Annotated in this window: 50 protein-coding genes and 1 pseudogene (1 of these 51 cut by a window edge); 26 read left to right on the plus strand and 25 right to left on the minus strand. The window is 44.7% G+C overall.

Going from position 1 to position 57,671, the window contains the following annotated elements; all coding sequences use genetic code 11:
* On the plus strand, window positions 1–2,628 hold a 2,628-nt coding region (locus tag CLV31_RS16325), incomplete at its 5' end, for a Calx-beta domain-containing protein (RefSeq protein ID WP_245943424.1).
* 227 nt (window positions 2,629–2,855) lie between these two features.
* A complete protein-coding gene (locus CLV31_RS16335; protein WP_111393990.1) occupies window positions 2,856–3,743 on the plus strand; it encodes a dienelactone hydrolase family protein in 888 nt (295 codons plus the stop codon).
* 76 nt (window positions 3,744–3,819) lie between these two features.
* Here CLV31_RS16335 and CLV31_RS16340 read toward each other — a convergent pair whose 3' ends face one another.
* Window positions 3,820–5,397, minus strand: coding sequence for an FG-GAP repeat domain-containing protein (locus CLV31_RS16340; protein WP_111393992.1), 1,578 nt, complete (start codon window positions 5,395–5,397; stop codon window positions 3,820–3,822).
* A gap of 290 nt (window positions 5,398–5,687) precedes the next feature.
* On the opposite strand from CLV31_RS16340, the gene CLV31_RS16345 reads away from it, so the two are divergent.
* The 7 genes and pseudogenes from CLV31_RS16345 to CLV31_RS16375 all read left to right on the plus strand — a co-directional run bounded on the left by CLV31_RS16345 (window position 5,688) and on the right by CLV31_RS16375 (window position 9,699).
* Window positions 5,688–6,320 carry a hypothetical protein gene (locus CLV31_RS16345; protein WP_146250913.1) on the plus strand — a complete coding sequence of 211 codons (633 nt, stop codon included), beginning with the start codon at window positions 5,688–5,690 and terminating at the stop codon, window positions 6,318–6,320.
* 38 nt (window positions 6,321–6,358) lie between these two features.
* Window positions 6,359–7,648: an MgtC/SapB family protein gene (locus tag CLV31_RS16350; RefSeq protein WP_220084342.1), complete on the plus strand. Its 1,290-nt coding sequence runs from the start codon at window positions 6,359–6,361 to the stop codon at window positions 7,646–7,648.
* Between the two features lie 6 nt (window positions 7,649–7,654).
* Window positions 7,655–8,017 carry a VOC family protein gene (locus CLV31_RS16355; protein ID WP_111393996.1) on the plus strand — a complete coding sequence of 121 codons (363 nt, stop codon included), beginning with the start codon at window positions 7,655–7,657 and terminating at the stop codon, window positions 8,015–8,017.
* Complete coding sequence (locus tag CLV31_RS16360) at window positions 8,010–8,450, plus strand: cupin domain-containing protein (RefSeq protein ID WP_181452657.1); 441 nt, start codon at window positions 8,010–8,012, stop codon at window positions 8,448–8,450. The genes CLV31_RS16355 and CLV31_RS16360 overlap by 8 nt, the downstream gene beginning before the upstream one ends.
* A 24-nt stretch (window positions 8,451–8,474) precedes the next feature.
* Window positions 8,475–8,948, plus strand: coding sequence for an acyl-CoA thioesterase (locus tag CLV31_RS16365; RefSeq protein WP_111393998.1), 474 nt, complete (start codon window positions 8,475–8,477; stop codon window positions 8,946–8,948).
* A 243-nt stretch (window positions 8,949–9,191) separates the two neighbouring features.
* Window positions 9,192–9,359, plus strand: a pseudogene (locus CLV31_RS22075) (type II toxin-antitoxin system RelE/ParE family toxin); the annotation flags it as partial.
* A gap of 13 nt (window positions 9,360–9,372) precedes the next feature.
* Window positions 9,373–9,699, plus strand: a complete 327-nt coding sequence (locus tag CLV31_RS16375) for a helix-turn-helix domain-containing protein (RefSeq protein ID WP_111394000.1) — start codon at window positions 9,373–9,375, stop codon at window positions 9,697–9,699.
* 38 nt (window positions 9,700–9,737) lie between these two features.
* Here the strand turns inward: CLV31_RS16375 and CLV31_RS16380 are convergent, their stop codons facing one another.
* From CLV31_RS16380 to pcaF, 4 genes are all read right to left on the minus strand, one after another.
* Complete coding sequence (locus CLV31_RS16380) at window positions 9,738–11,780, minus strand: family 20 glycosylhydrolase (protein WP_111394002.1); 2,043 nt, start codon at window positions 11,778–11,780, stop codon at window positions 9,738–9,740.
* Window positions 11,781–11,939: 159 nt separating this feature from the next.
* Window positions 11,940–12,992 (minus strand): maleylacetate reductase, encoded by a 1,053-nt coding sequence (locus CLV31_RS16385; RefSeq protein ID WP_111394004.1) that lies wholly within the window; start codon window positions 12,990–12,992, stop codon window positions 11,940–11,942.
* Between the two features lie 3 nt (window positions 12,993–12,995).
* Entirely contained in the window at window positions 12,996–13,772 is a 777-nt protein-coding gene (locus CLV31_RS16390) for an IclR family transcriptional regulator (protein ID WP_111394006.1), read from the minus strand.
* Window positions 13,773–13,783: 11 nt separating this feature from the next.
* Entirely contained in the window at window positions 13,784–14,998 is a 1,215-nt protein-coding gene (gene pcaF / locus CLV31_RS16395) for a 3-oxoadipyl-CoA thiolase (protein WP_111394008.1), read from the minus strand.
* A gap of 77 nt (window positions 14,999–15,075) precedes the next feature.
* On the opposite strand from pcaF, the gene CLV31_RS16400 reads away from it, so the two are divergent.
* Window positions 15,076–16,428, plus strand: coding sequence for a 3-oxoacid CoA-transferase (locus CLV31_RS16400; RefSeq protein WP_111394010.1), 1,353 nt, complete (start codon window positions 15,076–15,078; stop codon window positions 16,426–16,428).
* Between the two features lie 432 nt (window positions 16,429–16,860).
* Here the strand turns inward: CLV31_RS16400 and CLV31_RS16405 are convergent, their stop codons facing one another.
* Window positions 16,861–17,835, minus strand: a complete 975-nt coding sequence (locus CLV31_RS16405; protein WP_111394012.1) for a ring-cleaving dioxygenase — start codon at window positions 17,833–17,835, stop codon at window positions 16,861–16,863.
* Between the two features lie 318 nt (window positions 17,836–18,153).
* Here CLV31_RS16405 and CLV31_RS16410 point away from each other — a divergent pair, with 318 nt between their 5' ends.
* On the plus strand, window positions 18,154–19,485 hold the full coding sequence (locus tag CLV31_RS16410; protein WP_111394014.1) for a GntP family permease: 1,332 nt from the start codon (window positions 18,154–18,156) through the stop codon (window positions 19,483–19,485).
* Window positions 19,486–19,542: 57 nt separating this feature from the next.
* Window positions 19,543–20,706, plus strand: a complete 1,164-nt coding sequence (locus CLV31_RS16415) for an ATP-binding protein (RefSeq protein WP_111394016.1) — start codon at window positions 19,543–19,545, stop codon at window positions 20,704–20,706.
* A 100-nt stretch (window positions 20,707–20,806) separates the two neighbouring features.
* Here the strand turns inward: CLV31_RS16415 and CLV31_RS16420 are convergent, their stop codons facing one another.
* The 3 genes from CLV31_RS16420 to CLV31_RS16430 all read right to left on the minus strand — a co-directional run bounded on the left by CLV31_RS16420 (window position 20,807) and on the right by CLV31_RS16430 (window position 25,392).
* Entirely contained in the window at window positions 20,807–21,601 is a 795-nt protein-coding gene (locus CLV31_RS16420) for an SDR family NAD(P)-dependent oxidoreductase (RefSeq protein WP_111394018.1), read from the minus strand.
* Window positions 21,602–21,735: 134 nt separating this feature from the next.
* Window positions 21,736–22,833, minus strand: a complete 1,098-nt coding sequence (locus tag CLV31_RS16425; protein WP_111394020.1) for a sugar phosphate isomerase/epimerase family protein — start codon at window positions 22,831–22,833, stop codon at window positions 21,736–21,738.
* A 15-nt stretch (window positions 22,834–22,848) separates the two neighbouring features.
* Window positions 22,849–25,392 (minus strand): DUF7133 domain-containing protein, encoded by a 2,544-nt coding sequence (locus tag CLV31_RS16430; RefSeq protein WP_111394022.1) that lies wholly within the window; start codon window positions 25,390–25,392, stop codon window positions 22,849–22,851.
* 201 nt (window positions 25,393–25,593) lie between these two features.
* Here CLV31_RS16430 and CLV31_RS16435 point away from each other — a divergent pair, with 201 nt between their 5' ends.
* Window positions 25,594–26,736, plus strand: a complete 1,143-nt coding sequence (locus CLV31_RS16435) for a DEAD/DEAH box helicase (RefSeq protein WP_111394024.1) — start codon at window positions 25,594–25,596, stop codon at window positions 26,734–26,736.
* Between the two features lie 539 nt (window positions 26,737–27,275).
* On the opposite strand, the gene CLV31_RS16440 is transcribed toward CLV31_RS16435, so the two are convergent.
* Window positions 27,276–29,201 carry an AAA domain-containing protein gene (locus CLV31_RS16440; protein WP_111394026.1) on the minus strand — a complete coding sequence of 642 codons (1,926 nt, stop codon included), beginning with the start codon at window positions 29,199–29,201 and terminating at the stop codon, window positions 27,276–27,278.
* 62 nt (window positions 29,202–29,263) lie between these two features.
* Here CLV31_RS16440 and CLV31_RS16445 point away from each other — a divergent pair, with 62 nt between their 5' ends.
* Window positions 29,264–29,875 (plus strand): acyl carrier protein phosphodiesterase, encoded by a 612-nt coding sequence (locus CLV31_RS16445; protein ID WP_111394028.1) that lies wholly within the window; start codon window positions 29,264–29,266, stop codon window positions 29,873–29,875.
* Window positions 29,856–30,314 (plus strand): hypothetical protein, encoded by a 459-nt coding sequence (locus tag CLV31_RS16450; RefSeq protein WP_111394030.1) that lies wholly within the window; start codon window positions 29,856–29,858, stop codon window positions 30,312–30,314. Before CLV31_RS16445 ends, CLV31_RS16450 begins: the two co-directional genes overlap by 20 nt.
* Window positions 30,315–30,332: 18 nt before the next feature.
* Here the strand turns inward: CLV31_RS16450 and CLV31_RS16455 are convergent, their stop codons facing one another.
* From CLV31_RS16455 to CLV31_RS16475, 5 genes are all read right to left on the minus strand, one after another.
* Entirely contained in the window at window positions 30,333–30,872 is a 540-nt protein-coding gene (locus CLV31_RS16455; protein ID WP_111394033.1) for an inorganic diphosphatase, read from the minus strand.
* An 84-nt stretch (window positions 30,873–30,956) separates the two neighbouring features.
* On the minus strand, window positions 30,957–32,042 hold the full coding sequence (locus CLV31_RS16460; RefSeq protein ID WP_111394099.1) for a hybrid sensor histidine kinase/response regulator: 1,086 nt from the start codon (window positions 32,040–32,042) through the stop codon (window positions 30,957–30,959).
* Window positions 32,038–34,140, minus strand: coding sequence for a sensor histidine kinase (locus tag CLV31_RS16465; RefSeq protein WP_317048785.1), 2,103 nt, complete (start codon window positions 34,138–34,140; stop codon window positions 32,038–32,040). The genes CLV31_RS16460 and CLV31_RS16465 overlap by 5 nt, the downstream gene beginning before the upstream one ends.
* Entirely contained in the window at window positions 34,137–34,823 is a 687-nt protein-coding gene (locus CLV31_RS16470; RefSeq protein ID WP_111394035.1) for a hypothetical protein, read from the minus strand. Before CLV31_RS16470 ends, CLV31_RS16465 begins: the two co-directional genes overlap by 4 nt.
* On the minus strand, window positions 34,823–37,087 hold the full coding sequence (locus CLV31_RS16475; RefSeq protein WP_111394037.1) for an Rv1355c family protein: 2,265 nt from the start codon (window positions 37,085–37,087) through the stop codon (window positions 34,823–34,825). Before CLV31_RS16475 ends, CLV31_RS16470 begins: the two co-directional genes overlap by 1 nt.
* Window positions 37,088–37,269: 182 nt before the next feature.
* Here CLV31_RS16475 and CLV31_RS16480 point away from each other — a divergent pair, with 182 nt between their 5' ends.
* Complete coding sequence (locus CLV31_RS16480; RefSeq protein WP_111394039.1) at window positions 37,270–37,743, plus strand: response regulator; 474 nt, start codon at window positions 37,270–37,272, stop codon at window positions 37,741–37,743.
* Here the strand turns inward: CLV31_RS16480 and CLV31_RS16485 are convergent, their stop codons facing one another.
* From CLV31_RS16485 to porX, 3 genes are read right to left on the minus strand one after another with little or no spacing between them, the layout of a single operon-like run.
* Window positions 37,744–38,955: an alanine dehydrogenase gene (locus CLV31_RS16485; protein ID WP_111394040.1), complete on the minus strand. Its 1,212-nt coding sequence runs from the start codon at window positions 38,953–38,955 to the stop codon at window positions 37,744–37,746.
* Window positions 38,945–39,376, minus strand: a complete 432-nt coding sequence (gene tsaE, locus CLV31_RS16490) for a tRNA (adenosine(37)-N6)-threonylcarbamoyltransferase complex ATPase subunit type 1 TsaE (RefSeq protein ID WP_111394042.1) — start codon at window positions 39,374–39,376, stop codon at window positions 38,945–38,947. Before tsaE ends, CLV31_RS16485 begins: the two co-directional genes overlap by 11 nt.
* A 6-nt stretch (window positions 39,377–39,382) precedes the next feature.
* Entirely contained in the window at window positions 39,383–40,942 is a 1,560-nt protein-coding gene (gene porX, locus CLV31_RS16495) for a T9SS response regulator signal transducer PorX (protein WP_111394044.1), read from the minus strand.
* Between the two features lie 59 nt (window positions 40,943–41,001).
* Here porX and CLV31_RS16500 point away from each other — a divergent pair, with 59 nt between their 5' ends.
* The 6 genes from CLV31_RS16500 (at window position 41,002) to CLV31_RS16525 (ending at window position 46,751) form a co-directional block, all read left to right on the plus strand.
* Window positions 41,002–42,234 carry an HD domain-containing protein gene (locus tag CLV31_RS16500; protein ID WP_111394046.1) on the plus strand — a complete coding sequence of 411 codons (1,233 nt, stop codon included), beginning with the start codon at window positions 41,002–41,004 and terminating at the stop codon, window positions 42,232–42,234.
* Between the two features lie 15 nt (window positions 42,235–42,249).
* Complete coding sequence (gene lpxD, locus CLV31_RS16505; RefSeq protein WP_111394048.1) at window positions 42,250–43,272, plus strand: UDP-3-O-(3-hydroxymyristoyl)glucosamine N-acyltransferase; 1,023 nt, start codon at window positions 42,250–42,252, stop codon at window positions 43,270–43,272.
* 144 nt (window positions 43,273–43,416) lie between these two features.
* Window positions 43,417–44,811, plus strand: a complete 1,395-nt coding sequence (locus tag CLV31_RS16510) for a bifunctional UDP-3-O-[3-hydroxymyristoyl] N-acetylglucosamine deacetylase/3-hydroxyacyl-ACP dehydratase (RefSeq protein WP_111394050.1) — start codon at window positions 43,417–43,419, stop codon at window positions 44,809–44,811.
* A complete protein-coding gene (lpxA, locus tag CLV31_RS16515) occupies window positions 44,808–45,587 on the plus strand; it encodes an acyl-ACP--UDP-N-acetylglucosamine O-acyltransferase (RefSeq protein ID WP_111394052.1) in 780 nt (259 codons plus the stop codon). The genes CLV31_RS16510 and lpxA overlap by 4 nt, the downstream gene beginning before the upstream one ends.
* Window position 45,588: 1 nt before the next feature.
* Complete coding sequence (locus tag CLV31_RS16520; RefSeq protein ID WP_111394054.1) at window positions 45,589–46,209, plus strand: ABC transporter ATP-binding protein; 621 nt, start codon at window positions 45,589–45,591, stop codon at window positions 46,207–46,209.
* 59 nt (window positions 46,210–46,268) lie between these two features.
* On the plus strand, window positions 46,269–46,751 hold the full coding sequence (locus tag CLV31_RS16525; RefSeq protein WP_111394056.1) for a hypothetical protein: 483 nt from the start codon (window positions 46,269–46,271) through the stop codon (window positions 46,749–46,751).
* Window positions 46,752–46,803: 52 nt separating this feature from the next.
* On the opposite strand, the gene CLV31_RS16530 is transcribed toward CLV31_RS16525, so the two are convergent.
* Together CLV31_RS16530 and CLV31_RS16535 are read right to left on the minus strand one after the other, a co-directional pair.
* Window positions 46,804–49,191 carry an endonuclease MutS2 gene (locus CLV31_RS16530; protein ID WP_111394058.1) on the minus strand — a complete coding sequence of 796 codons (2,388 nt, stop codon included), beginning with the start codon at window positions 49,189–49,191 and terminating at the stop codon, window positions 46,804–46,806.
* The gene (locus CLV31_RS16535) at window positions 49,191–49,541 is read right to left on the minus strand and encodes a DUF4296 domain-containing protein (RefSeq protein WP_111394061.1); all 351 of its coding nucleotides are present in this window, start codon (window positions 49,539–49,541) and stop codon (window positions 49,191–49,193) included. The genes CLV31_RS16530 and CLV31_RS16535 overlap by 1 nt, the downstream gene beginning before the upstream one ends.
* A 104-nt stretch (window positions 49,542–49,645) precedes the next feature.
* Here CLV31_RS16535 and CLV31_RS16540 point away from each other — a divergent pair, with 104 nt between their 5' ends.
* Genes CLV31_RS16540 through CLV31_RS16550 form a run of 3 tightly spaced genes read left to right on the plus strand, consistent with a single transcriptional unit; the run spans window position 49,646 to window position 52,437 of the window.
* Window positions 49,646–50,524 carry a DUF58 domain-containing protein gene (locus CLV31_RS16540; protein WP_111394063.1) on the plus strand — a complete coding sequence of 293 codons (879 nt, stop codon included), beginning with the start codon at window positions 49,646–49,648 and terminating at the stop codon, window positions 50,522–50,524.
* A gap of 28 nt (window positions 50,525–50,552) precedes the next feature.
* Window positions 50,553–51,413 (plus strand): hypothetical protein, encoded by an 861-nt coding sequence (locus CLV31_RS16545; RefSeq protein WP_111394065.1) that lies wholly within the window; start codon window positions 50,553–50,555, stop codon window positions 51,411–51,413.
* The gene (locus tag CLV31_RS16550) at window positions 51,394–52,437 is read left to right on the plus strand and encodes a vWA domain-containing protein (protein ID WP_111394067.1); all 1,044 of its coding nucleotides are present in this window, start codon (window positions 51,394–51,396) and stop codon (window positions 52,435–52,437) included. The genes CLV31_RS16545 and CLV31_RS16550 overlap by 20 nt, the downstream gene beginning before the upstream one ends.
* Here the strand turns inward: CLV31_RS16550 and CLV31_RS16555 are convergent.
* Window positions 52,426–53,508 carry an alkane 1-monooxygenase gene (locus CLV31_RS16555; protein WP_111394069.1) on the minus strand — a complete coding sequence of 361 codons (1,083 nt, stop codon included), beginning with the start codon at window positions 53,506–53,508 and terminating at the stop codon, window positions 52,426–52,428. The genes CLV31_RS16550 and CLV31_RS16555 overlap by 12 nt on opposite strands.
* Window positions 53,509–53,683: 175 nt before the next feature.
* Here CLV31_RS16555 and hemN point away from each other — a divergent pair, with 175 nt between their 5' ends.
* Complete coding sequence (hemN, locus tag CLV31_RS16560) at window positions 53,684–55,042, plus strand: oxygen-independent coproporphyrinogen III oxidase (RefSeq protein ID WP_111394071.1); 1,359 nt, start codon at window positions 53,684–53,686, stop codon at window positions 55,040–55,042.
* Here the strand turns inward: hemN and CLV31_RS16565 are convergent, their stop codons facing one another.
* The 4 genes in view from CLV31_RS16565 to CLV31_RS16580 are tightly spaced (at most 49 nt apart) and all read right to left on the minus strand, a layout consistent with a single transcriptional unit that may run on beyond the window.
* Complete coding sequence (locus CLV31_RS16565; protein WP_111394073.1) at window positions 55,043–55,747, minus strand: sulfite exporter TauE/SafE family protein; 705 nt, start codon at window positions 55,745–55,747, stop codon at window positions 55,043–55,045. It lies immediately after the preceding gene.
* Complete coding sequence (locus CLV31_RS16570) at window positions 55,748–56,173, minus strand: FixH family protein (protein WP_111394075.1); 426 nt, start codon at window positions 56,171–56,173, stop codon at window positions 55,748–55,750.
* Between the two features lie 6 nt (window positions 56,174–56,179).
* A complete protein-coding gene (gene ccoG, locus CLV31_RS16575; protein ID WP_111394077.1) occupies window positions 56,180–57,607 on the minus strand; it encodes a cytochrome c oxidase accessory protein CcoG in 1,428 nt (475 codons plus the stop codon).
* A gap of 49 nt (window positions 57,608–57,656) precedes the next feature.
* A protein-coding gene (locus CLV31_RS16580; protein ID WP_111394079.1) for a cbb3-type cytochrome c oxidase N-terminal domain-containing protein crosses the window boundary here: on the minus strand, window positions 57,657–57,671 show its end. 912 nt of this gene lie beyond the right edge of the window; the window shows 15 of its 927 coding nt (coding positions 913–927); its start codon lies off the right edge, out of view — the gene reads right to left on this strand; the stop codon is at window positions 57,657–57,659.

The following is a 57,671-nucleotide window of genomic DNA, read 5'->3' on the forward strand; positions in this document are numbered from 1 at the left end:
GCCACTCCGGTCAACGGAGGAGATGCGCCAGTCTACCAGTGGAAGCTGAACGGTAACAACGTGGGAACCAACGCACCTACTTATACCAATGCGGCTTTGGCTAATGGTGATCAGGTGTCTGTGGTAATGACTTCTTCCGCAGCTTGTGCTAGTCCAAGTGCAGTCACTTCGAATACAGTAACCATGACCGTGACCAGCACTTTGGTTCCTTCGGTAAGTATTGCGGCAAATCCAGGCAATCAGATTTGTACCGGAACCAGCGTCACCTTTACCGCCACTCCGGTCAACGGAGGCGATGCGCCAGTCTACCAGTGGAAGCTGAACGGTAACAACGTGGGAACCAACGCTCCTACTTACACCAATGCATCCTTGGCCAATGGTGATCAGGTGTCTGTGGTGATGACTTCCTCCGCTGCCTGTGCTAGTCCAAGTGCAGTCACTTCGAATACCGTGACGATGACCGTGACCAGCACTTTGGTTCCATCCGTCAGTATCGCAGCTAATCCGGGCAATGAAATCTGTACCGGAACCAGCGTCACCTTTACCGCCACTCCGGTCAACGGAGGAGATGCACCAGTCTACCAGTGGAAGCTCAACGGTAACACAGTGGGAACGAACGCTCCTACCTATACCAATGCAGCCTTGGCTAATGGTGATCAGGTGTCTGTGGTGATGACTTCTTCTGCAGCTTGTGCAAGTCCGACCGCGGCCACTTCGAATACCGTGACGATGACCGTGACCAGCACTTTGGTTCCTTCGGTAAGTATCGCAGCTAATCCGGGTAATGAAATCTGTACCGGAACCAGCGTCACCTTTACCGCCACTCCGGTCAACGGAGGAGATGCGCCAGTCTATCAGTGGAAGCTGAACGGTAACAACGTGGGAACCAACGCACCTACTTACACCAATGCGGCCTTGGCCAATGGTGATCAGGTGTCTGTGGTAATGACTTCTTCCGCAGCTTGTGCTAGTCCAAGTGCAGTCACTTCGAATACAGTAACCATGACCGTGACCAGCACTTTGGTTCCTTCGGTAAGTATTGCGGCAAATCCAGGCAATCAGATTTGTACCGGAACCAGCGTCACCTTTACCGCCACTCCGGTCAACGGAGGCGATGCGCCAGTCTACCAGTGGAAGCTGAACGGTAACAACGTGGGAACCAACGCTCCTACTTACACCAATGCATCCTTGGCCAATGGTGATCAGGTGTCTGTGGTGATGACTTCCTCCGCAACTTGTGCAAGTCCAAGCTTGGCTACTTCCAATACCGTGACGATGACCGTGACCAGCACTTTGGTTCCATCCGTCAGTATCGCAGCTAATCCGGGTAATGAAATCTGTACCGGAACCAGCGTCACCTTTACCGCCACTCCGGTCAACGGAGGAGATGCACCAGTCTACCAGTGGAAGTTGAATGGCAACAATGTGGGAACCAACTCTGCGACCTACACCAATGCGGCTTTGGCCAATGGGGATCAAGTGTCTGTGGTTATGACTTCTTCCGCAACTTGTGCAAGTCCGACCGCGGCCACTTCGAATACCGTGACGATGACCGTGACCAGCACTTTGGTTCCATCCGTCAGTATCGCAGCTAATCCGGGTAATGAAATCTGTACCGGAACCAGCGTCACCTTTACCGCCACTCCGGTCAACGGAGGAGATGCGCCAGTCTATCAGTGGAAGCTGAACGGTAACAACGTGGGAACCAACGCTCCTACTTACACCAATGCGGCCTTGGCTAATGGTGATCAGGTGTCTGTGGTGATGACTTCTTCCGCTACTTGTGCTAGTCCGGCCTCGGCTACTTCGAATACTGTAACCATAGCTATTAGTCCTTTGAGCACCTACTACCAAGACTTGGATGGAGATGGATATGGTAACCCAGCAGAATCGATTCAGTCCTGTACCAAACCTACTGGTTATGTAGAAAACAACACCGATTGCAACGACTTCCTGGCAGCCATCAATCCAGGGGCAATAGAAATCTGTGGCAATGGAATAGATGAAAACTGCAATGGTATGGATGATGACGTTTGCTCTGAAGTTATACCAATTCTTAGAACACGAACCTATGCTATTAAAGAGGGAGATCGTGGCATCATCCCGGCGGTTCTTGAGGTTACTTTGGATTCAGAAGCCACTCAGGAAGTATCGTTGAATTACACCACCGTCAATGAACAGGCAAGAGCTGGGGAAGATTATGTAGCAACATCAGGAGTGCTGACCATTCCAACAGGAAGCCGGTCAGGTCGAATTTCAATCGGAATTATCGGTGATACGAGACAAGAAAGCAACGAGCGGTTTGCTATTCAGTTCTCAAGTCCAATAAATGTACGACTGCCAGAAAATCCAATCAGCAGTGTTTTGATCCTGGACGATGACAAAGCTCCAAAAGTATCAGTGCTCTTGAAACAAGGGGAGCTTTGGAAAGTCAAACATGTTCCGGGACAAATTGAGGAGTTGACCATATTTACTCAAAATGGCTTCCAGTTGTATCAGAAAAACAACTTGAGTAACGAACTTCAACTTCCTTATTTTGCGCCAGGGTCTTACTTCTTCGCAGTTAGATTCCAAGATGAATACGGAGATTACCAGCTGATGCAAGGAGTTCTTATCATCAAAAATTAATTACCTGATTTAAACAAACACTGAACAAGAAAGGCTAATCGAGATTTCGGTTAGCCTTTTTAAGATTAAAGCCATGCCTTCTAAAAAAACCTGTGTCTCCCTCCTTTTGCTCAAAGATAAAATCGTCCGAAATCTTCCATTCAAAACAAATTCCTACAATCAAACCATTCCCCTCTTTTCCCTTCCTTGATTTTGAATAACTTACCTGCATTAACCCAAACCAAACCATGGAAAAACTCAGAAAAGAGGATATCCCTCAGGAGGCCTTTGACCTCTATGATTACTACTGTCACAATAAACTGGACCGAAGGACTTTTGTAGAAAAGCTATCTGCCTACGCCGTTGGTGGCATCACCGTCACTGCATTGATGAGCAGCATGATGCCGGACTATGTAAACACCCGCACGATCGAGCCTACTGACGAGCGCATGCAGAGTTCGGACTATGTGATGTACGACTCCCCCAAAGGAGGCGGACAGATCAAAGGATTACTTTCCAAACCAGCAGGTAAAGGTAAGTTTCCCGGCATTGTGGTAGTCCACGAAAACCGCGGACTCAATCCGTATATTGAAGATGTAGGCAGAAGATGTGCAGTAGACGGGTTTATATCTATCGCCCCAGACGCACTTACCCCTCTTGGCGGATATCCCGGCAATGATGACGAAGGCCGTACCTTGCAAGCCAAGCGAAACAGGGACGAAATGCTCGAGGACTTTATAGCAGCCTACGAATTCCTAAAAAATCATCCCGACTGCGACGGAAATGTAGGGGTTGTCGGTTTCTGCTTTGGTGGTTGGATTTCCAACACGATGGCGGTGAGAATCCCAGATTTGAAGGCGGCCGTACCTTTCTATGGGGGTCAACCTGACCTCGCAGAGGTGCCAAAAATCAAAGCTCCCCTACTTGTAATCTACGCCGAACTAGATGAACGAGTAAATGCGGGTTGGCCTGCCTACGAAGAAGCTCTCAAAGCCAACGGCAAAAAATACGAAATGATCAACTATCCCGGTGTAAATCACGGATTCCACAACAATACGACTCCAAGGTACGACGAGGCAGCAGCCAAAGCTGCTTGGGATAAGACCATCGCATTTTTCAAGGCCAATTTGAAGTGATATAGCACCCTTAGCTTTTCCAAGGTCTCTGACTTTGGAAAAGCTTTACCCATTCAAACAAAAAGCTACTTTTTACTTATCGAATGGTATTTTCTAGGACCACCACCGAAGGCCCTTGTTCCATCCATCGCTTACCAAGCCCAGTTTGATCTCCCATAGGTTCAAAAAGCACAAATGAACCCAATGCCAAATCAATGTCTCCATCCCCATCCAGATCACCGGCATCCATGACAAACCAGCGCCCCCTGAAGGATTGAGGAAAGGTGTAGGCTTCAAAAGTCAGGTTTCCTTTGTTTTCCAGATACACAAAGCTCTCTTCAGGCGAATGAACATAATCCGGGAAATGGGAAATCACCGCAATATCCAAGTCCCCATCTCCATCATAGTCACTAGGAATAGCCTTATATGCTCCATGAAGCGGAAAAAACCAGGCTTGGGTAAATTGGTAATTGCCGTCGTTTAGAAAAATATAGATCCCGTGAAAGTTTTTCAAAAAGGGTGTACGATCAGCATTATCCCCCGAGACATAGATCAAATCTTCAAAGCCATCCTGATTGAAGTCCGCCAATTCCATGTGCAAAGAACCTTGCAGGGGTGAAAATGCAAGGAGTTGCTTTTCAGCAAACTTACCCTGGCCTTGGTTGGTGTACAGAAAGACTCCTTCATCGCCTTGGGCCATCAGGGAAAGGATATCCAATTGACCATCTTGATTCACATCCCTCAAGATCGTCTTGATCGCCCCCGGCTTAGGTCTTAGCACATGTTTGGTGTACCGGTCCTTACCAAGATTTTGATACCAAGCCAGATTGCCGGTTAGGTCTCCAAATTCACTGGCTACCAGATCTTCCAATCCGTCTCCATCCAGATCGCCACATGAAATCTGCACCGGCCTCTGCATATTAGAGATGATCTCTCGAGACTGGTTATAGGATTTTTCTATCCCGTTTTTGGTTACTTTTTGAATAGATCCAATAGGCAAATCACTGGGAAACACTCCGTCTCCTGCAATAGCCAGCATGAGGGCGTCTTTTTTTTCATAAAAATCTACCGGAGCCCTGGAAAAAGCGAGTTCGTAATCCAATTCCAACTTTGAGTTGAGAAAAGTCAGCATGCTACGGTTTCTCTTTCCATCTGCGAAAACCAAACCTCTGGAATCGGGCAAGATTTTGACCATGGTAGTCAAAGCTGGTCGATGGGCTTGCCCTATCTCCCTGACTTTAAAATGCTTCAATCCCAGCTTGATTTGTTGACTCCTTTTATAAGTCGGCAAGCTATCCGGAGCCTCCTGAAGATAAAAGGCCACAAGTTTGTCCCAGTCCTCCTTGGCAAGCATGGGTTGCTCGGGATAAATATTTGCCTGCCTGACTATTTCTCCTCCCAGCCCAGGGGTAAAAAGACTGTCAGGTTGCCGGTCACCCTTGAAAATCCCCATCCGATGACCCATGGAGGGCAGGACATCCTGTTCCCAACTGAACTTGGGAAGGGCCGAAGGCTCCACATAAGCATGGCAACTCCCACAATGGGATTTGGCAAGCACCTCACCAGAAAGTCCGGAAGGAGTCGGTTGAAGTGGGAAAGAAGCTTCGGTTTTACTTCCTCCACTACAGGAGAAAAGGATCATCAGAAAGATTAGTACCGAAAAATTCTGTTTCATACTTTTTCAAGTTGAGGATAAAAAATGAAATTGAAAAAACGATGGGCTAACTAAGGCAGGGATTATCGGGAGTCAGAAAATCAGATTCTTAGTCAATCACCAGACAGAAAAACTAAATCGTTTTCCAACTCAAGGACGACAAATTGACCAATAGGAGCAAACGCAAAGTTGATCCAGTCCATTTTCAGCCTTTCAGATCAAAAAACAAAAACTCAAGCCCTAAAATCACTTCAATTTTATATGTACCTTATTTGTCAAAATCAGGAAATCCAGCCCACCTTAATGTATCCATGAAAGAAATCCATCCTTTCTCCTCCTTTCAGGAGGCGATCACCAAATTTGACAACGGAGGTCACTTTTACAATTTATTCAGTCACGCCAAAGACGGAGTAGTTTCCCCGGCCGAATTGGAGATCATAGCAGGCACCGGTCAGGATAAGCAGAAACTTATCCTTTTTCTGGTCATGTCCATATGCAAAATGGATAATCGAAGTAGGGAGAAAATTCTGGCTCGGCTTGATGGAGAATTATTTGAGACTTATGAAAAATATCATCCCGTACACATCACTATTTCTCAAATGATCGAAAGAGGAAAGCCCGGGCTAAGTGTAACGCTAGTTGGAACTCCAAAAAAAATCAGTGAACAGACCGTAGGAAAAGTACTTGTACCGGTGGCTGTTGGTGGAGAAACAAGCTTTGCCTTGGTTCCCATTTCAGAGTCTTATGTGATCTATGAGCTTCATTCAGACTATACTCATGAGACCGTACTCGTAGGACATCCGAAGGAAAGTGATGATCTTCCGGAAAGAAAACTCCGCCTTGGAGGAATTTTGTCCACACTGAATGAGATAGATCAGTCCCAAAAATCCAAGGAAGGAATATTTTTAGAAATTCAATTCTTTCTGGAAGAAGAAAACCAATGATCAATCAATCCCAATTTCAGGCATAATCCCAATTCATCTTGGAACAGCAACTGATTGATTTACCTTCATTTTCCCTTTCTCAAATGGATTTCCTAATCCGGATTGCAGTGGCATTGGGAATCGGCGGAGTGATCGGCTTGGAAAGGCAATACAGTGCGATGAAAGAAAACTCAAGTGGTTTTTCCGGAGTCCGAACATTTAGCATTCTGGTATTACTTGGTTTTGCAGGCGGAATATTTTATCATGTTTTTTCGCCTTGGGTCTATGGAGTCATTCTTCTCGGGGTGGTAATTCTCCAGGCTACCTCTTATTGGTATACTGCTACGCAGGGCGATCGAGGTCTTACTACTGAATTGAGTTCAGTATTTGCCTTTATTCTGGGCACCCTGGTTCTAAACGGACTGATTGAAATCTCACTGTTTATAACCGTGATCTTGGTCGTGGTCCTTTCTTCCAAATTCCGAATCAAAACCATCGTAGGAAAGATAACAGCTGAGGAACTATATGATTTTATCCGATTCGTAGTATTGGCCTTACTGATCTTCCCTTTTTTACCTGATGAGACATTTGGACCATATCAAGTCTTGAATTTCAGAGAAATAGGATGGGTCGTCTTACTCACTTCCGGGCTTGGATTAGTAGGTTATATTTTGACCAAATTTCTTGGAGCAAATCGGGGAATATTAGTCAGTGGTCTCGTGGGGGGATTAGTATCGAGTACAGCAGTGACTTGGGTTTTTGCCCAAAAAAGCAAGGAAAATCCAAGTCTATCATCCTCTTGTGCCACAGCCATTTTGGCGGCTAGCTCCATCATGACCATTCGGGTTTTGATTTGGACATTTATTTTCAACCTTGCTCTTTTTGAAAAATTGCTGTTCCCTGTACTGATTGTTTTTCTTGCAGGACTGGGAATCACAGTTTACATTTTTGCCAAAAGGAAAAAAGAACTCATGGATGATCAGCTCATCCCGCTCAAAAAACCTTTGGACTTGAAAAGTGCCTTGGTATTCGGAGCAATCTATTCTGCCATTTTACTTTTGGTCAGTTATGCCAATGAAAATCTTGGCGAACGGGGCACTTTCATTTCCAGTGCAATTGCAGGGATTTCAGATATTGACGCCATTACCATTTCAGTTTCCAAACTCGCAGGGAATCAATTGATCATGCAGATCGCGGGGATCTCGATATTGATTGCTACCATTTCCAACACACTGGTCAAAATGGGCATCGGCATCTATGCCGGAAGTATGGAGTTAAGGAAAAAGTTAATTTTAGGATACGGGGTGGTTTTTGGAGCAGGAATTATCGCTTTATTCATAATCAGATAAACAGCCATGGTATTTAAAGGAATCGACACCTTGATCCTCAGGGTAAAAAACCATTCAAATTCGGCAGTTTGGTATCAGGAAAAATTAGGCCTTACACCTATCTTTTCAGATGATGAGATCAGGTTGACCGTGATGGACACCGGAGGCCCACCCAGCCTAACTCTTTGGCAAACCGATGAACCAATCCACAACTCCCCTTCGACTTGTGCGTATCCCATTTTCAGAACAGATAATGCCGCAAAGTCCAGAGATGAGTTAATCAGTAAAGGAGTGCAAGTCACAGATTTGATTACAGATTCCCTCGTTACCTATTTTCAATTTTTCGATTTGGACGGAAACGTCCTTGAAGCCTGTCAAACCCATGATTAAGAACTATTATCTATCATTTTTAGGATTGCTAATCGGGATGGTTTGGTCTTGCTCTACCGGTAAGACACCGTCCAAAACTCCTTTCAGCGAAACACTGATCGAATCCCATCTTTCCTGGAACGGAGATTCACTCCCCTCCTATCCTGAAGGAAAACCCAAGATATCCATCGTCAAAGTCACCATTCCTCCACATTCGGAACTTTCCAAACATTACCACCCGGTAATCAATGCGGGATTCATGCTGAAAGGTGAACTGACAGTCATTGATGAAAAAGGAAATACCCTTCATCTCAAGGCCGGTGACCCGATCATCGAAGTGGTGGATGTGGTTCATTATGGAAAAAACGAAGGGGACGAACCCGTCGAAATTGTCGTTTTTTATGCCGGGACGGAGGGAAAAGAAATTGTAGTCAAGGAATCTAAAACCAATTAATCCTCACCATTCAACTCAAAGCATATGCCTTCTCATAAGACCACCTTTCAGTTTATCAGTGAACCCGGCGATGTGAATTTCGGGGGAAAAGTCCATGGCGGCACCGTGATGAAGTGGATCGATCAGGCAGCCTACACCTGTGCGAGAAACTGGGCAGAAAGCTACTGTGTAACGGTCTATGTGGGCGGCATCCGCTTTTACAAACCTATTGGAATCGGCGAGGTGATCAAGATTGATTCTCAGGTGATCTACACCGGCAGCTCGAGTATCCACATCATGGTCGAGGTGTATTCCCGAACCTTCGAGCAGAAGAAGTTTGAGAAAAAGACCCATTGCATCATCATTTTTGTGTCTGTGGACGAAAATGGCAACCCCAAAAAAGTAAAGCCTTGGATACCGAAAACCGATCAGGAAAAGAAGCTGCAAGAATACGCGCTCAAACTCAAAACCCTCCGGGAAGAGATCCACGAGGAGATGCGGCCGTTTTTTAATGAGTGAGTTTTCTGGAGATATTTATAAAAGTTTCTATTTTTAGAAACAAATGTTATTTTTGAGGAGTTCTTCAATCAAGTTTGTATGAGATTTTTTGAAACAAAATTTTTAGAGGAAGCTGAACAGTTCATCGCTCAACTTGACCCTAAAACAATCAAGAAAATCTTCTACAACATTAACCTTGCAGAACATACCAATGACCCAAAACTGTTTAAAAAGCTTCAAAATGACATTTAGGAATTCCGGACCAAGTTCGGAGGACTTCAAATTAGGCTTTTGGCATTTTGGGATAAAACTGATAAAAAGGAAACCTTGGTAATAGCCACTCATGGCTTTATAAAGAAGGTGGATAAAGTTCCTGGGCAGGAAATTGACCGGGCAATACGATTGAAAACAAAGTACTTTGAAGGCAAATAAATAAGATAGCCCCATGGCATCCAAAAAAACAAAGACTTTCACTCTTGGCGAGATGAAAGACAAGTATATCGGCGAAGTAGGAACCGCAGCGCGGGACGAGTATGAATATGAACTCCGAATGGATGTCTTAGGGAGAATGATTAAAGCCGCAAGACTGGAAAGAAATCTGACTCAAGAAGAACTCGGTCTACTCGTGGGGGTTCAGAAAGCGCAAATTTCAAAACTGGAGAGCAGCGCAAACAGTGCAACCATTGATACTATTCTTAAAGTATTTAAAGCCTTGAAAGCTGAAATCAACTTCAACGTAAAGCTTGAAGACAACTTTGTCAAGCTTATTTGAGAGATGTGAAATTTTGAATCCTAGCAAGGTATATTGGATCATTTCACCTCCCTTTTCACCTTCTCCAAAAACAAGCCTTCCACATAAAACTGCCAGTCTGAAAACTTCAAGGCTTGATTGGCCAAATGGACGTGATGGTCTTGATCCAAAATGTAGCCATCAGGCTTGTTGAGTTGGCGGGTTTTGCTATAGACTTCTTCGACCTTGTTTTGGATAGAGGTCCATTCGGCTTCCATTTGCTGAAGCTTGGATTTGGCCACTTCCCGCTTTTCACCGCTTGGTTCGTCGAGTTCGGCCAAAGTGATAATCGCCCGATTGGAAAACTGCACCACTTCGGCCACTTGTTCATACACTTCCAGCTGATGAGTATTTCTCAAGGCTGACTTTTTGATCTCCTGAATCTGCTGTAGTATGGAATCTACTTTGGCTAGATTGGCTTGAGCCTGAGCGATTTTGCTTTGGTATTTTCCTGTCCATTTGCCCGCAGAATCCAAGTTGGGGAATGGAATCACCGCCTCATCTATCGGGTTTTCCAATTTTCGGAGACGATTTCGGTCTCTTCGATTATCCAAAAGCAGGTTTTTCCAATCCGCCACAGGACCTTCCAAGTCATTGATAAATTCATGTTCGGCCGAAGCAAACTCAGGTCCAAATGCCCGCTGACGGTATGCCTGATGCAACTGATCGACGCTTCGTTTTTCCCCAGCCCAGGTGTATTCCGCAAAAATGGAATTCCCTCGCTGATACAATTCAAAGTGAGGAGAATCATCGTCCCAAAGCGTCAGAAGCAATCCATCCGCCTTGTTTCGGATCGAGATCAGCGCAAAATCCCGGATGTTATTCGTATTGCTTTGATCCTGCGGCATGAGATTCCAGCGGGTCTGACCGGCGGTGGCCCCCATCACTTTCAGTCCATTGTCGGTAAACCATTGGATCGCCCGGTTATTCCCCGGCGACTCGGGCATATCGTAGTTCCAGCGCATGTAGACGCAGTTTTTTGGGAACAAATCGATGTACTTATTCAGGTTGGGCTCGTTGGCTGACCAAATGCTATCCACCTGTGCCTTAGTCAATTTGGAATCATAAATGGAGCGATAGACCTCTGCATTTTTCAGGGGCATATCGTCCCAAAAGATCGGCGTCAAGCCTTTTTGCGCAGCATACTCACTCACCCGATTGAGCCAGATAAGTTGGAGTTCGAGAGGCGATTTTCCGGAATTTCTTCCCGTCGTGTGAACTTCATCCCCTCCCACATGCAGGTAGTTCGCATAAGGAAAAGCCTTCAGCGCATCTTCATATAGGTCAAATTGAACTTTGTAGGTCTCTTCATTCAACGGATTAAAAGCCCAGTCACTCTCCGGATCGTCTCGAAGCGGGATGTATTCGGGATGCTTTAGGATAAAAGACGCATGACCCAATCCCTGCACCAAAGGACTGATCCGAATATGTCTGGCCATGGCGTAATCGCTGAGCTCTTTCCATTCCGAGATGCTAAACGCATCGGAGGAGCCCACCTTCGGCTGAAGTTCGTATTGGAGTTTGTCCTCGATCTCCACGATTACCGCGTTGATTTTTTGCGCAGCAAATCGGTCCATGAGTTCGAAGTAATACTCCTTTTTCTCCAAATGATGCTTCACATCGAGGTGCACGGCACGATAGTCCAAGGCAGGTTCATCTTTGATTTTCACCAAAGGCAAAACGGCATTTTGGTCCTTGGCATCTTGGATCAATTGTCCCAAAGTCATCAATCCATACCAAAGCCCCGCTTCGGCCGGCGCCTGAATACTGATCTGATCCACCGAAATCTCCATCAGGTAGCCTTCCTTTTTCAGATCCAAATCCGGTTGGAGGGTAAAACGAAAGCTTTCAATTCCTTCCAAACTCCCTTTTTCAAGCATGGCTTTTTTGGCTTTCTCAAAAGAAGCCTCAACTTGCTCCAACTCAAGTTTGGATTGGCCAGAGATTGTCATTTCGGAGGGAGAAGGCAAAAGCTCAAATCGGGCTTCTGATTTGGTGGAAGTTTCGCAGGACCCAAGTATCAACAGGAATCCAAAAAGGAGGAAAGGAATAAAGTTTTTCATAAGGCTGGCATTTCCTCATAAAATAGAAATAAAGCCTTAAAAACCCCATTAAAACCAAGATCAAAGGGAAAATGGAGGTTCAAAACGGGTCAAACCTTTAGAAAAATCTAAACTCAGAGGCTAAAAGGAAGATTTAGCTTGAAATAACACCTAAACAAATCACCCCAATTCGCCCAAAACGGCTTTTCTCAATAGCTCACTTAGATTCTCCTGAGTCAAAGGACGCACATTTGCATACGGCTTGGCCAACATCAGCTCGACTGCTTCGGGAATATTTTCTTCCCCAAAACCAAGGCTTTGCAGGTCTGTTTTTGCCCAACAATTCCCCGCCAATCGCCTTAATTCCAGGGCCGGATTTTCGCTTTGAAAGACGGTTTTAAAATCGTTTTTCATTTCTTCCGAAAGGAAATCCCACTGAAAATCCATCACATAGGATTGCATCACGGTATGCACCGAAGCATGATCCAGCCCAAAACTACCTCCCAAGGTGTGACAGGCTTTGTGGTGAAGGGACATTTCCACTTCACACAGGCATTTACCCGCTAAATACGCACCCAGCAACAAATTTTCATTGCTTTCTTCGGTGAGCGAATCGGACTGAGCGAGATTTTCCATGCCCTTTTTGATCACCTCCATTCCCTGAAGCGCTATCGAGCGGGTCACCGGATTGGCAGTGGGAGAATAGATGGCCTCCATGAGGTGAGCCATGGCATTCATGGCGGAGGTAGCTGCCAGCAACTTGTGCATACCGACCGTCAACTCCGAATCGTAAATCACCACTCCTGGCAGCACCTGATCATTCCGACCGGTAGTCTTGCCTGCCTCTGTGGAAATCCCGAAAATATTGGTCTGCTCCGAACCAGAATAAGTCGAAGGAATCGCAATCTGGGGAAGGTATTCATCTAAAGCCAAGGCTTTAGCCAAGCCTATTGCCGAACCTCCACCGATTGCCACCACAACTTGGGGCTGATGCTTGGCTCGAAATTCTCTGACCTCCGAAACCAAGGTCTTGGGAACATGCTGAATAATCTTTGAAAAATGAACTACCCGATTCGATCCCAAAGCATCCTGTAGACTTTTCACCTCTGCCTCCAAGCGTCCTGTGGCCAAGACCAAGACTTTGCTGTAGTTCTTCAATAATTCGGGAAGAAGCTTTCTTTTTCCTTTTCCAAAATAGATTCGATTGGGAAATGATCGGTAGTTAAATTCCATGGTTTAGCGTTTGTAAAGTGCTGCCTCGATTTGGGCCACCGTCTTTCGGAGTTCGGGGAGATATTTTTCGATCAACTCATCCCGACTCACCCGAGAGGCGTGTCCGCTGATATTAAGGGCAGCGATTGTTTTTCCGTTTTTGTCCTTGATCGGACAGGCGATAGAGCGAACACCGATTTCAAGTTCCTGATCGGCCAAAGCCCAGCCTCGTTGACGGACTAAGTTGATCCGCTCCAGAAAAGCCTGTGGATCAGTGATCGTATAGTTTGTAAATGGCTCAAAAGAAGTCTCAGAGGCATATTTTTCCACTTCTTCCTGAGAAAGGCCGGATAATAACACCCTCCCCATCGAGGTAGCATAGGCAGGAAGCCGAGTACCCAGACCAAGGGAAATCGTCATAATCCGGGAAGTCTGCACTCGTGCGACATAGACGATATCATGCCCGTCCAAGACAGAGAGTGAGCAGGATTCATTGACGGTTTTAGCCAGTTCATTGAGAAATGGCTCTGCCAATTCCCGGAAAGAAAGTGAGGAAAGATAGGCATATCCCAAAGTCAACACCTTTGGCGTGAGCCGGAAATATTTCCCATCAGCCGAAGTCACGTAGCCCAAATGCAGCAAAGTCAGCAAAATTCGGCGTGCATTGGCGCGGGTGAGTTCGACCTGCTTGGCCACTTCGGTAAGGGTCAATTCATCGTTTTGGGCATTGAAAATGGAAATCACCTTCAAGCCCTTTTCCAGGGATTGGACAAAGTCGGATTTTTTAATAGAGTCTGCCATCCCCAAAACTATCAAAAATTCACATTTTCGATCACGACAGCATATCCCTGCCCCACTCCCACACACATGGTGCAGAGGGCATATCTTTTCTTCTTTTCCACCAATTCCAAGGCAGCAGCTTGAATAATTCTCGCTCCCGACATGCCCAATGGATGTCCCAAAGCAATGGCTCCTCCGTTGGGGTTCACTCTCGGATCATCATCTGCCAATCCCCAAGAACGTGTACAGGCCAAGCTTTGCGCAGCAAAAGCCTCATTCAACTCAATCACATCCAATTCTTCAAAACTCAATCCTGCTTTTGCCAAAGCTCGATTAGACGCCTCCACCGGACCGATTCCCATGATTCTCGGCTCGACGCCTACTACTGAAGAGGCCAAGATTCTTGCCAAGGGTTTCAGGTTGTGATTTTTCACAGCCGTTTCCGAAGCGATTAACAAGGCAGCCGCACCGTCATTCAGCCCAGAAGCATTTCCTGCCGTAACAGTGCCTCCAGCAAGTCTGAAAGCAGGTTTCAACTTGGCCAAGGCCTCTAAAGTCGTGTCAGGACGGATAAATTCGTCTTGAGAGAAAAGTACAGGATCTCCCTTCCGCTGAGGAATGGAGACGGTCATGATTTCTTTGGCCAATCTTCCGGAAGCCTGGGCATTGGCGGCTTTCATCTGACTGCGAAAGGCAAATAAATCCTGATCCTCGCGACTGATGTGATGGATGTCCACCAAGTTTTCGGCAGTCTCTCCCATGGCTTCGGTGCCGTAAAGTGCTTTCATTTTGGGATTGACAAAGCGCCAGCCAAAGCTGCTGTCGAAAAGTTGAGCATCATTTCCATAAGGAAGGGCCGACTTGGACATCACCAATGGCGCACGGGTCATGTGTTCGACACCTCCGGCAATGAAAATATCCCCATCTCCTGATTTGATCGCCCGGTTGGCATGAATCACTGCTGACATTCCGGATGCACACAGACGATTTACGGTTTCTCCCGGAACTGTCAACGGCAAACCAGCTAAAAGCGCTGCCATTCGGGCTACATTTCGATTGTCCTCACCTGCTTGATTGTGACAGCCGAGGATAACATCTTCGATCAGTGCGGGATCCAAATCCGGATTTCGACTCACCAACTCCCTGATCACCAATGCGGCCAGATCATCGGCACGAACCTCAGATAGGCCTCCTCTAAACTTGGCAATCGGGGTACGGATTCCATCTATAATAAATGCGTCCTTCATTTTCGAATATTTGTTCAAATATAGAACATTTGTTTGCCTATAATGGTTTTAAGAATACTTGAATACCTACACCAAAAATGAAGACTGTTCCTATATTGACCGTCGAGGAAGCCGCCAAACTGATCCAAGATGGTGACACCTTGCTATGCGGAGGATTTGGCATGACCGGAAATCCCGTTCATATCCTCAATGCCCTGGCCGAAACCCAAACCAAAAACCTGACTTACATTGGTAACAATGTTGGCGAACCCGGATTGGGAGGAGGACGACTTTTGAAAAATGGGCAAATCCGAAAGATGATCGGCTCCTTTTTCACTTCAAATCCAGATGCAGTCAAAGCAGCGCAAAGCGGAGAAGTGGAATACGAACTGATCCCTCAGGGTACTTTGGGGGAAGCCATCCGTGCGGGGGGAATGGGAATTGGTGGTTTTTTCACCCCAACCTCTGTAGGCACAAAGCTGGCGGAAGGCAAGGAAATCAGAACCCTAAATGGGATTGACCAGGTTTTTGTACCATCCATTCGGGGAAATATAGCGTTGATTCGCGCATGGAAGGCCGACACCGCCGGTAACCTGACCTATCGCATGACCGAGCAAAACTTCAATCCCGCCATGGCAACGGCAGCGGATTTGGTGATTGCAGAGGTAGAAGAAATTGTACCTGTGGGAGAGCTTGATCCAAATCAGATTCATACCCAAGGCTGCTTTATAGATTACTTAGTGCAAGCGACGCTCAAAGAGGAAGACTTGGGTTCGTCCGCCTCGGTCAAAGGAAGTCTAAAAAAAGTCGATGATGACCGGATGAATATTGCCAAAAGGGCTCTGAAAGAACTAAGCAAAGGAAATATTGTCAACTTGGGAATTGGTATTCCCACGCTTGTAGCCGATCTGATCAGCCCTGAAGACGGCATCATTCTGCACACCGAAAACGGCATGCTCGGTGTAGGCCCGGCACCTGAAGATGGTGGTGGTGCACTTCACCACCCGGTAAATGCCGGAAAAATCCCGGTGACCGCACTTCCGGGAGCTAGCTACTTTGACAGCACGATTTCCTTTGGCATGATCAGAGGTAAGCATGTGGACGTGGCCATTATGGGAGGATTGGAGGTAGATACGCAAGCCAACCTGGCCAATTGGGCAGTTCCCGGTAAGCCTTTACTCGGAGTAGGAGGCGCCATGGACTTGGCTTCCGGCGCGAAGAAACTCATCATCACCATGCAGCATTGCAACTCTGACGGCAGCTCCAAAATCGTAGAAAACTGCTCCTTGCCCCTTACTGCCATCGGGGCAGTGGATATGGTCATTACCGAATTGGCGGTTTTTGAATTTGTCAATGGAAAGCTTACGCTGACTGAGTTGATGCCGGGTTCCGATTTGAAAACGGTGAAAGCAAAGACTTCCTCTACTTTCGAAATCGCTTTGAAAGCCTAACAATTGATAAATCATAAGAAATGGATTTAGAATACCTTTAATTAAATATTATTATGTGTATCCAGAACAATGCACGTAGGTCTTGAATAGCGAATTTTCCTATATGAAAAATCCCCCTAGCCCCCTTAGTAAGGGGGAATCCGCCTATTTAGAACCTCAAAACCTAATTTAAATCAGTAACGTGCAAACATGCGAATACACATAAAAAATTATTTATAAACATTTCATTTTCAAGAATATAAAAGAGAATTGATTTGATTTAAAACATTAAGAAATTTAGGCAATTAAGAGCTACAATTAACAGCAACATACAGAACCTTAAATCATAAGCTTCCCTAACAGTTCTTAATTTCCTTAATCACCTAAATGGTTAACATAAAAAAATCCTCCTCTGCCAAAGCAAAGGAGGATTTTTTTTATCTGTTTTCAGACTTACTTGGAAAGGTAAGTTGGCACTTGGATAGGTTCCAAAGGCGCCACAATCTCAGCCCGACGATCTTCGAAGAACGGTGGCAGCAACAGCTGATGACCCAATTGATCAAAAGGCTCATCCACGGCAAATCCGATATCGGAAGTAGCAAACTCAAACAGCACACCAGCTGGAGTTCGGGTGTAGATGGAGTGGAAATAATTTCGGTCTTTGATCTCGGTTACATCTGTATACCCCACACCTTCGATGTAAGCTTTCAACTGACGGCTTTCCTCGTCATTTCCTGTGGCAAACGCGATATGATGCGGCAATCCCACACCAAAAGTCCAAGAACCCTGAGGCAAATCCGGAGTATGATGCAATTCGATCACGCGGCTTGGTCCTCCATCCTTGATGTGGTAACGATGATAATCCCCGTCCTGACCTACTTTAGTGAAGCCCATCACTTCGCGTAGATAAATATCCATCATCTCAATTTCCCTACAAGAAAGTACCGCACCGGCGATTCCCCGGATTCCGTTATCCTTGGAGATTTGGTCGGTTTGCCAGGCATTTCGGTGATCATTGTCAAAGCCAAAAACACCTATCCCGATCCCTGATGGATCTTCGAAATGGATGCATTTTTGTCCGAATCGCTCCACAATACCGGTGTTTTTCACCCCATGCTTGTTGAGGTGTTTAGCCCAGAAATCAAGGGAATCACTGTGAACGGAGAAACCTGAAACTTCAATCTGTCCAGAGCCTTTTTTGCCATAAACTCCGGCCTTCTTGAATGGAAAAGTGGTGTAAACAGATCCCACCTCGGCATCCGCATTGGAATAATAGAGGTGATAAATACTTGCTGCACCGTCGAAAAGGACGGTTTGTTTGATCATTCGCATACCCATGACCTGAGTCACGAAATCAATGTCTTCTTGTGCCCAACCCACGCTTACCGTGAGATGGTGCAATCCGGTTATGTATTGGTTTGGATTCATTGGTATTGAACTAGTGATAGTGTAACAAAAAGCAAAACACAAGTATTTGAAAAATGTTCTGATATCAAACAAAAGTTTGATAAATGATTTGATGAGATGAATTATCGGAAGATGGGCGGTTTTTCCTGAAGGATTTTTAAACGATAATGCCAACAAGTCTACTTTTCAAAAAGAGGGCAATGAGTATAAAACCTCTTCAATTAAACGGCGAAAAGAGCTTTTTGAAGAACGGGCTTTGGTTTTGGGCTTTTTTCCTTAATTTTTAAACTCGTCTTTTTGCTAATCCAAAAAGTTGCTCAATAAACCCTAAAATCCACCATGCTCACACTTTTGATTATCCTGGCAGCCCTCGCCTTGATTTTAGTTTCCATTATCAAATTTGACATTCACCCCTTCTTGGCTCTTTTTCTGGGAGCCATCATCTATGGACTGATGATGGGCATGGATACCGAACTGATCATCAAATCGATTTCCGAAGGTTTTGGCGGAGTGATGGGAAGTGTGGGGCTGTTGATTTTGCTTGGTGTGATTTTGGGGACGTTTTTGGAAAAGACTGGTGGAGCTTTAGTTATTGCCGAAAAGGTTTTGAAGTGGGTCGGAGAAAAGTCGGTGAATCTTTCGCTGATGCTCAGCAGCTGGGTGCTATCCATTCCGGTTTTCGGGGATAGCACGATCATCATGATGAATCCGATTGCCAAGTCTTTGGCTTCCAAAAGTTCACTATCCTATGCAGCTACCATTGTCGCAGTTTCCTTGGGAGCTATGGCAAGCCATTCCTTGGTTCCACCTACTCCCGGACCGATCGCTACGGCAGGGATTTTAGGTGCAGACTTGGGATTGGTGATTTTTTATGGAGGCTTGGTCTCGCTCTTAACCTTGATTCCACTGTTGATTTTCGTCCAAAAAGCGGTTACCAAAATCCCCTTAAAACCTACGCTTGCGGCAGACGAAAAAGCGATTCCAGCACATGAACGTCCAAAATTTATCTCAGCACTTTTGCCGATTTTGGTTCCTTTGATCCTCATCATTCTCGCTTCGATTGCCAACTATCCCACCAAACCTTTTGGAGAAGGAGGGTTGATCAAAGCCATTCAGTTTTTGGGAACTCCGGTAATTGCACTTTTGATCGGAGCCATATTGTCTTTTACCCTTCCAAAGAAATTTGACCGGAAACTCCTTTCCTCCTCGGGCTGGATTGGAGAAGCGATTTTGCTTTCAGCACCGGTTATTCTGATCACAGGCGCAGGTGCGGTCTTTGGCAAAATGCTGCAAAACTCCGGTGTCGGAGACTTGGTCACAGCCTCCATGAGCGATGCCAATTGGGGAATTTTTCTTCCTTTTCTGATTGCTTTTGGATTAAAAACAGCCCAAGGATCAACCACTGTGGCTATGATTACCACTGCCTCGATCGTGGCACCCATGCTAGGCCCTTTGGGCTTGGATTCTGAAATGATGAAGGTGTTTACGTGCGTGGCTATCGGGGCCGGAGCGCTGGGCATTTCCCATGCCAACGACAGTGGATTTTGGGTGGTCACGCAGCTTTCAGGAATGAGCACTAAGCAGGGCAACAAATCGCATAGCATGGGCACCTTGATCGCCGGAGTGACCGCCATCTGTCTGGTTTACATCCTGAGTATTTTTCTGGGATAAAATCAATTAAAAAATTAGACTTGCAAATTAGAAGTTGAACTTCTAATTTGCAAGTCTATGTTAAACAGGAAATTAGGAATTAAAATCAAAGTATCGGCCTCAAAAATGCCGATCATTGCAATCACAGGACCTCGACAAAGTGGAAAATCCACGCTGATTCAGGCACTTTTTCCCGATCATCGGTATCTCAATCTGGAAGATCCTGAACTCCGGCAATTTGCCTTGACTGACCCCAAAGGTTTCCTCCAATCCCAACAAGGAAATCTGATTTTGGACGAAGTACAATATGTCCCTCACCTTTTCTCCTATATCCAGGTGATTTCGGATCGGGAAAAAATACCAGGACAATTCATTTTGTCCGGCTCTCAAAATTTCCAGTTGATGGAAAGCATTTCTCAAAGCTTGGCCGGAAGGGTATCTATTTTCAATTTGCTTCCTTTTTCATTGGAGGAAATCAAAGGCTCTTCGTTCGAAATGGAAACCTATGAACAATACATTATTAAGGGTTTTTATCCAAGGATTTATGACCTAGAACTCGATCCCTATCGATGGCTGCAAGATTACCTGCGCACCTATGTGGAACGCGATGTAAGGCAACTGCTGAACGTGGGTGATTTGGGGTTATTCAGACAGTTTCTTGAGATGTGTGCCGGACGAATTGGGCAATTGATCAATTTCAGCGAAATCGGAAATCAACTGGGTATTTCTTATCAGACCGTGAGTAAATGGCTCAGTATTTTGGAAACCAGTTTTATCTGCTACACGCTTAGACCTTACCACAAAAACTTCAACAAGAGGATCGTCAAAAGTCCAAAACTCTATTTCTACGACACCGGGCTTGCCTGTGCTTTGCTGAATCTGAGGACGGTGGAGGAACTAAACAGGCACTTCGCCAAAGGAGCCTTATTTGAAAATCTGATTCTCAATGAAGTCATGAAAAATCAACTCAACCGAGATCTGCCTACAAACAACTATTTCTGGAATGCTGCCGGATCTCATGAAATTGATTTGGTAATGGAAGTGGGAGGAAAACTGATCGCTGCTGAAATCAAATCGGGGAGAACGATTAATTCTAACTTTTTCAACAGCCTGACCTATTTCCAAAATGCCTCTGGAACAAGTCCAGAAGACTCCTATTTGATCTATGGAGGTGATGAAGTTCAGAAGAGAAGCCATGCCCAAGTCCTCAATTGGAATCGCTTGGATCTGCTTCCTTATTGACATTTACGAGTTGAGCGCTTTTCCAAAGTTTGATACTTTGGAAAAGTTTAAACAGCTAACGCTCTCTTGAATCTTGCTTCTCGCCTCTTGTTTCTAGATTCTACCTCGCCGTCCACCCTCCATCTACCGTCACCATCGACCCCACCATATAGGTCGCTGCATAGGAAGCCAAGAAAATAGCAGCTCCTTGAATTTCCTTCAGTTCTCCCCAACGGCCTAAAGCCGTGGCGCCAACGACAAACTTTTTCCCCTCCTCGGTGTCGGCAATTGGCAAGTTCATCTCCGTCAAAAACGGCCCCGGGCAGATCGCATTCACATTGATATTCCATGGGGCGAGTTCCAAAGCCAAAGCCCGGGTCATCTGTACCACGGCACCTTTGCTTGCGGTGTAAGGCGTTCGGTTGGCCAGTCCGACCAAACCCAAGGTACTCGCCAAATTGATGATGGCTCCTTTCTTTTGCTCTTTCATAAAGGGCGTTACGGCCCGGCAAGCCAACCAAGTACCGTTGACATTGACCTCCATTACCTTGGTAAAATCCTCATGGGTAAGCTCGTCAATCGCTCCCCGGATATTGATTCCGGCAGAATTGATCAGGATATCAATGCTTCCAAACGCTTCATGAGCAAACTTCGCCATGGCTTCCATTCCCGCCTGGTCAGCTACGTCGGCGGAAAAAGTCAAGGCTTTCACTCCAAATTTCTCAGCTATTTCGGCTGCAGCCTGATCTCCATCGGAGGCTTTTCGGGAAACCAACAGGACATTAGCGCCTGCGGAAGCAAGCCCGGCAGCCATCGCCAAACCAAGGCCTTTGGTGCCTCCGGTAATGATGGCGGATTTGCCTTTGAGTGAAAAAATGGAAAGACCGGGGAGTTGGGAGAAGTCGAGGGTGGACATTATTCTATGATGGATTTTTGGTTATAATAGGATGTTAAGAATGATTTTAAATGATCAATTTTCAAACTCAATGATCAATGATCAAAGACATCAAAACAAAGATTGGAAATAGGTCAGTGGTAATTGTCCATTGGTTATTGGTAATTGATCATTTTTTTGGAATAGGCAAGACACTTTACTACGTTTTCTTCTTCGAAAGCGAGGCGCTGTTCGGGATTAAGATTTTTGACAGAAGGCAACGCTCCAGAAAAGGCTTGGTCACGAACCAAGCGGAGAATTTTAGCCAAGTCTTTTGCTTTTTCATTCTCAAAAGTCACCCAATAACTATCCTCCAAACAGGGAATCTCTAAAGGGTCGCGAGTAATCATTTCCAAGCTGAAGGTGACTTGAGGATTGTATTTTTGGCATAAAGACACCGCTTCTTTCAGATCAACAATTCCTTTTCCCAACTCCACTTCGGAGAGTAAAAAGCCCTTATCGTAGGCCATTACGCCCATGTCTTTCACGTGAGTGGAATAGGCAAAAGGCGCCAAAGTCCGGATCACTTCCATGGGTTCTTCGAGCAAGGATACATTATTCCCAAAATCCAAGGTTACCCCAACCCACTCACTGCTTAGGTTTTGGATAAGTTGAGCCAGTTCCGCCGCTTTCCAGTCCTTGTGATTTTCGATGGCAAGCCGAACCTGGTACTTTCGGACGATGGGTTCTGCAAGTTGAATGGATTTGATTGAGTTTTCTTTGAAAGTGATCCACTCCGCCTCGGTTTTGAAGTTTTCATACCGCCTTCCACTTAGGCAAACGGTCCGGAGAACCGTAGCTCCTGCTTCCTTCGCTAAGCGAACTTCTTTTTCGAAGCGAACCAAGTCGGATGCGTCTTTTGGCAAACCGATACTTCCCTCCAGATACATCCCAAGCTTTTCCCGTTCATTTCTGACCTGCTTCGCAAAATCCTCCGCCCAGCCTCCAACCGTAGTCTGAATACCCCCCGCTCCAATGGAGTGACAATGGCGCATCAAGTCTATGGCATTGGTAAAACCCGGATAGGTGGCGCTTTCCACTTTTGATCCCCAGCGCATCCCATAAGAATGCACCACTACGCCCATGGGCACCCCCTTCAAACTCTCCGGCAACGCCGAAAACGGCCAAGCCAAAGCTGCGGTAGCCAAGGCTGATTTTTTGAGAAAATCCCTCCTTCCGGAAGCAGATTCATGAGGTTGAAAATGGGTTTTCATAGGCTGGATTTTGGGTTAGGGTTTGGGAGCGGAATCGAGTTTTTGGATATGCGCATTAAGCTCGGCAGCGGACCACGGATAGACACGGCCCTGATTCATGACCCGGACAGTACCCACCGTGCGACCCGTCACCGCAGGGGCCTGATTGCCCCACTCATTCCGAATATAGGTCAAAATCGCCGCAATGCTTCGGTCATCCAGAGTCGAATGAGCTGGCATTACGGGAAGAATCTCAGGAGCATCGTATTTCTTTCCGGCTACTTCTATCGGGCCTTCCAAACCATGAAGCATTATCAAACTGAGTCGGGTTTCATCGCCGAGCACCCACTCCGAACCCGCCAATGGTGGCCCCATGCGAGCGGCACCTTTCCCGTTGTTTCCATGGCAACCGGAACAGGAAGCGAGGTATTTTTGGCGGCCTTCGGCAAAAAGTTTGAGACCGTTTTCATCCAATGCAGAACCCGAATTCGCAACCAAAGCCGGCTTGAATCCTGGCCAAGTAAAAACACGCATCAGTATGGTTTTCCGGGTTTCATCCAAAGGCAAATCTGTTCTTGAAAGAAGTTTCGGTCGTGAGGAGAGTTTGACACTTCCGGATTCTTCGATATCTCCGGCTTTGATGGCCAAGGCATTGAGAATAAGCTGTTCTTTCCAGGTCAATTCAGGAAGATCTATCTTGGCGAGAAGACTTGAGATCTCTACCTCATCCCCTTTTTTCAGGATCGAAGCCGCCAACATCTCCAAGAAAATCTCCCGATTGGCGTCTTGGCTTTGCCAATTGGGATCATCCATCAGCGTTTGCAACAGGTTCCATTCCATCCCTCCCACACTGCTCATCACCGCATCCCGTATCAATGCTTGGCGACCGTATTTCTCCAAAACGGACTTGAGCACCTGAGTTTTGCTTTCCTCCGGGAGGACATACGTACTGAGTGCAAGTTGAAGCCCCAACACTTCCGAAGCTGAATTGGAAAGACGCTTCATCTCTTGGCTCAATTTTTCCAAAACTGCCCGATCCGAACTCGCCAGTGCTTCCAATTGACGTAGCGCAGTACTTTTCACCAGATCACTTGGATCCATCAAGGCGGCAAAAAGTACCTCCGGATTCATTTTCCCCATTCCTTCCAAAGCCCACAAGGCATGGAATTTCGCAAACTCGGAAACTTGGCTTTTAACCAAATTTTCCAAAAGAGAAATGGATGGTGGATCGGCTTTTTCGACCAACAGTCGCTGGGCCATATCCCGATACCAGCCGTCTGAATGGGAAAGAAAATCCACCAATTCCTCCACGCTTTTCTCCGAAAGCTTGGGAGACTTTTGGGAATCAAAACCCTTGGGTACCACTCTCCAAATCCTTCCCATGTGACCGGGGGAATCGAGCTTTCGCTCTAGCGTCTTTTCTCTCAAATATTCCGTCATATAGGCCCCGTGCTGTACGATGCCTTGGTACATGTCCACGATATAAAGCCCTCCATCAGGTCCGATTGTGCCATGAACCGGCCGGAATCGCTCGTCGGTCGAAGCCAAAAATTCTCTTCCGGGATTGGGATCAAAAGCTTCCACCAAAATTCCGTTTTCTTTGACCACATTTCGCTTCACCAGATTTCCGGCATTTTCCATCACGAAGACATTGCCGTGGTATTCCTTTGGAAAAAGATGGCTGCGATAAATCACCGGAGAACAAGCTGAAGTGAATTCCAAGAGTCGATTGGCAGAATCCAAAGTACCCGGTACGTAGCCTCGATTTACGGCCAAATTTGATCTAATCGGATATACACGTCGGTCAATTGTGTAGCCATGATCGATTCCGGTAGATGGCTTATGGTTTTTGTTTCTGGACAAATAATTCGCAGGAACCAGATCTCCATGGAGTTGAGACCAATTGTAGTTATAGATCAAGCGGCCTTTGTCATCTTGAGTAATGCCCCACTGTCCACGAAACTCAGTCGAATCCCGAACCCAAGTTCCCTTCACATTTCGATAGCGAAGCCGGGATTTGGCGCTGTAGTACCAGTTGTCGGCATTTCGAACAAAGCCATTGTCCGTGTGCTCTGGAAGACCATTGGCCGAGTAGGTAGAATCAACGAGGGTCTTCACATCTGCTATCCAATCTCCATCGGTATCTTCGGTCCACCATAGGACTCCGTTTTCCGCCAAAAGCGCTCCATTTTTGTGCAAACCCAGAGAGCGAGGCATGATCAGGGAATCCAAATAGACTGTTCTCTTGTCCATTTGTCCGTCACCGTCGGTATCTTCCAAAATAGCCACCGATCCCACTGGCAGCTTTTCCTCAGAGCCCTCCATATCGTTCATGTAGCCTCGCATCTCCAAAACCCACAGCCGGCCATCCGCATCAAATTGAATATGCACCGGCGCCTCCACCAAAGGCTCAGCGGCCACCAACTGAACTTCAAATCCGGGTTCGATCTGGAAAGTCCTCAATTCTTCCTCGGGTGACCGGGCCGGACTGTCGGGAGTCTCCGGGAGAGGTACCGGCTCCTTACAAGAAAATAGGGTCAACAAACCAACTGCACCAGTCCACAACGCACTTCGATACATACTTAACAGGTATTTTAGGGTTTGAGAGAAGGTTAACCAGTTTTGATTTTCCTTCAATAGGCAATTTCCAATTTGCTTTTTATTGATCTCAAATCCAATAGGAATTGATCAAAGACTGAAATTCAACTGTAATACGGTCAATTGACTTAGAAAAAAGAATCCATTCGTCTGACATCCCTACCTTTGTACAAAATCCAAACTATGAGTTTTGCCAATTTGGGACTTGCTCCTGCCCTACTTTCCGCTATTCAGCGAGCCAATTACGAGGCCCCCTATCCCATCCAAATCGAAGCCATTCCGGCTTTGCTTCAGGGAAAAGATTTGTTGGGTTTGGCACCCACGGGTTCAGGAAAGACGGCTGCCTATATCCTTCCCATCCTTCAGCAATTACTTTCAAAAGAAGCTCTGCGAGATCGTGCTGTGCCGGTTCTGGTAATTGTTCCTACCCGAGAATTGGCGGTGCAGGTAGCGGAAGTGGCGGAAAATTTCAGCCGTTTTTTGCCCAGAAGGATTAAATCTTTGGCAATTTTTGGTGGAGTGTCCATCAATCCTCAGATGATGAAACTTGGAGGAACGGAAATCCTCATTGCCACGCCTGGCCGCTTGATTGACTTGATGGGAAGAAATTCGGTGAACATTTCCCGAATTCAAACCCTGGTGATTGATGAAGCGGACAAGGTTTTGCAAATGGGCTTCCGGGAGGAAATGGAGCATATTTTGGAATATGTCCCCAAGAAAAAGCAGACGCTAATGTTTTCGGCAACTATGGATGGGGAAGTCGAAGAGTTGATCCAAAAACTGCTCAATGATCCTGTCCGAGTTCAGGTCGCAGCGGATGATTTCACGCCGGATCTGATCAAGCAAAGCGCCTATCGCGTCAGCCCCGAGACCAAAGGCCCATTCCTCCGCCAACTGATCCAATCGGGCGACTGGAAGCAGATTTTGATCTTTGCTTCCTCGATCCGAACGGCAGACAATGTGGTGGGAAAGCTGGTCAAAAACGGAATCGATGCGGTAGCCTTTCATGGAGATAAAAGTCAGGGAGCTCGCACCGAAGCTTTGGCTAAATTCAAATCAGGAAAAACAAGGGTTCTCGTAGCAACAGATTTGGCAGCCCGGGGAATCGACATTCAGGCTTTGCCTTTGGTGATCAATTATGAACTCCCCAGGTCACCCAAAGATTATATCCATCGAATCGGACGCACAGGCCGCGCGGGAATGGAAGGAGAAGCAATCTCCCTGATCACTCCCGAGGAAATGCATCATTTCAAAGTCATCCAAAAGAAAATGGGGAAATGGGTGAAGTTGATTCATGAGGAGGATTTTGGTAAAGCAGAGGAATAATTATTCCTCTATTTTATTCCTCAAAAAAGAACCAAATCAGTTCAATACTATTTCGACTTTTTCTGAATTTAAGTATCGTCCAAGACTGTCAGTCCGATCTAAGTCAGGGACAAGATTTTAGGAGGAGGTTTCTACTTCGTTCAACCAAACATCAATCTGCAATCATGCCAGAGAAATTTAGGTTTTAAAATTTCGAAATTCGCTGCTGTTTAGGCACTTAATGCTTCTTGGAGCTTTTTAGTCAAATTCAATACTTTTTCTTTGTTCTTTTGGCTTGACCCAAAAGAACCAAAAGGTCAAGACGCAGCAAAGCTCCAACCGCACAAGGCCGAACGCTGGCCCGCTGCTGCGTCTTCCCCCGCGCCCATCAACACCATGTTTAGTGATAAAAACATAGTTCAATTTGAATTTTGATGTACTCTTGGACAGAATAAACCTTCAAATTCCTATTAAAACTATCCCTGAATATTAAAAACGCAATTAGAAAACACTAATAGTCATTTCCTTCCTGACTCCCATTCCCCCATTCCTCCCAACTTTTACATAAACTCCCATACACTCCGATAAGCTTCTTTTTCCTCGAAATAGCGAAGCAATTCATCGAAAAAGGGATGTTGGGCTAAGGTGCTGCTGTCACCTATCAGAATAAGTTTTCGCTTGGCTCTCGTGATCGCTACGTTCATTCTTCGCTCATCGGCAAGAAACCCTATTTCTCCGCTTTCATTCGATCTCGTCAAAGAAATCAGCATCAGATCTCGCTCCTGCCCCTGAAATCCGTCCACCGTATCAATAGTGATGAGATCTGCAAAGGCTTTCAGATTTGGAAACTCGTAGGTCTCAAAGATTAGGTACCTTAAGTATCGCACCTGCGCAGAATACGGCGCAATCAGACCAATTGTCCATCCCTTTTCCTTAAACTGGCCAAAGCCAATCCGCTTGATGGTATCGTTCAGATAGCGGCATGCAAAGCGGGCTTCTTCTGGGTTAAAAGTACTCAGACTTTCCTCCTCAGTCTGATCCGTATAGCCCGAACCGGCAGTATCGATCCACTCCAGAACAGGTTCATCTGTAGAAAAAGCATGGCTTTTCGTATTTTCGGCAGCCTCTAGTTTTCCTTCGTAAAAATGCAGATTGGAAAATCCCATGATCGCCTCAGGCATTCGGTATTGCACTTGAAGCATCTGAGCCGTATTGGGTTGACGATGGATGATTTTTTCAAAAAGAGTGGTCGATAGGCCTTGCTTGGCTGCCTCGTATGACTTGATCGTGGGAGGAAGTTGACAATGATCCCCGGCAAAAACCACCTTTTTGGCTTTCAAAATGGGAATCCAAGTCGCCGCTTCCAATCCTTGCGCCGCTTCATCGATAAACACGAGGTCAAAAATCATCCCTCTCAAATGGTGAGAGGACGCCCCCACCAAGGTACTCGCAAAAACCTGCGTTCGCTGGTAAATATCCGTTCGGATGTAATCTTCCAAATGCTCGGCAGCTTCCCGAATTCGGGACACCTCCTGATACATCAACTTGCGCTGCGCACGTTCTTCTGGGCCAAAGTTCCGTTTGTATTGCTTTGCCAAGCGAAGGTAAGATTCGGTTTCTTTTCGGAGCTTTTTCAGATCCCGGTAGCTGTCGTGAAAGGCGATTTTGGCATCAAGGGTCTGATTGAGAATCTTCTCCTCCACTCGGGCCGGATGTCCAAGTCGAAGGGTAGAAATACCCCGATCGACCAATTTTTCCACCAACAGATCGACTGCAGCATTGCTGGGTGCAGTGACCAAAATCCGCTGATTTTGCTCCACGGCACGCTGAATCGCCGCGATTAAAGTCGTGGTCTTACCCGTACCCGGAGGGCCGTGCACGATGGCAAAGTCTTGGGCTGATTCAATTTTTTGGCAAGCGAGATTTTGAGAGAAGTTCAGACCTTCCAGCTCGAGTGTGGGTATTTCCTTGAATTTTGGATTTTTCTCTCCATAAGCGATATCCCGGAGTTCGGTGAGTCGGGAGTTATCCGGAGAAATGACTTTTTTCAAAGCCGATTCCATCTCCCGATAGCTTGCCTCATCAAAGAGCAAATCCACTCCCAATCGCCCCGAATCCATCCAATCAGGAACTTCATCGGCTTGCAAGGTGACGATCAATGTATCCTTTTTAGCCTGATTGACAACCCCGTTTACCCGAAACTCTGAGCCATGGTGTCCTTCCTGAGTCGAATAAAAAGTGACAGATTTCCCAGACCCAAATGCAGATGGATAGCTGCTATCGGTTCGTTCTACCTCGATGATTAGCCGCTCTCCCATGCCGATTTTTGTCTTTTTAAGAAGGATCGGATGCCAGGTAATTCCTTCTTTCTTTTTGTCTGCTACAGAGGTATTGAGAAACTTTTTCTTGTATTGAGCGAGATCTTCCTGCCACTCCAGTTTGAGAAGTTTCAGACCTTGCTTCAATTCTTCGAGGTAATTCGACATCAATCGGTATTTTAGGGTGCAAACTAAACAAAAGAAGAAGGGTTTTCCTTTTTTACATTCCTATGAATTTTCTCGCCCACGCTTATTTGTCTTTTGATCAGGAGGAGGTCCTAGTGGGAAACTTTGTAGCGGATTTTATCAAGGGAAAAGAACTTCAGCGATTTTCAACAGGAGTCCAAATCGGGATTTTGCTTCACCGGGAAATCGATACGTTTACCGACACCCATCCACTGGTGAAAGCCGCGCAAAGCTATTTTCGACCTAGATTTAGGCATTATTCCAGTGTGATTACAGACATTGTGTTTGATTATTTTTTGGCAAAAAACTGGACTACCTATTCCAAGCAAGATTTGGAGGTATTTGCACAGGAAACTTATGCGGTATTGAAAAAGGATGAAGGCAATCTTCCCGAATCTTTTCAGCACATGCTGCATTGGATGCAAAAGCAAAATTGGTTGTTTCACTACCGGGAGATTCCTGGAATCCAGCAAGCACTGAACGGACTGACGCGAAGAGCTACCTTTGATTCCAAAATGAATGAGGCAACGGAGATTTTACTGGAAAAAGAACAGGAATTAGAACTGATTTTTTTCGCTTTCTTCCAAGATTTGGAGACTTTTGCACGACAAAAACTCACCGAACTTACCCAAAACCATGGTCGTCATAAAACCTAAAATTTCCACTTACATTTCTCTCAGCTTCGTCCTGCTTATCCTTGTGACGGGTCTGGTGTTGATCTTAAGGGATTTTGCTTACAAAGGAAGTTTTGGACTTTGGTTTTATTTGATTGCATCTACACTGATTACTTTAGTTTTGCTAATGCTGTTGGTGAAAATGATGGCTGGCTGGCGATTTATTTCTGCAGGAAAAGAACACATTGTAATCAAACTCCCACTTCGGGGAAGTACAAAAGCTTACCCGGTTTCAGAAATTTTGGCTTGGGAGGAAGAAGTGGTGACTGCAAACAAGCGGGAGTTTCGGCAGGTGACCATTGCTTTTCAGGACAAGCAGTCCATTTCGATCTCCAATCACGAGCATGAGGCCTATACCGAGTTTGTCAACTACCTAAAAAAGAAAGCTCAAAAACAACAGATCAAAACGAAAAAAGCCTGATTGCTCAGGCTTTTTGTTTTATCGGGCAGTTCGGAAATTCTTATCATACATCTCCACACTTTCATTGATGATCCGCATGGCTTCTTCTTTTCCGAGGAAGTCTTCCACGATTACCTCCTTGTTTTCGAGCTTTTTGTAGTCTTCGAAGAATCGATGCACTTCTTTCATCAGGTGAGGAGGAAGTTCGTCGATATCGTTGATGTAGTTGACCGATTGGTCACCTGCAGCTACAGCGATAATTTTATCATCTGCCTCCCCACCATCAATCATCCGCATCACACCGATCACTTTGGCCTTTACCAAAGTCATGGATGGAATATCGATTTGGGAAATGATCAGAATATCCAGCGGGTCATGGTCCTCGCAGAAGGTCTGAGGGATAAATCCATAATTTGCAGGATAATGTACCGCTGAAAAGAGAACCCTGTCTAGCAGCAGCATTCCCGTTTTCTTATCCAATTCGTACTTTCCCTTACTTCCTTTTGGGATTTCGATTACGCCCATTACATACTCGGGAGCTTCCTTCCCGATATTGACGTCATGCCAAGGATTGATCATATTTTTTTGTCTTTGTGTTAAAAAATGGCTCAAAGCCGTCGCAAAGATACGAGGTAGGGCGAACTTGTCTCTTGAAAATTTATCTTAATTCATGCTTGGTAAGACAACCGTCACCGTCGTGCCCTCATGTATCTGAGACTCAAGGTGAATTTTTCCGCCCATTTGCTCCACTGCTTCCTTGACCATGTAAAGCCCCAATCCAGTCCCCACATTTCGCTGAGTAGCGCGGGAAAAAAGGTTAAAAACCTCTTCCCGGTGACGTTCTTCAATACCAATCCCATTGTCTTCCAAGACTAGGACTGCCTGATTATCATACACCTCGACGGTCAGACTGATTCTTTTTTGACCCGAAGTGTTTTTTTGAAACTGTACCGCATTGCTGAATAGATTATTGAGAATAACTCTCAATTTGGCCTCGTCCGAGAAAAATGAATCTCTTTGGTTGACCTGTACTTCCACATGGAAACTTGTCAGGTCAAATTTTTCCCTGTACGCAATCATTTGCTGATTAACTACATCATTGAAATGGATTTCTGTCACTTTGTGGTCGATTTTGGTCGAGCGATAGAAATCCAGCATTTTGTAGATGAAGTCATCGAGTTTTCCGGTCGCAGAATCGATCATATCAAAATACTCCAAAACATTGGGGTCAGAAACCTCCATTTTGGCGAGTTTGGATACGCCGGAGATACTCATCAAAGGCCCCCTCAATTCATGAGATAAGCTGTAGACAAACTGGTTCATCTCCGAGTGAAGTTTTTTGAGTTTAAGATTCTTCTCTTTAAGCTCTCTCCTCATAAAAAAAATGTCCGCAGCATTTTTGATGGAATTTTTGATCTGCTCAATATTCCAAGGCTTGTCAATAAAGCGATAGACCTCACCTTTATTGATCGCATCGATTACACTTGCAATATCTGAATAACCGGTCAACAAAATCCTGATAGGGTCGGGGTTAAATTTGACCAACTGTTCAAAGAACTCCGTTCCAGTCATTCCTGGCATTCGCTGATCCGCAATGACCACGTGGACCTCTTCTTCCTGTGCAATTTTGAGACCCTCTTCCCCATCGATTGCGGTAAAAATCTTAAAATCTTTTCTCAAAGAAGCCCTGAAGGACTTCAGGTTGTTGTCCTCATCATCAATGTAGAGTACATGAATTTTATTTTCAATCATACTTTGGGGCGTTTTGATAAACAGGAAGTGAAATTATAAAAGTTGTACCCTGACCTTCCTCTGTCAAAACCTCCAGAGTACCCTTGTGATTTTCAATAATAGAATAAACTATGGAAAGCCCCAAACCTGTACCTTTCCCTACCGCTTTCGTGGTAAAGAAAGGTTCGAAAATACGCTGCTTTACATGCTCGGGCATTCCCGGTCCATTGTCCTCAATTTCGATTTTGACATAATCCCCCAAGGATTTGGTTCGGATGGTAATGACCGGATCTGGTATTTTCTCCATATGATCCGATAGGGCATGCACTGCGTTGTTGATGATATTCATAAAGACCTGATTGATCTTGCCCGCAAGGCATTCGACCATTGGAAGTTCTCCAAATTCACGAATAATCCGGATTTTACCGGGAATCGAACTGTTTAGCAAAATGATCGTGCTGTTGATGCCATCATGCAGATCTACTTTTTTGACGTCCTGTTCATCCACACGGGAAAATAACCTAAGTCCTTTGACGATTTCCACGGTACGCTTGGCTCCGTCTTCCATTCCTTTGAGTAATTGGTCTACTTCTTCAAGGACATAATCCAATTCGAGATCTTCTTCAAGCCTTTTTGCTTCTTTCTTGGTATCGGGTGTGAATTCCTTTTCACCGGACTCACGATAAAAATCTATCACTTCCATGATGTCTTTGATATCCCGCTTCAATGGAGTGATATTGGAACTGACAAAGTTGATCGGGTTATTGATTTCATGGGCTATACCGGCTGTAAGCTGACCCAAGGAGGCCATTTTTTCCTGATTGACAAGTTGACTTTGCGTATTTTGGAGATTTCTAAGGGCTTGCTCCAACTCATCAGTCCTTAGTCTTACTTTCTCCTCCAAAAGGGTGTTCTGCTCACGGATCAGTTCTTCGTTTTGTCTTAAAACCTTTAGTTTCTCTGCTTGCTCGATCTCCTTTTCCTTCTTAAGAATATTGATCTTATCTGCCAAAGCAAATGAAAGCAAAAGTGCCTCGAAAATAGACCCAATTGTGAAAATGTAATTTGTAAGGAAATTATGAGGCAGGATGTTCAAATCGCTCAGCAAAAAAATGACCATGCTGCAGATCAGCAAAAACCAAGAAAATAAAAAGAACTTAGCCGGTCGATATCCTTTACGTAGACTGTAGATGGAGATAGAAAGCAAGAATACAGGAACAATCCCTAAGAATATCTGCAACAATCTGATTTTCAATTGGCCTATCCCAAAATCAACCAAAAAAGCAATAAGTATAAAAATATAAACGCTAATAATCCCCAATCCTATCTTATGTATTTTGGGGTTGAATTTTTTAATATTTAGAAACTTGATTGAATAATAAATCCCGACAATATTTACCATCACAGTACTCAGGTAAAAGCTATATTCATTAAGAAATCTATTATTAGGAAACAATAACGCATCAATATACCCCCCCAAAATCCCTTGAGTCAATCCGACAAAAAAGATATAGGCTATATAAAGTCCATAAAGATTATCCTTAGTAGAAACCCATAGAAATAGATTATAAATAAACATTGCGAGGATAATCCCAAAATAAATCCCAAAGAAAAGATTCCGCTCATGAATAGTCCAACTTTCACTTTGGTCATCTATCAGGTAAAAAGGCACATTGTTGTTACCGTAGCTGTTTACTTTAACATAGTAAGTATCCTCACCATTCTGAGGTAATCTATACCTGTTAAAAAATTTCGCAGGCTCCTCCCAATCAAAATTTATCCTTCCCAACTCTTTTAATAAAAGACCTTTTGAGGAATAAATTTGAATTTCATTGAGCATTGGGTTGCTGATTTCTAAAAATAAATTTTGTTTTGATTTATACTCCGGATTTACAATCAGCTTAATCCAAAAACTATGATCCGCATATCCTAAGCCCAAAAAACTTGATTCTGACTGAACAAATTGATCATTTTCCATCATTAACACCCTCGAAACATCACCATTCAGATCAACATCAGTAGTCCATCCTACAAAGGAAAAACCATCAGCCCCTTTTTCACTACAGGAAGTAGCCAGAACAATAATGAGGGTTAAAAAAAGATATATTTTTTTCATTCTATATAGGAAGTATATTCAAGTTTAACTTCTCTACCTCTATAATCTTCATTGATAAGAAGCCTTTTATTTTCTCTTATTTTAAAAATAGACTCTCTATGTTCTTCAGATGTTAAGGGTAGGTTTACGGCATCATGAAGTTTCATGGCGGTAGCTATCAAATCCAACTTGGGATAATAAAATGTTCCATTGTTACCTACCTGAGTTAGAATCTCATACCCCATCATCAATCCCAACTTAACCGTTGTCGGGGCAAATAACGCATAAAGAGAATTAAGTCCAAGTTTGGGAGTTAACGCCAGACAAGCTTTTGACATGAAAATTGCACCTATTCCCAAACCTGTAATTTGCCTTGAATTCCATAGACCACAAACCTCTCCAGTGCCTGCATCCAAGTCTTTATTGATTACATCCTTTATACTTTTGTCCAAACCTTCAATCGCCTCAACCATGGGTAAAGGAAACTCCCTATTTGCTTTATGAATTCTAGCCCCTCCGTACACTTTACCATCTTCATCTGACTCTACTATTACCACTATCACATCGGGATTTTTTACCCAATCTTCCTTAGCTGAGGTTACTTTTTTCACTCCTATACTTTCCAGAACCTGTCTATGCCCTTCTATAAACTTAGCGCAGCGCTCCGGATCATTTATTGCCTTAAAAGCAATCAACTTAAACATCAATCAAGGAATTTAAGGGTATCAGAAACCTCTCTTCGGTATGCACGCATACTCGGACCATCGGCAAAGTTTAATCTAAACATAAAAATTTCCTGGAATTTCTGCTCTTTGTTGAAAAGAAAATCCAAAGACTCCTTGAGTTGTAGAATGGTTTTTTCTTCCTCTAAAGTAAACCCGTGATTTTTTTCCCTTAAAACCTGATGAAAAATGAACAGGGAAGCGGTCACAGGCTGAAAACTTAATCCCTGCTGATTTGCCCAAATCCATATTCGCTGAAGTACCTTGCCCGCCTCTAAAAATGATTGTGGACTATAGGAGGTTGCTCCCAATACAAACATAGCAGATGCAGTGGTGATCGTGTCTTTTGAGATCTTGGTCAACCCATACCCCATCAAAAATTTCCTAAAAAACTTCACTGTAGCAGGATCCCGCAAAAGCCCCATCGCCGCCCGTTCAGTACCTGACAATTCTAAAGTGGCAATATCAATACCGTCTCTCGTTTCTTTGGCTTCCCGGTCATTCCAACGGACTTCTTTAATAAAATCCACCAATCCTTGATGGTGAAATAACCGCATCCGATCCATTCCGCCAACAATAGCCGCCAATTGATCTAGTTTAGCCTGGTCATCGATGTGTTTCAAAATCAAATCTGAGCCCGAAAGCATTTCTTGGATATCAGAAAAATGTTCAGGGCTAAGCAACCTTCTTTTGGCATTTTTCCTGTTGGTGCATCGCATTCCTATCCCCTCTGTCAATTCTGAAAATGGTACAGGAATCGAATGTGGGACCTTGGATAAAAAACGGATACTCGCGATCAAATTTTCTCCGAAAGAATTAATTTGAAAAGCTTCTTCAGTTTCAATTCCCAGTGCAGCTGATTTTAGTCGAAGATTTTCCAAGGCTGCACCAAACGAAATTAGGGAACCAGTGCCTTTGTAATCCAAAAGAGAATGACTTCTGGCTTGGTCATGAAACAAATGGAGAACACCTTTTCTGTCATAAACCCACATCCAGGGTTGCATATTTCCTCCAGAAGGTGCCATGTTTGCTGCCTCTACCATTTCCATAAGCTCGGACTTAGAAGGAAAGTAACTCGATGGCATCACTCCATTGGGAATGAGCAATCCATCTTCCAATTGAAAAGCAGGGCTTATATCCAGCCTGAACTCCTCGGATTCTGCCGGTATCAATTCATCCAGATCTACATAGTATCTGCCTGACTGAATCAATTCTCCCAATAATAATTTTCTTCCCACATGGGCTACTGAAGCACCTCCCAAAAATACCCCGGAAGCTAATTGGGGCCACGAAGTTATCGATTGACCTACCTCCAGCAAGGAGGCTTTCATTCGTGGAGAAAGTGTGTCTAGTCCGGTAATTTTCAAACCGAAGGCAATTCTTTGGGTATTACTGAGGTTTTTGAGGGTTTGGATATCTACCTCTCCAAGGTAACCATGAAAAATCGGTCTATTTTCCTCCAGATCAAATCGTTCTACATCAAGCATTCCACGGTCTGAGGTATCCATCATTACCGGAACCCTATTTTCACGGGATTTTTCCCTTAGCAGAATCTTGATGTCAAAACTATCGCATTCATCAATCAACAAATCTAATTTTCCGCCTTCATGAATAAAGGCATCGACGTTATACTCATTTATTCCCTCTCTGAATAGAGTTAGTTTTAGGAAAGGATCTATTTCTGAGATTTCCCTTGCTGCTATCACCAACTTCTCCATGCCTAAACTTGTCACTCCGGCTTTGATACGATTGAGATTGCTCAGCTCAAGTGTATCAAAGTCGGCTAGCCTCATCTCCCCACAACTTCTTTCCAATGCCATGGCCAACGCGACACTTTGTCCTACTGATAGACCTACAATCCCTACTATTTTCTTGGACAGTTCTTCCTGTTCCGAAGGAGTGATTTTATAGTTGTTTCGGAGTGTTCGCACCCGGATAAATTCTTTTTCCGGTAATAGGTGCACTAAGGTGTATTTCCAGGGATAATAGACCCAACATCCGTATTTATCCGAATCCTTATTTTCAAAAAATTTAGCCGTCATCTCCTGCAATTGAGCTTTGGACAACTGTTCCTCAGGATGATTTCCTTTAATGAGATCTTCCACCTGGGAATGAATCGTATCACTCACTGTGACTTGGGGATTGGACCTGAGATCAAGGATACGTCCCCAATCATTGGGATGATCAGGATCAAGAATATATGGCAAAATCTGATCTTTGAGATCAAATTTTTCGGAAAGAATCATAAGGTTTCGCGGGGTGAAAAGCCTTGTAAAGATAAATTATTCGGAATTAAGTCAAATTTTTTAGTAATCAAAAAGCATGTTTTAATAAATTAATTGACATGGCCTAAAAAACTTCGGCTCAAACTTGATATTTGTGAATTCAATCCAAAATAAGTTATTTGTAGGATATTTCGAATTGAAAGATGGACACAAAACCCGAAGATAAAATCAGGATCCTTTATGTAGACGACGAGGAGAACAATCTTCAGGCCTTCAAGGCGACTTTTAGAAGAGATTATAAAATCTTATTGGCCATTTCTGCCAAGGAAGGGGTTGAAATCCTGAAAAATGAGGAAGTGGACATCATCATTACAGATCAACGAATGCCAGAAAAAACGGGGGTGGAGTTTCTGGAAAGCATCATACCCGTGTACCCAAAGCCAATCCGAATCCTCCTCACTGGTTACACCGACATTCAGGCAGTCATCGATGCAATCAACAAAGGCCAAGTATACCACTACCTTACCAAACCTTGGGAAGAAGATTACCTGAGAACAGTTATCAAAAATGCTTTTGAAATCTATTCACTCAGAAGGGAGAACGAAAGACTTACCGAAGCACTCCTGAAGGCCAATGAACAGTTGGAGTTTCTTCTGAGACAAAACCTTCTCTCCTAATCAATAGCGGGCTGCCAGCAAAAGTTGAAGTTCCTTATGATTTAAACCGAATTTTTTTGCCAAAAACGCATTGGTCAGACTTCCCCGGTAAGTGTACACTCCCCGCAAAAACCATTTGTAGGTAAAGATCATCTCTTCAGCCCCACCCAAGTCATTCATTTGCAAAATAATGGGAGTAAAAATATTACTCAGCGAATAGGAAGCTGTCCGAGCTACCCGGGATGCGATGTTTGGAACACAATAGTGGATAATATCATGAACCTTATAAACAGGATCATCATGGGTAGTCATTCGGGCGGTCTCTATGCAACCACCCTGGTCGATCCCTACATCGATAATGATACTGCCATGAATCATATTGGCGACCATTTCTTCCGTCACGACGATTTTGTTTCTGCCCTTTTCAGCACGAAGGGCCCCGATTACCACATCGGCTTCAGCCAAAGCCTGGGAAAGACTGTAATTATCAATGGTTGAGGTATAAATCTGTTGACCGAGAAGCTGTTTGATCCTCCTCAGCTTGTAGATGTGATTATCAAAAACCTTAATGCTTGCACCCAAGCCCAATGCTGTTCTGGCAGCATATTCGGCTACAGTACCCGCTCCGATAATTACTACCTGCGTAGGGGGGACGCCGGTAATTCCACCCAAAATCAAGCCTTTTCCGGCATTGACACTGGACAAATATTCTGCTGCGATCAACATAACGGTGCTGCCGGCAATCTCAGCCATGGCACGCACTACTGGCATTCCTCCTACTTTATCCTCCAAATATTCAAAGGCAACTGCGGTGATTTTCTTTTCATTGAGTGCCTGAATAAACTCAGGAGTTTGTTTTTCCATTTGGAGGGCTGAAATCAGGCATGCCCCATTTGACATCATATTGATCTCTTCCAAGGTAGGTGCATCTACTTTCAGAACTACGTCTGCGGAAAAAACCTCTTTCTTTGAGTAAACTATTTTAGCCCCTGCATCTGAATAATCCTGGTCCTTGAATTTGGCCTGCTCTCCGGCACCTGACTCGACCATCACTTCTATATCATTGTTGCTCAATAGACCTACTGCTTCCGGGGTCAGCACCACTCGCTTTTCCTGAGTAGAAGATTCTTTGGGCAAGCCAATGTGCAAAGGTTTACTTCCTTTCTTTACCAAGGATGGAGATTCTTTGGGCATCAATCCGACAGAGGTCAGTCCTGAAAGTTCAGTGGGCATTTTGGGAATGTTGAAGGGTAAGAGTTCTGCCTGTAGCAGAAGTTGAATCAATCGAAATTAGAAAAAAATCATCGGGAAGAAACTGTGCGACACGCTCAGCCCATTCCAACCAGCAAATTTTTCCACTATAAAAATACTCTTCTATTCCAATATCCAAAGCTTCTTTGGGATCTTCCAAACGATAAAAATCAAAATGAAAAATCTGCTCCCCCTCTTCGGTCTGGTATTCATTGACTATGCCAAATGTGGGACTGCTTACCGGATCCACGACCGACATAGCCTTGGCTATAGTCTTAATCAAGGTCGTTTTTCCCGCTCCCATTTGGCCTTTAAACACCCAAATCTTCTGATCAGCAGCAGCCCCGATTACTTTTTGCGCTACCTGATCTATATCTTCTAACTGGTAAGAAATTGTCAACAAGTTACTTCATCGTTTTGCTTTCAAATGTACGATTGGAACGATCATTTCCTCCAAAGAAATTCCTCCATGCTGGAAAGTATCTTTGTAGTAGTTGACATAATAATTGTAATTGTTGGGATAGGCAAAGAAATAATCCTCCACGGCAAAGACATATGACGTAGAAACATTTAGCCTGGGAAGCTTGGCGTCCTCAGGCCTTCGGATTTCGAAAACTTTTCCGGGTTCGAAATTCAGGTTCTTCCCTTGTTTGTATCGAAGATTAGTCGTCACATTTTTGTCGCCGATTATCCGATAGGGTTTGTTGACTTTTTTGGTACCATGGTCCGTAGTCAGAATCACCTCTCCTCCCGCGTGTTGAATCTTTTTCAATAATTCAAAGAGTGAGGAATGTTCAAACCAACTTCGGGTCAGTGAACGATAGGCAGATTCGTCCGGAGCTAGTTCGCGGATCATTTTCATATCTGTCCTGGCATGGGACACCATATCCACAAAATTGTATACCAAGACATTGAATTCGTTTTGAAGAAGATTGTTAAACTGATCGACAATGGTCCTGCCTTGCTGGGTTTGAAGGATTTTATGGTAAGAAAACTTCACCGGGAGTCTGTTTTTCTCCAAATTGATCCGTATCCAGTCTTCTTCAAAATTATTTTTTCCTTCATCAGAGTCCTCATCTTCCCAAAATTGGGGGTAAAACTTGGCCATATCGGCTGGCATCATCCCTGAAAACAAAGCATTCCTGGCGAAAGCAGTCGTTGTGGGAAGGATACTGTAATAGGAGGTTTTTTCCTCCACTTGAAAATAGGGATTGATAAGCGATTCTATCTCTTCCCATTGATCCAAGCGGAGATTATCAATGACAATAAAAAACAGGGGTTTTTTCTTTCGCAAAACCGGAAAAACTTTTTCCTTCATTACCTGGTAAGAAAGGAGAGGCCTCTCCGGATTGGATTCAGCCATCCAGTCCAGGTAATTGTCTTTGATAAATTTGGCAAATGAAGCATTTGCCTCGGTTTTCTGAGTTTCCAAGACCTCAAGCATGCTTTTGTTTTCGGTCGCGTCTATCTGCAGCTCCCAAAAAGTCAATTTCCGATAGAGGTCTGCCCAGTCTTGATGGGTTTGGGCATCACCTAAGGCATAGCTGATCTGCATGAATTCCTGTTGGTAACTCTGGGCAGTTTTGGTGTCGATCAATTGCTTGTTTTGAAGAATTTTCTTCACCGAAAGCCAAATTTGACTGGGATTGAGCGGCTTGATCAGGTAGTCGGCAATTTTCCCTCCGATGGCATCATCCATGATGTGCTCCTCTTCACTTTTGGTGATCATGACCACCGGGATTTGGGGCTTGATTTGTTTGATTTGCTGGAGCGTTTCCAGTCCGGTCATTCCCGGCATCATCTCATCCAAAAACACCACATCAAAGTTTTTTTCTTCCACCTCTTCGATGGCATCCACCCCCGAATTGACTGTTGTAATCTCACACCCTTTTTCGCTAAGGAAAAGAATATGTGGTTTAAGCAGATCAATTTCATCATCCGCCCAAAGAATATGGAATTTTTGAGACATGTCAGTTTACTTTTCTTCTAAAATTATAATTACTTTTGAGTCAATCAAATCAGTGCGGATTGAAAAGCCAGAAAATCCTCAACGACCCGGTTTATGGTTTTATAACCATTCCCAGTGAGTTAATTTTTGCCATTATTGACCACCCTTACTTCCAAAGATTACGCCGGATCAGGCAATTGGGTTTGACTGATTTTGTCTACCCGGGAGCGCTTCACACCCGATTTCATCATGCCTTGGGAGCTATGCACCTGATGAGCATCACCTTGGACAACCTGCGGATTAAAGGCACCGAAATCTCGGATGAGGAATATGAGGCGGCCTTGACAGCAATTCTCCTTCACGATATCGGTCATGGGCCTTTTTCCCATGCTTTAGAATACAGTCTCCTCGCAGGGATTCCCCATGAGGAACTGTCCTTGATGACAATAGAACTCCTAAATCAAGAATTTAGTGGCAAATTGGATCTAGCCTTAAGGATTTTTAAGAATCAATACGAACGAAAATTCCTCAATCAACTGGTCTCCAGCCAACTCGACATTGACCGATTGGACTACCTCCAGCGAGATTGCTTTTTCACGGGAGTATCTGAAGGCACGATCGGTGCTGACCGGATTATTAAAATGATGGCTGTCAAAGATGGACAACTCGTGATCGAGGAAAAAGGAATTTACTCCATTGAAAATTTTTTGAGTGCCAGAAGGCTGATGTATTGGCAGGTATATCTGCACAAGACTACCGTAAGTGCAGAAAAAATGCTGATCAACCTGATTCAACGGGCCAAGATGCTCGCACAATCAGGCGAAAAATTCTTTGTGACTGAGGAGTTTGAATTCTTTATGAAAAATCAAGTCACGCTTTCCGATTTCAAAAACAGAAAGGAGCTGCTGGAAAAATTTCTTCAACTGGATGACTTTGACATTTGGGGAGCCATCAAGATGTGGAAAACAGCGGAAGATTATGTCCTGAGAAACATTTCTCACATGTTTTTGACCCGAAAACTATATAAAATCAACTTGGTCAATGAAGCATTTTCCCCTAAAGACCTGGAAAAGCTCAGACAGGAAACCCTCAAAAAGCTAGATGTACCCGAAGAGGACTTGCCTTTCTTTTTTTCATCCGGAACAGTAAGTAACTACGGCTATTTGGCCAAAGATCGAATCAACATCTTGACCAAAAGCGGGGAGGTGGTCGATGTCGCTCAAGCTGCTGATTTACCTAATATCAAAGTAATGAGCAAGATCGTGGAGAAACATTATGTTTGCAGGGCCAAAAAGCTAATTTCGCCACTCTAACCCATCCGAGTAAATATGGAATTTTCACTTGGTCAAATCGCCTCCATTTTAGGCGGAGCTGTAGAAGGAGACCCAAACTTAAAAGTAAATCGGCTGGATAAAATCCAAGAAGGGAAACCTGGAGGTATAAGTTTCCTTTCAAATGAAAAGTACGAACCCTACCTCTATAATACTGACGCTACTGCGGTAATTGTCTCGGAAGAATTAAAGCTGGGCAAAGCGATAAAGACCAATCTTATTCGGGTCAAAGACCCATATTCAGGATTTACCACCCTTCTTGAAGCTTACGCTCAACTCCATAAGACTGCCTTAACCGGGGTAGAAGAACCCAGCTACTTGGGTGCAGGTAGCACCATGGGTACAAATGGATACCGAGCTGCCTTCTCTTACATCGGAAAAAACTGTCAGATTGGAGACGGTGTCAAGATTCATGGTCATGCTTACGTGGGAGACCGGGTAAAGATTGGGGACGGAACTATCATTCATCCCGGGGCTAAAATCTGTGCAGACACCATTATCGGAAAAAACTGCGAGATCCATCCCGGAGCGGTGATTGGTTCGGATGGTTTTGGATTTGCCCCTCAAGCGGATGGCACCTACAAAACAATCCCGCAAATCGGGAACGTCATTCTGGAAGATCAGGTGAGTATTGGGGCCAATTCCACCATTGACTGTGCGACGATGGGGTCGACCATCATTCGAAAAGGCGCGAAAATTGACAATCAGGTCCAAATCGCACACAATGTAGTCATTGGAGAAAATACCGTGATTGCTGCCCAAACAGGAATCTCGGGATCCACAGAGATCGGTAAAAACTGCGTGATCGCGGGCAAGGCTGGCATCGTAGGACACATCAAAATCGCTGATCACACCACGATCGGAGCAAATACCGGAATCAGTAAAACAATCAAAACTCCGGGACAAACCCTCTTTGGGTACATGTCTATGGATGTAAAGGATTTTCTTAAGTCTTATACCATATTTAAAAATCTGGACCAACTACAACGCCGGGTCCAAGAACTGGAAAAAAAGGGCTAATTTTATGCCCCTTATCTTTTGCAAGGATAAACGAATGAAATCTGACCACAGTGTGCTGGATCCCGGAATCCCTTCCGCCTCGACAATCAGCCTTGTTGCAGTTTTTTTAACTGTTTTATCTCTTGAAAAGTAAATTTTAAACTTATGAAAGTTAAACAACACACCATCCAAAAACAGGTGGAAATTTCGGGGGTAGGCCTTCACACAGGCGTCCTATCCCATATGACCTTCCTGCCAGCACCTCCCAACCATGGCATTAAATTTCAACGGGTGGACCTAGAAGGTCGCCCGACAGTGGATGCGGATTGTGATTTGGTGGTAGACGTATCTCGAGGTACCACTTTAGAGCAAAATGGAGCGCGGGTTTATACTGTCGAACACGTACTTGCTGCCTTGGTGGGTATGGAAATAGACAATGTCCTGATCCAACTGGATGGACCTGAACCGCCGATTATGGACGGCTCTTCGATTCAGTTTATCGAGGCATTGGAGCATGCCGGCCTTGAAGAACAAAACGCCCTGAGAAGATTTTTTGAAGTCCAGGAAAGCATCCAATACAAAGACACTTCAAGAGAAGTGGAAATGGTTGCCTTGCCTACCGACAATTATCGCGTAACTGTCATGGTTGACTATAATTCTCCAGTTTTGGGAAGTCAACATGCTTCCATCACGGATATCAGTCAGTTTAAAACTGAAATTGCCTCTTGCCGAACCTTCTGTTTCTTGCATGAGCTGGAGATGCTCTACAATTCCAACCTGATCAAAGGAGGTGACCTAAATAATGCCATTGTGGTAGTAGATCGGGTTGTAGAAAAAGAGGAATTGGCCAACTTGGCCAAAATGTTTAACAAGCAGACGGTAGAAGTCAAAAAAGAAGGGATCCTCAATAATGTGGACCTCAGATATCGAAATGAGCCTGCCCGACATAAACTTTTGGATGTGGTGGGTGATTTGGCACTGGTAGGCAGACCGTTAAAAGCACAGATTCTTGCCGCCAGACCCGGACATGCCGCCAACGTGGCATTTGCCAAAAAACTTAAAAGAGCTATGGAAAAAATGGGGGCATCCCATATCCCACATTATGATCCAAAGCTCCCTCCTGTGATGGATATCAACCAGATCAGCAACATTCTTCCACACCGCTACCCTTTTCAGTTGATTGACAAAATCATTTACCTGGATGAGACGGTCGTTGCTGGTGTGAAGAATGTGACCATGAATGAACCGTTTTTCATGGGTCATTTTCCGGGAAACCCGGTAATGCCTGGTGTATTGCAGGTAGAAGCCATGGCACAAACCGGCGGCATTCTGGTCCTTAGCACTGTAGATGACCCTGAAAATTACTGGACCTATTTCTTGGGAATCGAGAATTGTAAATTCAGAAAAATGGTCCTGCCGGGAGACACGCTTGTTTTCAAATGTGAACTATTGGCTCCAATCCGCAGAGGAATTGCCAAAATGAAAGGGGAAGCCTATGTAGGCAACACCTTGGTATGTGAGGCGATCATGACAGCAAGCATAACCAGAAAAGACGCATGATCAGTCCCCTCTCCTCCATTCACCCCGAAGCAAAAATAGGGCAAGGTGTCCAAGTGGACCCTTTCACTATGATTCATGAAAATGTGATCATTGGAGAAAACTCCTGGATCGGATCCAATGTCACCATCTACCCCGGCGCAAGGATCGGGAAAAACTGCAAGATTTTTCCCGGTGCAGTGATCGCAGGCATCCCCCAAGACTTGAAATTCCAAGGAGAAGAATCCACCGTAGTCATCGGTGACAATACCACCATCCGAGAATGTGTCACGATTTCAAGAGGCACTGTTGACAAACAAACCACTGTCATTGGCAACAACTGTCTGCTGATGGCCTATGTCCATGTCGCGCATGATTGTGTCATCGGAAGTCATGTCATTATAGCAAATGCAGTACAGATTGCAGGACATGTATCTATTGATGATTGGGCAATTATCGGCGGATCCAGCGCGATCCACCAATTTGTCAAGATCGGAATGCACGCCATGATATCAGGAGGATCTTTGGTAAGAAAAGACGTGCCTCCATTTACCAAAGCGGCTCGAGAACCCCTCTCCTATGCCGGTGTAAACTCACTCGGACTTAGAAGAAGGGGATTCAGCAGCGAGACCATCTCCCATATCCAGGAAGTCTATCGGTACCTCTTTCTCAATAGCTTAAACAATAGCCGGGCTTTAGAGGAGATTGAAATCAATCTGCCGGCGACCAAAGAACGGGATGAAATCTTAAACTTTATCCGTTCATCAGAAAGAGGGGTAATGAAAGGATATATTAACTGATATGCTGGCAATCCGGGTACAGGAAGCCGCGAAACGCTTTCAATACGAATGGATTTTCAGAAATCTAAATCTGGAGCTTTCCTCCGGTGACAGCTTGGCGATCACCGGAGGAAACGGTTCCGGAAAATCTACCTTATTAAAATGCCTCTCCGGTGCAGTCCCCTTATCAGGAGGAAAAATCTTTTTTGAACTTGACCATGCATTGGTTCCCGAATCCCATTGGTATACCTCACTTTCCCTGGCCGCACCCTATCTGGAATTGCCAGAGGAATTTACGCTGCAGGAAGTAATTGAATTCCACTTCAAATTTAAGCAATCATTGAGCAAGCTTAGCTCTCAGGAAATCATGGAGATTCTGTATTTGGAAAATCACCAGAATAAGCCGGTTTCCCAATTTTCTTCAGGTATGAAGCAGCGGCTAAAACTCGGCTTGGCGGTATTTTCAGAGGTGCCATTGATCCTTCTTGACGAGCCTACCTCCAATTTGGACAAGCGAGGGATCGCATGGTACCAACACCTTCTTGAAGCATATTCTAAAGACAGGATCCTCATCATCTGCTCCAATGAACCAAGAGAATACGAATTCTGCTTACAAAAAATTGCAATGGAGGATTACAAATAGCCAGTGTACTTTGATCTTAGCACGATATGCTTAATTTTACCCTCCTAACTTAGTACCATATGAAGACCCGCTTTTTCAGCACAGCCTTTGCCTTTTTGATTTTTGTGAGCCTTATCGCCTGCAAAGAGTCTCCGGGGCCAGCTCCCCAAAAAACTCCCGAACAAATCGCAACAGAAGCAATCTCCGGATCTGGAACTCAGGCTTGGGGCATTGCCGGTGGCGGTTCGGTCACTCGTGATGGACGTGAAGTCACGGACCTTTACAGTACCTTTGAGCTCGTGTTCAATTCAGGCAATTCCAAAACCTACTCCGCACGAAACAGCAATGATCTTTTTGATGCCAGCGGCAACTGGAGTTTTGCCGGCAGCAATTTTGACAAAGTCACCTTGACTGGCGCAAAACCTGCGGCCGGAAGAGAAATCTCTTTTACTCAAAACAACAACACCCTAAGACTCGAATTTACCATCCCCGCACCGGGCGCCCGCATTGGAAATTCCTTTGCAGTAGCGGGAAATTACACCTTTGTCTTAATGAAAAAATAAGTGCATTCTCCACCACCTTAATGCAAAACGGGAGCTCAAAAGGCTCCCGTTTCTATTTTAGAGTAACTAAAGTGACTCCTGCCCCACCACGATCGGCATGTTCATCTTCCATTCTTCCCACCTGAGGCATGGTCCGGAGAAGGTTTCGGGTGATTTCTCGTAGAATCCCATCCCCTTTCCCATGAACGATTCGCAAGTTTTTCACCCCGAGCATAAAACCTTCATCGATGAATGTTTGGATCAGAGGAAGGACCTCTTCTCCTCGCTTGCCACGGAGATCCAGATTGGAGGAGAAATCCATCATTTTCTCATTGGTATTGTACCCACCTCTCCGCTCTACTGCCTTCAGTTCTTTTTTCACTTCAGTTTTGGAGATTTTCTCCAATCTAGAAAGCTTTACATTGGATTTCAGATCTCCAATGGTGATATCCACATCTTTATTTTTGATGGCCAACACCTCGGCTATGGCCCCATTGTCTTTCAACCGAACCCAATCTCCCACAGCGATTGCTCCACCAATTACCTGTATTTCAGGATCTTTAAGGAGAACCTTCTCCGGTTTTACCGTTTCTTTGAATACTTCCAATTCTTTTCGGACTTGCTTGGTGACTTCTTTTTCGGCATTTCCCTCCTTGATTTCACGAATGACTAACTCTATTTTTTTGTTAGTCTGATCCAGCAGTGCCTTCGCTTCCAATTTGGCTTCTTGAATGTATCGCTTTTTGGTCAGCTCCAAGGTTTCTTTCAGCTGATTGTACTCCTTGAGTCGCGCCTGGAGCAGCTTATCTTTATCCTTGACTTCCTTGAGCAGGACCGAGTATTGGTTTTTTTCATTTTCCAATTGGGTCAAAAGCCTATCATAGCGAACTCTTTCCTCTCCAATATGATCTTTGGCATAGTTCAAAATCTCTTTGGAAAGGCCTATTTTGGAAGCAATTTCCAAAGCAAACGATGACCCCGGCTTTCCGATTTCCAATTGATAAATGGGTTCGAGCCGATCCACATCGTAGCGCATGGCGCCATTGACCAAGCCTTGGTTTTTGTTGGCTACCTGTTTTAGGTTGCCATAGTGCGTGGTGATTACACCAAATGCTCCGAGTTTATTCAACGCCAACAAAATGGATTCCGCGATTGCTCCTCCAAATTGGGGCTCTGTCCCGGTTCCAAATTCATCGATAAACAGAATGGTTTTTTTATTGGCAAATTGGGTAAAATGCTTCATACTCATCAAATGCGAAGAGTAGGTACTCAGATCATTTTCCAGGTTTTGCTCGTCCCCGATATCGATAAAAAAATGATCAAAAAGAGAACTCTTGGAATCAGGGTGTACCGGTATCAACAGGCCACATTGCAGCATGTATTGAAGCAAGGCAACGGTCTTTAGCGTCACTGACTTTCCCCCGGCATTTGGTCCTGAAATGACCAACAGACGCTCGTGCCCTCCTAATTTGACATGTAAAGGAACGATTTCCTTTCCTTGGGCTTTGAGTGCCATTTCTAGAAGTGGATGGCGGGCACGGGTCCAAGACAGGGTTCTTTCCTTAACCAATTCCGGCTTATGGCTTTCCGTCTTCATGGCAAAGCGGGCCTTGGCCCGGATAAAATCCATCAAACCCAAGAAATTGGTCGCTTTCTTCAAGGCTGGAATCGCAGGACGCAGTTGATCCGTCAATCGGGTCAAAATCCGGATGATCTCCCGCTTTTCCATGTATTCCAAGTCCCGGATCTCATTGTTGATATCCAAGGCCTCTTCGGGCTCCATAAAAACCGTCTGTCCGGTGGCGGACTCATCATGGATAAATCCTCTGAGTTTTCGCTTATTCTCGGCAGCAACCGGGATCACCATCCGTCCGCCACGGATAGTCATGGCGGCATCCTCCGGAGTCAAGCCTTTCGCTCTCGCCTCTTTGAAAATCCGTTCCATTACTTTCCTCAGCCTGCCTTCCTCATACAGCAGTTGAGTGCGGATCAACTGAAGTTCTTTGGAAGCATTGCTCCGGATCTTACCTTTTTCATCGATGATCTGATCAATAGACTTCAGCAAATTCAGGTCAAGATCAAGCAGGAGCCCCAAGAGGGCACTCAGCGTAGGGTAGCTTTCTCCATATTTCTGAAAAAATGAAATACATCCCCTGAGCGTCTGTAAGGCTAATTTCACTTCATAAAACTCATCCTGCTCCAAAAATGCGCCTTCTAATTTGGCCTTGTCCAAGTAAGGCGTCAGATTGGTAAAATGGGAAGACGGGAAACTCTCTCCTGAAATCAGGATTTGCCGAAACTCCTCCGTTTGATCCAACAGCCGCTGTACAAGGTTATAGTCCGAAGAAAAAGAAACCTTATCCACATAATCCTGCCCAAGAGTAGAGGTACACTCTGCTTTTAGGAGATCTTTGATTTTTATGAAATTAATCTTCTGCTCAAGATTGGGTGGGTATAGCATCAGAATCGCTCCTCAATTCCCGGATTGGTCTCTCTCACCATGAGCGAGTCAATGACTCTGGCGTAAATTCGATCCATTTTTTTGGCGTCCTCCAGGTAATACAACATACTTTTTGTGAAAACAGAATCCGTCACCTCATGTTTGATAAAAACTTCTTTTTCCATCAGGGAATAAAGTGCCTGAGAGGAATCATAAGGAATGGGCATAGCGCTCACCATTCCTTCAGTCAATTGGATATCGACCAGAATCTTGACCATATCTCCTTCGGAAAGGATCCCATTGGGGATGGACTCCGAGGTGCATGAAGCAAAAAACTGGACCACTAAAACCAGGATTAGAATTCTTTTCACAGTTCAAAATTAGGTTTTTTTAACGGATAATATCCCCAAGGTATGGAGAAGTCAAATTTTAAATTTCGGCTTAAGACTTTAACTTAGCCGCTCAAACTCCCCACATGGACCAGCTATTTGGTAAACTCAGAAAGTACGAAATCATGATCAGAAAGGTGGCAAACAACCACCTTCAAGGGGAGTATCAGTCACTTTTCAAAGGTTCGGGGCTGGAATTTGACGATCTCAGACCCTATCAATACGGAGATGACGTAAGAACGATCGAATGGAAAGTATCTGCCAAAGGGCATGGTACCTTTGTCAAAACATTCAAGGAAGAAAAAGAGCAATCTGTCTATTTTCTCCTTGACATCTCTGGTAGTCAAGACATTGGTCAACAAGGTCAAAAGAAAATCGATCAGGGAAAATTGATCGCAGGTGTCCTGACACTTGCGGCAGTATATGAAGGAAGTCAGGTGGGGTTGATTTCTTATTCAGATCAACAGGAAAAACTGATTTTGCCCGCCAAAGGAAATAAACAAGGAGTGAAAATCATCCGGGGAATTTTTGACCATCAAAATAAAAGTCTGAAAACAGACTTAAATGGCTTGTTTTCATTTGCACTCAACTTGATTAAAAAACGAAGCATTCTCATCATCATTTCGGATTTTATCGATTCAGATTATGAACGCTCCTTCAGGGCACTGGCAGAGCGGCATGACGTAGTAGCGATCCAACTGACCGATCCTCGGGAATCTGCCCTTCCCTCGTTGGGCATCATCCCGATCTATGATAAGGAACGGGGAAAAACGACATGGATTAATACCGCCTTTGGGAGTTTTTCCAAAAAAATATCCGAGACCTTTACTTCCGAACGGGAAAATCTCCAAGAAATCTGCAAAAAAAATCAGATCAATTATTTGGCAATCGACTCCAGACAGGATATTGTAGCCCCATTAATCGATCTGTTTAAGTACCGAAACAAAAGAATGAAACGTGGGTAAAATCGGTATTTTCTTCACCCTCCTAATCTTGGCATTTCAAGCCTCTGCTCAACAGGTAGAAGTGTCAGGATACTTTACCCAGGACTCTGCCAAATTGGGAGAACGGGTTGGGTTTGTTTTGAAAGCCAAATACCCGGAGGCCACCCACGTGATTTTTCCTGATTCGGCCTACGATTTCTCTCCTCTGGTTTTGCTGGAAAAGAAGACCTTCATATCCAATACCCAAGATGGAATCACCACAGACAGCGCGGTTTATTTTCTTTCCAATTTCTCGCTCGATCCTTCTGTATTCCTTGCCTTGCCGGTCTACGAGTTGAGCCGATATGACAGCATCACTTATTTTACAAACGAGGCAGAACTCAAGCTCAAGCTCACCTTGGACTCGATTCCTGAGCAGTTGGTCTTTCAGGAAAACAATGTATACCAACCCTTAGAAAGGTCCTTCAACTGGCTTCTCATCGGATTAATTGCCGGAGCTGTTATTTTTATTTTTGGCATATTGGCTTTTGTGTTTGCCGATCGAATCAAGGCAATTTTCAAAAAGAACCGTGAAAAAATCCGCTGGATCCAATTTGAAAGAAAGTGGAAAAAACTCGCCAATCTCCTCAGCCAAAACCCAAACCAAGAACTTGCTGATGAAGTCATCGGGCTTTGGAAAGGTTATTTGGAAAGTCTCACGGATCAACCGTTTCAAGAATGGACTTCCAGTGAAATTGCGGACGCCTTAGATGATCGCGAAATTTTCAAGGCCTTGCGATCCATCGATATGATTATCTACGCAGGCCGGGAAGCAAAAACAGAAGAGGCCACATCATACCTTTTTGGCATCGCCAAAGCCACCTATCTGAACAAACTAAACCAAATCGGACATGAAAGAGCAACTCGCTGAGTTCTTTACCTGGTATTGGTTTTTGCCTGAGACCTTCAAATCTTATGAGTGGGAAAATCCCATCCTGCTCAATTTGCTATGGATAATCCCGGTGCTGATTTTGATTCGGAAATTTGTCAAATTCTTGAAAAGGCCGGTATTAGAGCTCTCCTTGCCCAAAAGAGCAGCAAGAGGCAATCCCTGGACCTATCTCAGACTGGTGCCGACGGGTTTTTTCTTTATGGCATTGGTTTTTATAGTGGTCGCCTTGGCTAGACCCCAGCGAAGCAATGAGCGTGTGGAACAGTTTACCGAAGGGATTGATATTCTTCTGGTCATGGATATTTCAGAGTCAATGGACCTGCAGGATTTTACACCCAATCGATTGGAGGCTGCTAAGAAAACCGCCATTGACTTTATTGAAGGGAGGTTTGGAGACCGAATTGGAATGGTGGTTTTCTCAGGAGAAGCCTATTCTCTTTCTCCCTTAACCAATGATTACAAGCTTTTGACTGACCTGATCGCCGAGATCAATTTCAATATGATTGAGGCAAAAGGCACAGCGATAGGATCAGCAATTGCCGCAGGGACCAATCGGATGAAAGATGTGGAAACACCCTCAAAAGTGATGATTCTGCTTTCGGATGGAGAAAGCAATGCAGGCAATGTAGACCCGCTCTTTGCAGCGCAGCTAGCCTCAGCATTCGATATAAAAATTTACACCATTGCCGTGGGCAAAGATGGAATGGTGCCCTATGGGACCGATTTTTTTGGTAGACCTCAAATGGTGGAAAGCTACCTGGACGAAACGACCCTAAGAGAAATCGCTCGGATCGGAAACGGGCAGTTTTTCAGGGCCTCTGACGGGAATGCACTACAGCAGATTTTTGATCAAATCGACACCCTTGAAAAAGCCGAAATTTTAGAAAACCGCTATAAAGAAACCGCAGATTATTACCGGATTTACCTTTTCTGGGCGATGTTGTTTTTCTTGGTTTGGCTGGGACTGAAAAGTACCTTCCTCAACAATTTCTTACTGGACTGATTCGGAAAGCTGGACATTTTTCCATTTTTCCAGCCTGGGGTCCATTACAGCAAACCAAAGTGGCGGAAACATGGCCAATAAGATCATGGCCGAGTATCCGGCAGGCAGTTGAGGACTTTCCTCTTGGTGGTCAAGGACCTGATACCGCTTATGAGCATAGGCATGGTGATCTGAATGCCGCTGGAGTTGGAACAGGAGAAAATTACTCACCCGCTGAGAGGCATTCCAGGAATGTAAGGGGGTTACTTTTTCATAATTGCCATTGGGAAGTTTCTTCCGCTCCATCCCATAATGCTCCAAGTAATTGACCAATTCCAATAGGGAAAAGGCAAGGATACTTTGAGCAAAAAAGAAAACAGGGATTTCCCAAACAAGTCGCTGGCTAACCCCTGAGAATAACCCGAAGCAAAGCCCCACAAAAGCAAGAGGTAGAAGTTGGTACCAAATCATCTGATTGTGAAGCGATATTGGAACTATTCCTTTTTTCCTGAGCCGTTCATTTTCCAACTGCCATGCACTCATGAATCCATCTTTCACTGATCTCCACCAAAAAGTATAAAAACTCTCCCCCTTTCGACTCGTGGCGGGATCTTCAGGCGTGGCCACCCGGACATGATGGCCCCGGTTATGCTCGATCAGAAAATGCATGTAACACACCGTCATCAGCAGGACTTGGGCATAGCGTTGCTCCAGTTTATCTTTCCGATGTCCTAGTTCATGGGCCACTGTGATCCCAATTCCTCCTGTGACCAAAGCCATTCCGGAAATGAATGCCATCCAATCTGGTATACTCAAGGTAAAAGTAGCCACTATATAAAATCCCCATAGCAGCACCCCAAGCTGTACATATACCCAAGCATAAGTGATCAATCGATAAAACCGCTCCTTGGTCACCGCACTTATTTCTCCAGCAGGGATATTGGTTGTATCCTTTTGAATCGCAAAATCCATCAGCGGCACCAGGATAAATACAAACCCGTGGATCAACCACATCAAAGGCCCTCCCAGATAAAACCCTCCCACCAACAACGCAGGTAAAATCAAAGCACTGAAGAATCCGATTTTTTTCATTCTCGGCTAATTAAAAACCAAAATCATTCTAAAAGTTAGACAAAGGAACGCCCATTTGCAATCCACCACCCTATTCCAAGCCAATCCTCAATTCCTGATTAAAATCAGGTTTCTATGTATTCCTTGTCACACCATACTTAGGAAAAGCATGCGAATTTGCCTGAAAATTAATCACATGGCACTATCTCCTGAACTGATTAGAAAATATAATCAACCCGTTCCCAGATATACCTCCTACCCGACAGTTCCGCTTTGGGACAATCAGCTGAGTACCCAAGATTGGGAAAATACAGTTAAAACAGCCTTTGAACAGTTTGGGAAAGAAGAAGGCATCAGCCTTTACATTCACTTGCCTTTCTGCGAAAACCTCTGTACCTATTGTGGTTGCAATAAACGGATTACCAAAAACCATCGCGTAGAAGACCCCTACATTGAGGCCCTTTTAAGAGAGTGGGAACACTATTTGGGCGTATTGGGAAGTGCACCAAAAATTGCAGGGATTCACCTTGGAGGAGGTACCCCCACATTTTTTTCTCCCGAAAGTCTCGAATTTCTGATTTCAAAGATTCTAAAATCTGCGGATCTGGCAGAGAATTTTGAGTTCAGCTTTGAAGGCCATCCCAACAATACCACTTGGGAGCATTTGGAAGAATTAGCCGCTTTGGGGTTTGACAGGGTCAGTTATGGGATTCAGGATTTTGATGAAAAAGTCCAACAGGCCATCCATCGCACTCAGCCCTTTGAAAAAGTCAAAGAGGCCACCGAAAACGCCAGAAAATCGGGTTACACTTCCATCAACTTTGACCTGATTTACGGTTTACCTCATCAGACTATAGACACCTTGGCCCATACCTTTAAGCGGGTCCAAGAGCTCAGACCTGAGCGGATTGCTTTTTATAGCTACGCTCATCTTCCCTCTGCTTTTCCAGCTCAGAAAAGTTTCGAAAATCATCTGCCCCAAGAAGAACAAAAAAGGGCACTTTATGAATTTGGCAAATCGAAGTTATTGGAAATGGGGTATGAAGAGGTCGGCATGGACCATTTTGCGCTCCCAAATGATCCGCTTTGCCTGGCCAAGAAAAACGGAAAATTGCACAGAAACTTCATGGGATATACCACCTTACCTGCCAAAATGCTCTTGGGACTTGGCGCGAGCAGTATCAGTGATGTTTGGATTGGTTTTGCCCAAAATGAAAAACGAATTGAGACCTATCAAGACCTGGTGAAAAACCATCAACTCCCACTTATCAAAGGACATATCCTGAATGAGGAAGACCTAGAAATCCGAAAATTGATTCTCGACCTGATCTGCAAAGGAAAAGCAGAAGTCCCTTTTTGGATTTGGGATAAACTGCCTCAAAAAAACAGACAAGCTCTTGAAGACTTTGAAAAAGAAGGGCTCTTGAAACTTCAAAACCAATATCTAACCATCTCTTCCAGCGGAATGGCTGTGGTCAGAAACATTTGTTCCAATTTTGATTTGAGAATGATTGAAAATCAGGAGAAAAAGGCGGTTTTCAGCAGAGCCATTTAATCAATGGCACATGGTAATTTCTACTTGTTGATTGCCATAGTCAAAAGTCGCCACCTCAGGACTCAGTCCGGGGATTCCCAAACCCAATCCGCGAAAAACCATCAGAATCCCAACCACTATTCCGAAATAGGGAATTACTTTCTGTATTTGCTGACGTCTGATCGCGGGCAGTAAACTACCGGACACCATCAGGGCCATCAGCATAGGAATAGTACCTAGTCCGAAAAATAACATATACCAAGCCCCTTGGATAGGACTCTGCATCCCCATGGCTACCACCAAGGCCATATAGACCATCCCACAAGGCAGAAGTCCATTAATAAGCCCGGTGGAGAAAAAGGCTGTTTTACTTCCTGACTTGAGAAAAAAAGAAAGCTTAGCCTTGATCCATCGGACCACTCCTGATAGGGCAGGAATAGCTAGAAATTGATCGGCTTTTTTATAACTCAGGGAAAGCAACACCACCAAAATTCCCATGCTTACTGAGATTCCTTGCTGGATTCCTGCCAAAGCCAAAGAAAATCCCAAGCCTCCCACCACCAAACCCAGGATGGCATAAGTCAGGCTTCGGCCCAGATTATACAGGATTTTATTAAAAAGGAACTTTTTGGAGGAACTCCCTCCTACTGCCAAGGCAATCGGACCGCACATTCCGACACAGTGGAATGAACCCAAAAATCCCAAAACTAAGGCAGTCCAGAGCATTTATAAGGTAATTTTGCTTTCTTCATAAAAGTCCACCCCATTTTCAGTCCAGGTGAGTTGGACTCTCCAATAGCCGGACTTGAGCTTTTCCAAGGGAATGGTAGTTTTACCTTCCGACTTGATATCCAGAGGTAAGATCTGATCCAATCGGGCATCCGAAGGTCTAAAGAGCTGAAGACTTCCTTTGGCACCTACCGGCAGATCCAGGATCATTGATTTGCTGGCAAGATCAAAGACCAATACCTCCCGATCCAGCGCGGCTGCTGATTTTTCCCGCTCGATGTGATCTTGGTATTTGATCTCTTTTTCATAGTAATTTTCAGTCACCAGATGAATATCATCTTGACGCACCGAGATCACCACCAGTGTCAAAATAAAACCAACAAAAGCAATGATGGTCAATAAAATTCCTTTTCCCCAATCCATGATTTTCTAGTTTTTACCTCCCACAGGAGCCATAAAGTTCGTTTCAATATCGTCAAATTCTTCTCCTTCAGCGGACAGTACCAAATGGACTTTTTGCTGAGGTATTTTTACCTCTTCTTGCTCTTGGACCAAAAAGAACCGGCCTTCAAACTTAGTCTGCGGCTCCAGCACCCAATTGGTATCACCGACGATTTCTACTTCAATCCCATCGATCAAAGAAGCAATCTCTACGCTTTGAGGCTCAAAGGTCTTATTGATCAGTGTGATGTTGTACAAATTAGACACTTTTCCATCAGGCCTAGCCTGGTAAGTCATCCCGGGAAATCGGGTAATGGTGGCCTCCAAATCTGACCTTGTTGCGATCAGGGTCACAAAAGCCGCAACCAAAACCAGCAAAACCACTGTATAGCCTTTCACCCTTCCCGTGAAAAGCTTTTGAAACCCTTCCTTGATGCTATTTTCTGAAGCATAGCGGATCAGTCCGGTAGGCCTTTCCACTTTGAGCATCACCTCATCACAGGCATCGATACAGGCAGTGCAATTGACACATTCCATTTGAGTTCCGTTTCGGATATCAATTCCGGTAGGACAAACCTGCACACAAAGCCCGCAATCCACGCAATCACCTTTTGGAGCAGCATCCACTTGATTTTTGCGAATCGGAGCACGAGGTTCTCCACGCACATAATCGTACATCACATTGATGCTGTTGTCATCCAAAAGCACGCCTTGAAGTCGACCATACGGGCAGACCACGATGCAGGCCTGCTCTCGGAACCAGGCAAAAACAAACATGAAAATGCCCGAGAAAGCCACCAAGCCAATAAATCCGGCCATATTCTCAGTGGGAGGTTGGGTCACGATTTCTTTTACCTGATCAATCCCGATCAGATATGCCATCACCAGATGTCCGATCAGAAGAGAGAAAAAGGCAAATACACTGAGTTTTAAACTCTTTTTCCAAATCTTTTCACCCGTCCAAGGCCCCTCATTTAAGGCTCGTTGTTGATTAGCATCGCCTTCGATGGCATATTCGATTTTGCGAAAAACCATCTCCATAAACAAAGTCTGAGGACAGGCCCATCCGCACCAAACCCGTCCAAAGACAACCGTAAAAAGTATAATAAAGACAAAGAAAATCAACAGGAGAAAGATAAGCAGGTGCGTGTCCTGCGGCCAAAATGCTGCTCCAAAAATGATGAACTTTCGCTCAAAAATATTGAAGAGCATGTAGGGTCTACCCTCAATTTTAATAAATGGACCTACAAACAAAATGGCCAAAAGAAGCCAAGAAAAGTAAGTTCTATAGGTGTAAAAAAAGCCTTTAACCTTCTTAGGATAGACCCAGATTCGCTTGCCGTCCTCTCGGACACTTGCCAGCGAATCCCGAAATGCATTGGGATCCAAATTGGGGTTAGAATTTTTCTTTGCCATAATCAAGGGAAATATAGGCTGGAACCTTGCTAGCTCCAGCCTTGAAAATTTACTGAATCGACGC

Source organism: Algoriphagus aquaeductus, from assembly GCF_003253485.1.
Classification (GTDB): Bacteria; Bacteroidota; Bacteroidia; order Cytophagales; family Cyclobacteriaceae; genus Algoriphagus; species Algoriphagus aquaeductus.

Bases quoted from the DNA above. Each gene is read 5' to 3' on its own strand.
- CLV31_RS16335 (WP_111393990.1), top strand. From the start codon at position 2,856: ATGGAAAAACTCAGAAAAGAGGATATCCCTCAGGAGGCCTTTGACCTC.
- CLV31_RS16340 (WP_111393992.1), bottom strand. From the start codon at position 5,397: ATGAAACAGAATTTTTCGGTACTAATCTTTCTGATGATCCTTTTCTCC.
- CLV31_RS16345 (WP_146250913.1), top strand. From the start codon at position 5,688: ATGAAAGAAATCCATCCTTTCTCCTCCTTTCAGGAGGCGATCACCAAA.
- CLV31_RS16355 (WP_111393996.1), top strand. From the start codon at position 7,655: ATGGTATTTAAAGGAATCGACACCTTGATCCTCAGGGTAAAAAACCAT.
- CLV31_RS16360 (WP_181452657.1), top strand. From the start codon at position 8,010: ATGATTAAGAACTATTATCTATCATTTTTAGGATTGCTAATCGGGATG.
- CLV31_RS16365 (WP_111393998.1), top strand. From the start codon at position 8,475: ATGCCTTCTCATAAGACCACCTTTCAGTTTATCAGTGAACCCGGCGAT.
- CLV31_RS16375 (WP_111394000.1), top strand. From the start codon at position 9,373: ATGGCATCCAAAAAAACAAAGACTTTCACTCTTGGCGAGATGAAAGAC.
- CLV31_RS16380 (WP_111394002.1), bottom strand. From the start codon at position 11,780: ATGAAAAACTTTATTCCTTTCCTCCTTTTTGGATTCCTGTTGATACTT.
- CLV31_RS16385 (WP_111394004.1), bottom strand. From the start codon at position 12,992: ATGGAATTTAACTACCGATCATTTCCCAATCGAATCTATTTTGGAAAA.
- CLV31_RS16390 (WP_111394006.1), bottom strand. From the start codon at position 13,772: ATGGCAGACTCTATTAAAAAATCCGACTTTGTCCAATCCCTGGAAAAG.
- pcaF (WP_111394008.1), bottom strand. From the start codon at position 14,998: ATGAAGGACGCATTTATTATAGATGGAATCCGTACCCCGATTGCCAAG.
- CLV31_RS16400 (WP_111394010.1), top strand. From the start codon at position 15,076: ATGAAGACTGTTCCTATATTGACCGTCGAGGAAGCCGCCAAACTGATC.
- CLV31_RS16405 (WP_111394012.1), bottom strand. From the start codon at position 17,835: ATGAATCCAAACCAATACATAACCGGATTGCACCATCTCACGGTAAGC.
- CLV31_RS16410 (WP_111394014.1), top strand. From the start codon at position 18,154: ATGCTCACACTTTTGATTATCCTGGCAGCCCTCGCCTTGATTTTAGTT.
- CLV31_RS16415 (WP_111394016.1), top strand. From the start codon at position 19,543: ATGTTAAACAGGAAATTAGGAATTAAAATCAAAGTATCGGCCTCAAAA.
- CLV31_RS16420 (WP_111394018.1), bottom strand. From the start codon at position 21,601: ATGTCCACCCTCGACTTCTCCCAACTCCCCGGTCTTTCCATTTTTTCA.
- CLV31_RS16425 (WP_111394020.1), bottom strand. From the start codon at position 22,833: ATGAAAACCCATTTTCAACCTCATGAATCTGCTTCCGGAAGGAGGGAT.
- CLV31_RS16430 (WP_111394022.1), bottom strand. From the start codon at position 25,392: ATGTATCGAAGTGCGTTGTGGACTGGTGCAGTTGGTTTGTTGACCCTA.
- CLV31_RS16435 (WP_111394024.1), top strand. From the start codon at position 25,594: ATGAGTTTTGCCAATTTGGGACTTGCTCCTGCCCTACTTTCCGCTATT.
- CLV31_RS16440 (WP_111394026.1), bottom strand. From the start codon at position 29,201: ATGTCGAATTACCTCGAAGAATTGAAGCAAGGTCTGAAACTTCTCAAA.
- CLV31_RS16445 (WP_111394028.1), top strand. From the start codon at position 29,264: ATGAATTTTCTCGCCCACGCTTATTTGTCTTTTGATCAGGAGGAGGTC.
- CLV31_RS16450 (WP_111394030.1), top strand. From the start codon at position 29,856: ATGGTCGTCATAAAACCTAAAATTTCCACTTACATTTCTCTCAGCTTC.
- CLV31_RS16455 (WP_111394033.1), bottom strand. From the start codon at position 30,872: ATGATCAATCCTTGGCATGACGTCAATATCGGGAAGGAAGCTCCCGAG.
- CLV31_RS16465 (WP_317048785.1), bottom strand. From the start codon at position 34,140: ATGAAAAAAATATATCTTTTTTTAACCCTCATTATTGTTCTGGCTACT.
- CLV31_RS16470 (WP_111394035.1), bottom strand. From the start codon at position 34,823: ATGTTTAAGTTGATTGCTTTTAAGGCAATAAATGATCCGGAGCGCTGC.
- CLV31_RS16475 (WP_111394037.1), bottom strand. From the start codon at position 37,087: ATGATTCTTTCCGAAAAATTTGATCTCAAAGATCAGATTTTGCCATAT.
- CLV31_RS16480 (WP_111394039.1), top strand. From the start codon at position 37,270: ATGGACACAAAACCCGAAGATAAAATCAGGATCCTTTATGTAGACGAC.
- CLV31_RS16485 (WP_111394040.1), bottom strand. From the start codon at position 38,955: ATGCCCACTGAACTTTCAGGACTGACCTCTGTCGGATTGATGCCCAAA.
- porX (WP_111394044.1), bottom strand. From the start codon at position 40,942: ATGTCTCAAAAATTCCATATTCTTTGGGCGGATGATGAAATTGATCTG.
- lpxD (WP_111394048.1), top strand. From the start codon at position 42,250: ATGGAATTTTCACTTGGTCAAATCGCCTCCATTTTAGGCGGAGCTGTA.
- CLV31_RS16510 (WP_111394050.1), top strand. From the start codon at position 43,417: ATGAAAGTTAAACAACACACCATCCAAAAACAGGTGGAAATTTCGGGG.
- lpxA (WP_111394052.1), top strand. From the start codon at position 44,808: ATGATCAGTCCCCTCTCCTCCATTCACCCCGAAGCAAAAATAGGGCAA.
- CLV31_RS16520 (WP_111394054.1), top strand. From the start codon at position 45,589: ATGCTGGCAATCCGGGTACAGGAAGCCGCGAAACGCTTTCAATACGAA.
- CLV31_RS16525 (WP_111394056.1), top strand. From the start codon at position 46,269: ATGAAGACCCGCTTTTTCAGCACAGCCTTTGCCTTTTTGATTTTTGTG.
- CLV31_RS16530 (WP_111394058.1), bottom strand. From the start codon at position 49,191: ATGCTATACCCACCCAATCTTGAGCAGAAGATTAATTTCATAAAAATC.
- CLV31_RS16540 (WP_111394063.1), top strand. From the start codon at position 49,646: ATGGACCAGCTATTTGGTAAACTCAGAAAGTACGAAATCATGATCAGA.
- CLV31_RS16550 (WP_111394067.1), top strand. From the start codon at position 51,394: ATGAAAGAGCAACTCGCTGAGTTCTTTACCTGGTATTGGTTTTTGCCT.
- CLV31_RS16555 (WP_111394069.1), bottom strand. From the start codon at position 53,508: ATGAAAAAAATCGGATTCTTCAGTGCTTTGATTTTACCTGCGTTGTTG.
- hemN (WP_111394071.1), top strand. From the start codon at position 53,684: ATGGCACTATCTCCTGAACTGATTAGAAAATATAATCAACCCGTTCCC.
- CLV31_RS16565 (WP_111394073.1), bottom strand. From the start codon at position 55,747: ATGCTCTGGACTGCCTTAGTTTTGGGATTTTTGGGTTCATTCCACTGT.
- CLV31_RS16570 (WP_111394075.1), bottom strand. From the start codon at position 56,173: ATGGATTGGGGAAAAGGAATTTTATTGACCATCATTGCTTTTGTTGGT.
- ccoG (WP_111394077.1), bottom strand. From the start codon at position 57,607: ATGGCAAAGAAAAATTCTAACCCCAATTTGGATCCCAATGCATTTCGG.